The following is a 55710-nucleotide window of genomic DNA, read 5'->3' as shown; positions in this document are numbered from 1 at the left end:
TCCGGGCCCACCTGGCCGGACACGGCGCCACCTTCACCGGGGCCTCCCGCTGGGAGCAGTCCCGGGAGGGACTGGCCGCGGCGATCCGGATCGCGCTGGACGAGGCCCGGATCGCGCCCGAGGAGATCGACGTGGTCTTCGCGGACGCGCTCGGCGTCCCCGCCGCCGACCGGGCCGAGGCCCTGGCGCTGGTCGACGCGCTCGGCCCGGCCGCCGAGCGCGTCCCGGTCACCGCCCCCAAGGCCGGCACCGGGCGGGCCTACTGCGGCGCCCCGATGCTGGACGTCACGGCCGCCGTGCTCGCCATGGAGGACGGCGTGCTGCCGCCCACCCCCAACGTCACCGAGGTCTGCCACGACCTCGCCCTGGTGACCGGCCGCGCCCGCCCGGCCGAACTGCGCACCGCGCTGGTGCTCAGCCGCGGGCTGATGGGCTCCAACTCCGCGCTGGTGCTCCGCCGCGGGGAGCCGACCTGACCCCCGCACCCCCGATCCACTGGACCTCCTCGAAGGGAACCCCGTGAGCAACACCCTCAGCTATCCCGAGCTGGCCGCCCTGCTCCAGGCCCGGGCCGGCGTCACCGTCGCCCCGAACGACCTGGAGCAGCCGGGCGCGCAGTTCGACGACTTCGGCGTCGACTCGCTCGGACTCCTCGGCATCGTCGGCGAGTTGGAGAACCGGCACAGCCTCAAGGTCACCTCCGGCGCCGAGTCCGCCAAGACCCCGGCCGAGTTCCTGGAGCTGGTCAACACCTCCCTCGCCGCGAAGGCGGGTGCCTGAGATGCCCGGACACACCGACAACGAGATCGTCATCAACGCCCCGCTCGACCTGGTCTGGGAGATGACCAACGACCTGGAGAACTGGCCGGACCTCTTCAGCGAGTACGCCTCGGTCGAGGTGCTGGAGCGCGACGGCGACCGGGTGCAGTTCCGGCTCACCATGCACCCGGACGAGAACGGCCAGGTGTGGAGCTGGGTCTCCGAGCGCACCACCGACCGGTCGTCGCTGGAGGTCAACGCCCGCCGGGTCGAGCCCGGACCGTTCGAGTTCATGGAGATCCACTGGGAGTACGCCGAGGTCCCGGCCGGCACCCGGATGCGCTGGGTCCAGGACTTCGCGATGAAGCCCACCGCGCCGGTGGACGACGACGGCATGGTCAACCACATCAACAAGAACTCCCGGATCCAGCTGCAGCTGATCCGCGAGAAGGTCGAGAAGCGGGCGGCCGAGCAGTGACCGGCGCCCACCGCGCACTGATCGTCGCGCGGATGAAGCCCGAGGCCGCCCCGGACATCGCCGAGGTGTTCGCCGACTCCGACCGTGGCGAACTGCCGCACCTGATCGGCGTCACCGGGCGCAGCCTCTTCCAGTTCGGCGACGTCTACCTGCACCTGATCGAGGCCGACCGCCCGCCGGGCCCGGCCGTCGCCAAGGTCCTCGGCCACCCGGAGTTCCGGACCGTCAGCGACCGCCTGACCGCCTTCGTCCAGGCCTACGACCCGGCCACCTGGCGCGAGCCGAAGGACGCCATGGCGCGCGAGTTCTACCGCTGGGACCGCTGAGCCGCGTCCCCGCTCCGCTCTGGGCCCGCCCCCGGCACCACGCCGGGGGCGGGCCCATGCGCGCGCCACGCCGGGGACGGGCCGGTGCGTGCGCGCACCACTACCACCCCGCCTCGAATCCGAATCACCCGGATCGCCGGGCCACCCGGGTGAACACGCCCCGGACTCCACCCGAAGGGCGCACTCTCCGTACCGGAGCTGCCACGCTCGGGTGGCAGGCGGCCCCACCCTGGTTGACGGTGGATCAGGCGCCACTTGTTCGCGAGTCCCCTGACCGGCACCGTGCCGGCGGTCGCGGCCCACGCGCCGGAAGGATCATCCTCATGCGTTCTGCACGCACGCTGCTCGCCGGAGCGGCCGTCGCCGCCGTCCTCACCGTCGGCACCCCCATGGCCTTCGCCGACGGCTCCTCCTCGGACCAGGGCAAGAACCTCACCTGGCAGGAGAAGCAGCCCGAGAAGGGCGGCTCCGACAGTTCGAAGGGCTACGACGACAAGAGCTCCGGCGAGCACAAGGGCTCCGACAGCAAGGGCTCCGACGGCAAGAGCTCCGGCGAGCACAAGGGCTCGGACAGCAAGGGCTCCGGCGAGCACAAGGGCTCCGAGGGCAAGGGCTCCGACGGCCGGGAGGAGGAGCACACCCCGCACGGCGGCGTGCACACCGGCGGCGGCGGCCTGGCACTGTCCGGCGGCGGCCTCGCCTCCGGCGCGGTGCTGCTGCTCGGCGGCCTCGGGGCCGGTGCGATCGCGCTGCGCCGCGGCCGTCGCACCTCCGGCGCCGCAGCCGTCTGACGTCCGCCACCGCCGCCTCTGGGCGCTCCCCCTCCCGGGCGGGGCGCACGGGGGCGGCGGGCCGTTGCGGAACAGGCTCCCCACGAAGCACTTCGAGCGGAGGACACGGATGACCGGCGGTCCCGGCTCCGGAATGCCCAGGCTGCTGCGCGGCGGGATGGGCGCGGCAGCGGTCGGCCTGCTGCTGATCTACAACTCGATGGACACCGGCCCCGCCGAGGACCAGGCGGCCGGCCAGGCCGCTCCCCCGGCGGCGGCCGCCCCCGCCGTCCCCGGCCCCGCGGCGGCCACCGCCGGCGCCACGGCCCCGCCCGCGGCGCCGGGCGCGCCGGTGCTCAAGCGGTCCAAGCCGACCCGGCTGCGGATCCCGCAGATCGCCGTCGACGCCCCGTTCACCGAACTCGCCCTGGGCCCGGCCGGACAGCTCAACGCGCCCCCGCCGGACGACAAGAACCTGGTCGGCTGGTACCGCGACGGCGTCACCCCGGGCGAGCGCGGCAGCTCGGTGGTCGCCGGCCACGTCGACACCACCAAGGGCCCGGCGGTCTTCCTGCTGCTGAGCCTGCTGCTGCCCGGCAACAAGGTCGAGGTGAGCCGCGCCGACGGCACCGTCGCCGTCTTCTCGGTCGACAACGTGGAGACCTTCGCCAAGAACGCCTTCCCCGACCAGAAGGTCTACGGCAGGACCCCGGACGCCCAGCTCCGCCTGATCACCTGCGGCGGCACCTACGACAAGAAGCGCCGGGACTACCTGGACAACGTGGTGGTCTTCGCCCACCTGGAGTCCTCCCACAAGGCCTGAACACCCCGACGGCCGCTGCTCCCCCGGGTCGGGGAGCAGCGGCCGTCGGGCGTTCCGGGAGGGGGGTCAGCCGCGGACGGTGGACTCGAAGGCGTGGAGGTAGGGGTTGACGGGGCGGACGGCGGCGACGTCGAGGCCGGCCTCCTGCATGAGGTGGACCATGCTCTCCTCGGAGTGCTTGGCGCCGCCGACGTTGAGCATCAGCATCAGGTCCATCGCGGTGGTGAAGCGCATCGAGGGGCTGTTGTCGACGAGGTTCTCGACCACCACGACCCGGGCGCCGGGGCGGGCCACGGCGACCACGTTGGCGAGGGTGCGGCGGGTGCTGTCGTCGTCCCACTCCAGGATGTTCTTGATGATGTAGAGGTCGGCGCGCACCGGGATCTCCACCCGGCAGTCGCCGGGGACGAGGCGGGCGCGGGCCGAGAAGGCGCCGCCGTCCTGGAGGCGGGGGTCGGCGCCGGCGACCACCTTGGGCAGGTCGAGCAGGGTGCCGTGGAGGGCCGGGTGCTTCTCCAGCAGGCTGGCGAGGACGTGGCCCTGGCCGCCGCCGATGTCGGCGACCGAGTCGATGCCGGTGAGGTCCAGGTACTCGGCGAAGTCCCGGGCGGACTGCCGGCTGGAGGTGGTCATCGCCTTGTCGAAGACCTTCGCCGAGTCGCCGGCGTCGCTGTGCAGGTAGTCGAAGAACTCCTTGCCGAACAGGTCGGGGAAGACGTTGCGGCCGGAGCGTACCGCCTCGTCGAGCTTCGGCCAGGCCTCCCAGGTCCACGGCTCGGTGCACCAGAGGGCGATGTGGCGGAGGGAGTTGGGGGCGTCGTCGCGCAGCAGGCGGGACATCTCGGTGTGTTCGAAGCGGTCGCCGCCGGTCTCCGCGAAGATCCCGTAGCAGGTGAGCGCGCGCAGCAGGCGGCGCAGCTGGCGGGGTTCGGTGTCGAGCTGCGCGGCGAGCTCGGTGGCGGTGGTCGGGGTGTCGCCGAGCACGTCGGCAACACCGAGCCGGGCGGCGGCGCGGACGGCGGCGGCGCAGGCGGCGCCGAAGACGAGCTCGCGCAGGCGCATCGCCGGCTGGGGGGTGGGGTTGACGGGGGCGGTGGTCATGGGCTGGTCCTTGTCGGTCGGGGGCTCGGCGGGGTCTCGGCGGGCGGGACGGCGGAGCGTCGGCGGGCGGGCGGGCCGACGGGCGGGTCAGCAGCGGCCGGACGGCTCGGAGACCGCGCAGGTGTTGCGGGTGAAGGAGTTGTCGGTGCCGGTGTCGCGGTCGGCGAGGTCGGCCGGGCCGTTGCCGCTCAGCCGGTTGTCGGTGACGGTGGCCCGGGTGTTGGGGATCCCGACGACGCTCTTGAACAGGACGATGCCGCCGGAGAAGTCCGTGGATCCGGCGTTGTCGCGGACCTCGTTGTCGGTCACCCGGGTGTCCTCGGTGCCGGTGAGCACGATGCCCGCGCCCTGGATGGCGCCGAGGCGCGGATTGGCCGCGCAGAACTTGTTGTTGGCGACCACCCGGTTCTTCCGGACGTCGAGGTCCCCGGCGCGGGGCACGCCCTCGTCGCCGACCACGAAGACACCGCTGCAGTTGCCGCTGATCTCGTTGCCCTGGACGGTGAGCACGCGCAGCCGGCGCACGGTGACGCCGACCCGGTTCCCGGTGAGCACGTTGCCCTCGACGAGGGTGCCCCCGGTGTCGGGCGCGCCGCCCTCGCGGTAGGCGTAGTTGGCGAGGAAGACGCCGGACTGGCCGTTGTCGACCGAGCGGTTGCCGACGATCGCGGCCTTGGTCGAGATCTCCTGGCTGATGCCCTGCTGGGCGTTGTCGTGGACGTAGGTGGCGCGGACGGTCAGGCCGGTGGTGCCGCTGGCGTCGATGCCGTTCTTGCGGAAGCCGGTGACGGCGAGGGCCTCGACGGTGACCCCGCGCAGCGGGGCCTGCTCGGTGCCGACCACGCAGACGCCGTGCCCGGCGGTGGCGCAGGCGTTCTCGGTGCCGTCCCCGGGGGTGATCTCGGTGGCCGCTCCGGCGCCGCGCAGGGTGAGACCGGGAGTGGCGATGCGGACGCTGCCGCGGTAGCTGCCGGGCAGGACCTGGACCGTGTCGCCCGGGGCGGCGGCGTCGACGGCCTGCTGGATCGATTCCCCGGGGTGGACGAGGTGGAGGGCGCCGTCGGCGGCGCGGGCCGCGGGGGCGGCGGCCAGGGTCGCGAGGACGGTGGTCAGGGCGGTGGCGGCGGCGGTGGCCGCGGCGAGGTGGTGGACCCGGCGCGTGGGCATGAGTGGTGACCTGTCTTTCGGCGCGCGCGGTGGGGCGGTGGGCGCGCTGGTCGGCTGCGGGAGGGCGGAGGGGACGCTCCGACCCGGCGTGTGCGGGTGGTGACGTTCGGTGAGTACGGCCGAGTCGACGGTACGGTCGCCCCCGGGGGCCCGCCACCAGGGCTGGGCTGCCGGACTGACGGGCCGTCGGCCATTGGGACGGGTCGGACGGCTCCCGCCGGGCGCGCCCCGGCGTGGCGTGCGCACCCGGCGCGGGGACGGGCCCGCGCGCCGTCGCCGCCCGGGCCCGTGACATCCTCGGGGCATGAGCACCGCGACCGGACCGACCCCCGCCGCCCGCCGGAACCCGATCGGCGCCCACGTCCCGGTGGCCGGCCGGGGCCTGGCCGGGACGGGCCTGGCGTACGCGAGCCGGGTCGGTGCCGAGACGGTGCAGGTGTTCGTGGCCAATCCGCGCGGCTGGGCCACGCCCGCGGGCAACCCGGCCCAGGACGAGGAGTTCCGTACGGCCTGCGCCGAGCAGGGCATCCCGGCCTGGGTGCACGCGCCGTACCTGATCAACTTCGGCTCGGACAACCCGGCCACCCGGGAGCGCTCGGCCGACTCGCTGCGGCACTCGCTGCACCGCGGCCACGCGATCGGCGCGCTCGGCGTCGTGCTGCACACCGGCTCGGCGGTCGGCACCGCGCCCGGCGGCGGTTCGCGCCGGGCCGAGGCGATGGCGCAGGTGCGCGCCGACGTCCGGCCGCTGCTGGACGAGCTGGACGCGCTCGGCGACGACGCGCCCTGGCTGCTGCTGGAGCCCACCGCCGGCCAGGGCAGCTCGCTCTGCTCGCGGCTGGAGCAGCTGGCCGAGTACGTGGAGGCGCTGGACGGGCACCCCAAGGTCGGTGTCTGCCTGGACACCTGCCACGCCTTCGCCGCCGGGCACGACCTGGCCGCCCCCGGCGGGGTGACGGCCGCGCTGGACGCCCTGGCCTCGGCCGCCGGTCCGGGCCGGCTGCGGCTGATCCACGCCAACGACTCGGAGGACGTGGTCGGCGCCCGCAAGGACCGGCACGCCAACATCGGCGCCGGGATGATCGGCGCGGAGCCGTTCCGCGAGCTGTTCGAGCACCCGGAGACGGCCGGGGTGCCGCTGCTGGTGGAGACCCCGGACCGCAAGCACGGCGGGGACGGCACCGGGCACGCGATGGACATCGCGGTGCTGCGGGAGCTGCGCGAGCGGGCGGCCGTGCCGGTGTCCTAGCGGACGCGCGGAGCCGCCGGACGCGCGGAACCGCTGGACGCCCGGAGCTGCCGGTCGGGCGGTGCGGTGGCAGGCTGGAACGAGTCACGCCACCTGCTCGATCCATCGCCACCTGGGGGTGGACGGATGTCCACGACTCGGAAACTGGCCGCGCTGCCCAGCGGGCGCCGGGGCAAGTGGGTGGTGCTGGCCCTGTGGCTGGTGCTGCTGATCGCGCTGGGCCCGCTGGCCGGGAAGCTGATGGGCGCCGAGGACAACCAGGCGTCCAGCTGGCTGCCGGGCAACGCCGAGTCCACCCAGGTGCTGAACGAGCAGCGGGCCTTCCAGCCGGTGGACACCGCCCAGGCCGTCGTCGTCTACCAGCGGACCACCGGCATCACCCCCGCCGACCGGGCCGAGGCCGCCCGGCAGGCCGTCACCTTCGCCGCCGTCCCGCACGTGGTCGGGCCGGTCATCGGCCCGGTGCTGTCCGCCGACGGGCAGGCGATGCAGACCGTCGTGCCGATCGACGTCGGCACCAACGGCTGGAACGACCTCAAGCCCGCCGTGGACACCCTGCGGCAGACCGCGACCGCCGACAGCCACGGCATGACCACCCATGTCACCGGCCCCGGCGGGATCGCCGCCGACCAGGCCAAGGCCTTCGCGGGTATCGACGGCTCGCTGCTCGCCGCCACCGTCGGCGTGGTGATCGTCCTGCTGCTGCTCACCTACCGCAGCCCGGTGCTGTGGCTGCTGCCGCTGCTCTCCGCCGCCGGTGCGCTGACCGTCTCCCAGGCCTTCATCTACCTGCTGGCGAAGCACGCCGGGCTGACCGTCAACGCGCAGAGCGCCGGGATCCTGATCGTCCTGGTGCTGGGCGCGGGCACCGACTACGCCCTGCTGCTCACCGCCCGCTACCGGGAGGAGCTGCGCCGGCACGAGGACCGGCACGAGGCGATGGCGTACGCCCTGCACCGGGCCGGGCCCGCCGTGCTGGCCTCCTCGGCCACCGTGGTCGCCTCGATGCTGTGCCTGCTGATCGCCCGGATGAACTCCACCCGCGGCCTCGGCCCGGTGCTGGCGATCGGTGTCGTGGTGGCCCTGGCCGCGATGCTGACGCTGCTGCCCGCGCTGCTGGTGATCGTCGGCCGCTGGGTGTTCTGGCCGGTCAGACCGGACTACGGCACCCCGGAGCCGACCCGGACCGGCCGTTGGGCGCACGTCGGCGCCTGGATCGGACGGCGCCCGCGCAAGGTGTGGGTCGGGACGGCGCTGGCGCTCGCGGCCTGCTGCGTGGGGCTGGTCTCGCTGAACGCCAACGGGCTCAGCACGGCCGCCTCCTTCACCGGCAAGCCGGACTCGGTGGTCGGCCAGCAGGTGCTGGAGCAGCACTTCCCGGGCGGGACGGGCGCACCGCTCACCGTGGTCTCCGCCGCGGCCGGCGCCCCGGCCGTACGGGCCGCCGCGCAGTCCACCGCCGGGATCGCGGCCACCTCGCCGCCGGTCGTGCGGGACGGGCGGGCCCTGTTCCAGGCCACCCTGACCGACCCCCCGGACAGCCAGGCCGCCAAGGACACCGTCGACCGGGTGCGCACCGCCGTGCACGCCGTACCGGGGGCGGACGCCAAGGTCGGCGGGAACACCGCCGTCGTCCTGGACGCCGGGCGGGCCGCCGGGGACGACAACCGGGCGATCATCCCGCTGGTGCTCGGAGTGGTGCTGCTGATCCTGGCCGTACTGCTGCGGGCCGTCACCGCGCCGCTGGTGCTGATCGCCACCGTGGTGCTCTCGTACGCGGCGGCGCTCGGGATCAGCTCGCTGTTCTTCGCCCACGTCTTCCACTTCCAGGGCGAGGACAACGCGTTCCCGCTGTTCGTCTTCGTCTTCCTGGTGGCACTCGGGATCGACTACAACATCTTCCTGATGACCCGGGTACGGGAGGAGTCCGCCCACCACGGCACCCGGCGGGGCGCGCTGATCGGGCTGTCCGCGACCGGCGGGGTGATCACCTCCGCCGGGCTGATCCTGGCCAGCACCTTCGCGGTGCTGGGGACGCTGCCGGTGGTGGGGCTGGCCGAGATCGGGTTCGCGGTGGCGCTGGGGGTGCTGCTGGACACCCTGGTGGTGCGCTCGGTGCTGGTCACCGCGCTGACCATGGACCTGGACCGGCACATGTGGTGGCCGGGGCGGCTGTCCCGGCGTCCCCGGGCGGTTGCGGAGACGGAGGCGGAGGCGGACGGACGGCCGTGAGCCCGGGGACCGCTACGGGCGGTCCCCGGGCTCAGCTGCGGATCAGCCGGATCAGCAGTCGCCGATGCAGTCGTCCTCGGTGTGCGAGTGAGCGTTCAGCCAGCTGGCGTGCGGGCCGAACAGGCCGACACCCGCCGAGCCCGACTCCAGGCTCTGCCCGGTCGACGCGTGCGACCCGTGCCAGGCCGCCATCGCCGGCGCCGGCGCCGCAAGGGCCGCGGCACCCGTCACCACGGTGATCACGGCGAACTTGCGGATGTTCCCACGAAGCGACATCTGATGTCCTCTTGGTTGGTCTCTGGTCGTCAACCCGCGCCCCCGAACGGCCAGTTCGAGCCGGTCCGAAAGGCCGGGCGGCGCTCCACCGGGGAGCGCCGGGCCAAGGTTGGCACACGAACCCGCAGGCGGCGCGCGCGTCGCGGCCGCGCTGAGTCATTCGGGTGACACATCTCCCCCGGCCGGACGAACGTGCTCGTACATCCGCATTCCGGGTCGAACGCCCTCGCGGGGCGCACCGGACGAGTGCCGGTCCGACAGGCGTACGACCGTAAGTCTTGCGGTGTTCCCTCGGGCGAAATGAACAAATACCGTCGATTTGGTGCAAGGTGCCGCCCGGTCCGAGCATGAACGGTCGCTCCACCGAGCGCAGGCAGGACCACGAAAGGCGCACCACCCTCATGCAGACCAGCCCCGCCGCGACCCGGCAGGCGAACCCGCAGGCGACCCCGCATGCGACCCGACCGAGCAGCCCGGAGACCCCGGACCAGGCTCCGGCTCCTGGTTCGGCTCCGGCTCCGGCTCCGGCGAAGAGCGGCCGCTTCGGGCTGCCCGTCGCCACCGCCCTGGTGATGGGCAACATCATCGGCGGCGGCATCTTCATGATCCCGGCCGCCGTGGCGCCCTTCGGGACGGTCAGCCTGCTCGCCTTCGCCGTCATCACCGTGGGCTCGATCGCGCTGGCGCTGGTCTTCGGGCAGCTGGCCCGCCGCAACCCGCGCACCGGCGGGCCGTACGTCTACGCCCGCGAGGCCTTCGGCGACTTCGCCGGCTTCCTGTCGGCGTGGTCGTACTGGATCACCGCCGTGGTCAGCAACGCCGCGCTCGCCGTGGCGGCCGTCGGCTACCTGGACGTGCTGCTGCCGATACACCACGACGTCGCGCTGGAGATCACCGCCGCACTGGTCCTGCAGTGGCTGCCCGCACTGGCCAACCTGGCCGGCACCCGGTACGTCGGGGCGGTCCAACTCGTTTCCACCGTCCTCAAGTTCATTCCGCTGCTGCTGATCTCGGTGGGCGGACTGTTCTTCTTCGACCCGAAGAACGTCGGCCCCTTCGAGGCCAGCGGCCAGGGCTGGATGGGCGGCATGACGGCCGCCGCGGCGATCCTGATGTTCAGCTACGTCGGCGTCGAGTCGGCCGCGATGAGCGCCGGCCAGGTCCGCGACCCGGAGCGCAACGTCGGCCGGGCCAGCGTGCTCGGCACCAGCGGCGCCGCGGTGGTCTACCTGCTGGGCACCCTCGCGGTGTTCGGCACCGTCGCGCACCAGCAACTGGTCGACTCCAGCGCGCCGTTCTCGGACGCCGTGAACGCCATGTTCGGCGGCACCTGGGGCGGCGCGGCGATCGCGGTCGCCGCGCTGGTCTCGATGACCGGCGCGCTCAACGGCTGGACCCTGCTGGCCGCCCAGGCGCCGTACGCGGCCGCCGGGGACGGGCTCTTCCCGGCCGCCTTCGGCAAGGAGAAGCGCGGCGTGCCGACCTTCGGCGTGCTGGTCAGCGTGGCGCTCGCCTCGGTGCTGACCGTCGTCAACTTCGCCAGCGGCGCCAAGGGCGCCTTCGCCGTGCTCGTCCTGATCACCACGTTCACCGCCGTCGTGCCCTACCTGCTTTCCACCGCCGCCCAGTTGTACTGGCTGGTCCGCGGCGCCACCGACAAGGTCGACGGCACCCGCCTGGTCCGCGACGCGGTGCTCGGCCTCGGTGCCTTCGCCTTCTCGATCTGGCTGCTGGCCGGGGCCGGCTACGCCGCCGTCTACCAGGGCGTGTTGTTCCTGTTCGCCGGCATCCTGGTCTACGTCTGGCTGGCCGGCCGTCGCCACCGCCAGGAGCAGCAGGAGCAGGAACATGCCCGGCAGGAACAGGTGAACTGACCGCCGACCTCGGCGAGGTCGGCGAGGTCGGCACGACGAACGGCCGAGGGCCCGGGACGCACAGCCGCGTCCCGGGCCCTCGTCGCGTCCGGGCCGGGTGCGAACGGCCCCCGGGAGTGCCGGACTTGTCCGTACCCGTCCGATGTCCACGAGGATTTCACTCCCGGGGTCTACCCGCGTAGCCGCGAAGCCGACACACTGGCGCACGCAACTCATCAGTCAATCCGATCTTCTGATGGAGCGTTCGCCATGGCCCTCACCGGATCCATACGCCGGTTCCTGTCCTGCCTGCCGGCCGCCGCCGCCCTCGTCGCCGCGACCGTGGTCGCCGGCGGCAGCCCGGCCCAGGCCGCACTGCCGACCCCGATCTCCGCCGCCACCGCCCGGCTCTACCTCGACGGGATGACCGCCACCCCCGAGACCCACGCGGACAGCTACGACAGAACCCTCTTCCCCACCTGGATCAAGATCAGCGGCAGCTGCGACACCCGCAAGTGGATCGTCAAGCGGGACGGCACCGACGTCACCACCGACACCTCCTGCAAGGCCACCAGCGGCAGTTGGGCCTCGCCGTACGACGGCGCCACCACCACCAACCCGTCCACCTTCGACGTGGACCACCTGGTGCCGCTCTCCGAGGCCTGGGCCTCCGGCGCCTGGGCCTGGACCACCGCCCAGCGCCAGGCCTTCGCCAACGACGTCACCCGCCCCCAGCTGGTCCTGGTCTCCGCGAGCAGCAACCGCTCCAAGGGTGACCGCGACCCGGCCGAGTGGCTCCCCCAGGCCTCCTACCGCTGCACCTACGCCCGCGCCTGGGTGCAGGTGAAGCAGTACTACGGGCTCGGCGTGGACAGCGCCGAGAAGACCGCGCTCACCGGCATCCTCGACAACTGCTGACCCTCCGAACGTCGGGGACGGGTGCCGGACCCGCGCGCCCGTCCCCGGGCCGGGCCCACTCACCCCCGGCCCCGCTCACCCCTCCGAGTCCGCGGGGAAGGCCACCGGGTAGGGCTCGGTGAAGTCGGCCGAGCGGGAGACCTCGCGCCACCGGCTGTCCTCCTCCAGCAGCCGGCGGTCCTGCGCGATCGAGCCCTCGGCCGCGTTGACCCCCAGCGGCAGGTGGTCCGGGACATCGCGGCGCCCGGCCATCCGTACCAGGATCTCGGCAGCCCGGTCCGGATCGCCGGCGGCGCCGTCCACACCCTTGCGCAGCCGCTCGTTGACCGCGCCGACCGTTCCCGCGTAGGCCTCCGGGACCTCGTGCACCACCATCGACGCCCCCGCCCAGTCGGTGCGGAAGCCGCTCGGCTCGACCACCAGCACCTTCACGCCGAACGGCGCGAGCTCGGCCCGCAGAACCCGGCTGAACCCGTCGATGGCGAACTTCGCCGCCTGGTACGAGGCGATGCCCGGCGAACCGCCGACCCGCCCGCCCACCGAGGAGAACTGCATCACCAGGCCCCCCTTCTGCTCGCGCAGCAGCGGGATCGCAGCCTTGGTGACGTGGTAGACGCCCCAGAAGTTCGTCTCGAACTGGGCCCGGAAGTCGGCGTCCTCGGTGGTCTCGATCGGCGAGACGTTGGCGTACCCGGCGTTGTTGACCAGCACGTCGATCCGGCCGAAGGCCTCCCGCGCCTGGGCGACGGCCGCCCGGGCCGCCGCCGGATCGGTGACGTCGAGCGCCACCGGGCGGACGCGCTCACCGAACTCCTCGACGAGGTCGGCCAGCTGCTCCGGCCGCCGGGCCGTCGCGACCACCAGGTCACCGGCCTCCAGTGCCGCGCGCACCAGGCTCCGGCCGAAGCCGCGCGAGCTGCCGGTGACGAACCAGACCCGCGCCTCGGGGCGGCGTGCGCTCTCCGCGTTCTCCATGCTCTTCGTGCTCTCCATGACTCTCCTCCGCGTTCTCCGGCGTGCCGTGTCGTGCCGTGCCATTAGTAGAACACCGTTGCGCTAATAGTGCAACGCCGTTGCGGTAATACGGCAACACCGTTGCTCTACCATGGGTGGATGGCAGACACACCGGAGTTCCAGCGCGCACGCTCGCCCGAGGCCAAGCGCCGACGCGAAGCCGCGATCCTGGAAGCGGCCGCGGCACTCGGCCGCGAGCGCGGCGTCAGGGAGATCACCCTGACCGACATCGCCTCCGCCGTCGGCATGCACAAGTCGGCCCTGCTGCGGTACTTCGAGACGCGCGAGGAGATCTTCCTGCGCCTCACCGCCGAGGGCTGGGCCGAGTGGTCGCAGGCCCTCACCGCGCGGCTGCGGGAGACCGGGGACCCGAGCCCGGCGACCGTCGCCCGGGCCTTCGCCGCCACCCTCGCCGAGCGCGGGAGCTTCTGCGACCTGCTCGCCCACGCACCGCTCAACCTCGAACGCCACGTCTCCGTCGACGCGGTCCGCGAGTTCAAGCTCGCCACGGTCGCCGCCCGCGAACCCGTCACCGCCGCGCTACGGGAACAACTCCCCACTCTCGACGACCAGGACGTCACCGACCTGTTCGCCACCGCCGTCTCCCTCGCCGGCGCCATGTGGCAGATCGCCAACCCGGGCCCCGAGGTCGCCGCCCTCTACCGCAGCGACCCCCGCCTCGCCCACGCCGTCGTCGAGGTCGAACCCCGGCTCGCCCGCATCCTCACCGCGACGATCACCGGCCTGGCCGGGAAGTCCGAGGGCTAGGCCCGCGTTCAGTCGGCCGGCCGGGACGGGAAGGCCCGCAGCGTCCGGAGGTCCGCGGTCGCGATCAGGGGCAGGCAGGAGAGCAGGCCGATCCCGGCGATCGTCCACAGCGTGGGGCGGGTGCCGAGGACCGAGCCGAGGTAGCCGCCGGCCAGTGCCCCGAGCGGGCGGGTGCCCCAGATGGCGAACCGCACGGAGGCGTTCATCCGGCCTTGCAGGCCGGTGGGGGTGATGGCCTGGCGCAGGCTCACCTGGCCGATGTTGTAGACGGTGATGCCGCAGGCCATGATGCCGGTCGCGACGCCCAGGGTCGGCACGGCACGGGCCGGCGCGGCGGTCGCGAGCACCAGCACGGCGATCCCCGACATGGACTTGGCCGCGACCAGGACGGGGCCGAGGCCCACGCGCCGGATGACCCGGCCGCTGAGCGTGGCCCCCAGCAGCGCACCGCAGTTGCCCAGGCTCAGGGCCAGCCCGAGTTCGCCCGGCGAGAGCCGCAGGTCGCGCAGCGCGTACGCGGTCAGGACGGCGCCCAGCGCGCCGCTCAGGCCGACGAGGTTGCTGATGCCCGTGGCCAGGGTCAGCGAGCGCAGGGTCCGGTGGCCGAAGACGAACCGCAGCCCCTCGGCGATCCGGGTGCGCATCCGCTCCCTCGTCCGCGGCACCGGCACCCGGGGCGTCCGGATGAGGCAGAGGAGCAGCGCGGACACCAGGTAGCTCACCGAGTTGACGGCCAGGACCAGGGGCGCGGCGACGGTCTGCAGCAGCAGGCCGCCGATGCTGGGGCCCGCCAGCTCCGCCGTCGAGCGGGAGAACTCCAGCCGGCTGTTGCCGTCCGGGGTCTGCTCCCGCGCCACGACCGTCGGCAGGAACGCCTGGTCGGCGATGTCGAAGAAGACCGTGCACAGCCCGATGGCGAACCCGACCGCGCAGAGCAGCGGCACGCTCAGCACCCCGGCGAGGTGGGCCACCGGCAGCAGGGCGATGGTCACGGCCCGGCCGACGTCCGCCACGACCATCACCCGCCGGCGGTCCCACCGGTCGAGCAGCGCGCCCGCCGGCAGGCCGACCAGGAGGAACGGCAGGGACTCCATCGCCGAGACGAGTCCCAGCTGGCCGGTCGAGGCGGACAGGGTCGTCAGGGCGAGCACGGGGATGACGAAGAACGTGATCCGCGTCCCGAACTCGCTGACGGTGTGCGCCGACCACAGGACCTGGAAGTTCCGCTGCCGCCAGACGCTGACCAGCGGCCGCGGCCGGGGCCGGGACCGGGGCCGGGCGGGAGCGGCCGGCCCCGGGGGCGGGACCACCTCGACCGGCCGGCTCACAGGTACAGCGGGTGCGGCCGTCCGGAGCCCGCGACGTTGTGGCGCTCCCCGTAACCGGCGCGGGAGAAGGCCGAGACCAGCCGGCCGTCGACGGCGCCCAGGGCCACGTCGTGGCGGGGGGCCGGCCCGTCCACGACCCCGAGGAGGTGGGGGCTGGTCACGTACTCCTGGACGAGCCAGCCCTCGGCGCCCGCGAGGTCGACGGCGGCCTCCCAGGCCGGTGCGTCGGCGGCCTCCCGGCCGATCACCACACCGTTGCCGCGGGTGTCCAGCGGGCGCTTGAGGACGTAGCGGTCGCGGTCGCGGACGACGGCGTGCAGCGTCGCCGCGTCGCAGTGCGCGAGGTTGCGCGACCACGGGATCGCCGGACGGACCCGGCGGTAGTCGGCGGCGTCGAAGAGGTGGGCGAAGCGCGGGTCGGAGAGCACGGCGAGGCACAGCTTGTTGTCGCCGATCAGGCGTCCGCGCAGCCCGTTCTGCACGAACAGCCGGCCCTCGCGCACGGCCTCCAGGTAGGACGCCGCGCCGTCGCCCATCCGCAGCAGGTCCTGGATGCCGACCTTGGCGAACGCGTGCCGCACCGCTTCCCCGCTTACGACGACGCCCCCGCGCCCGTCGAGCGAGATCTCGCGCGGGTCCGCGTGCAGGACCCGGACGCCCAGGGCCGTCAGGGCGGTGTCGTAGTCACGGGTGTCGGCGCGGTAGCTGCCGTCCGGGCAGAGCAGGGCCACGGTCTCCGGACGGGTCCCGGTGTGCTGCTCCGCCAGGCGCAGCAGCCAACTCCCCGGCCAGAGCGGGTCGTCGGCCGGCAGCGGGCCCGGCACGTCGACGCCGTGCCGGGCCAGCAGCGACCGCCAGGCCGCCCGGCCCCGGCCGGCCCCGGGCAGGCCCCCCGGGCAGTTGGCGTTGGTCTCCAGCACCCGCAGCGTGCCGTCGGCCTGGGGCAGCAGGTCGATCCGCAGCAGGTGCACCCGGGTGTCGCGGGCGGCGTCCACGTGCTCGCGCAGCACCTGGGGAAGCGTCAGCACCTCGCGCAGGTCGCGGTCGTGGTCCCAGGCGGCCACCAGCGTCTCGATCACCCGGTGGTACGAGGCGACGAACGCGTCCAGCTCGCGGCGCAGCTGCGGGCGCACCCGCAGCGGCAGCCCCTGCGGCTGCGGCTGCGCCCGGACGATCTCGAAGACCTGCGACTCGGCCAGCTCGCGTCCCTCGGCCGTCCGCGCGATCGCGACGACCTCCCGGGTGAACTCCTCGTCCAGCCCGGGCCAGGTGTACCCGCCGGCCCTGGGCCCGTCCGGGGACGGCACGTGGGGGCGGGCCGGCATGACCGTGGTCGTGCCGGTCGGCCCGCCGACCGCGCCCTGTTCGCCGCCGGGGCCGCCGGGGCCGGGAATCGACTGCATGATCCGGTGTCCTTCCGCAGTTGGGAGGCGTGCGCCCGCGCCCCGCCACGGCCGGTGCACACACGTGATCCCGGAGTATCCAGCCAGCCGCGGACGACTCGGTGGACCGCAGCGCGCGGTTCGTCAGATCGAGTGAGGGGACCGGACCCGCACAGGACTGCCTGCACCGGTCGGTCCGCGTCGCCCCGCCCACCGACGCGGACTGGTCACTGGGCGCTCGCCGCGGGGCGGACGACCAGCTCGTTGACGTCGACCTCCCGGGGCTGGGACACCGCGTAGGCGATGGCCCCCGCCACCGCGGAGGCGGGAATGGCCACGGCGCGGTACGCCTTCATGGCCTCCCGCGCGGCGGGGTCCGCGATGCCGTCGGCGAGTTCGGACTCGGTCACGCCGGGAGAGACGAGGGTGACCCGGATGTCGCCGGCCGACTCCTGGCGCAGCCCTTCGGAGATCGCTCGGACGGCGAACTTGGTGGCGCAGTAGACGGCGGCGGTGGGCGAGACCTCGTACGCGCCGACGGACGCGATGTTCACGACGTGCCCGCCGCCCTGGGCCCGCATCACGGGCAGCGCGGCGGCGATGCCGTGCAGGACTCCCCTCACGTTCACGTCGATCATGCGGTCCCACTCGTCCGTCCTCAGCGCCTCCAGGGGCGACAGCGGCATCACTCCGGCGTTGTTGACCAGGACGTCGACCCGGCCGTAGCGCTCACCGGCGGCGGCCACGAAGGCCCGGACGTCGGCGGCGTCCGTGACGTCGAGGCGCCGGAACGCCGCGGTGGCGCCCGCGGCGGCCAGCTCGCCGGTGAGCGCGTCGAGGCGGTCGGTGCGCCGGGCCCCGAGGAACAGCCGGTGGCCGTCGGCGGCGAGCCGGCGGGCGGTGGCCTCCCCGATGCCGCTGCTCGCCCCGGTGACCAGTACGACCTTGGATGTCTGCGTCATGCCTGCTTCTCCTCCTGGTGGAGCACGGGGTTCGTCGACGGATGCGGATCCGTTCCGCCGGACCGAGTCTGGGCGGGGCGCGGGCGACCGACCAGGACGTGTCCTGCCTGGGTGCGGTGCACCCAGGCAGGGCCCGGGCGGCGCCACCTAGGGTGAGGACGTGACCGACAACCATCTGGGAGAGTTCCTGCGCGCACGCCGCGCGGCCCTGCTGCCGCAGGACGCCGGCGTGGCGAGCCACGGGGTGCGCAGGGTCGCCGGACTGCGCCGGGAGGAGGTCGCCGTCCTGGCCGGGGTGAACGCGGACTACTACACCCGTCTGGAACAGGGGCGGGAACGCCACCCGTCGGCCCAGGTCCTCGACGCGCTCGGCCGCGCCCTGCGGCTCGACCCGGACGGGCACGCGCACCTGCACCAGCTGGCGGGGACGGTGCCGGGCAGCCGGTTCGCCCACACCACCGACCTGGTCGGCCCCGCCCTGCGCCAGCTGCTGGACGGCTACCCCGCCGCCCCGGCCTTCGTCATCAACCGGACCCTGGACGTCCTGGCGGCCAACGCCCTGGCCGAGGCCCTGCACTCGCCCTTCGAGCGGATGGACAACCTCGCCCGGATGGCCTTCCTCGACCCGGCGGGCCGGCAGTTCCACGAACGGTGGGGCCACACGGCCCAAGCCGTCGTGGGCCATCTGCGGCAGGCCGCCGGGCTCGACCCGGACAGCCCCCGGCTGCACGCACTCGTCCGCACCCCCACCGACCACAGCACCGACTTCACCCGGCTGTGGAACGCCCACGCCGTACGCGGAAAGACCCAGGAGGCCAAGCACTTCCTCCACCCGGACGTCGGCCCGCTGACCCTCACCTACCAGGCCTTCGACGTGCGCGACGCTCCCGGCCAGCAACTGGTCGTCTACCAGGCGGAGCCCGGCAGTTCCAGCGCCCAGGCCCTCGCCCTGCTCGGGTCCCTGCGCGCCACCGCGAACCGCGCCGCCGGCTGAGCCGGAGGTCGGCTCCGCGACTCGAACGGTCGCCACCCGGCTGGGTCAACTGGCGAGCGTTCCAACGGATTTGGGCCTACGGTGCGGTCCCAGGGGGCCATCGAGCGAAAGGCTGTTGACGGCATGGCTGGGAAGTTCGAGCTGTACACGGACGAGAGCGGGATGCACCGGTTCCGGCTCAAGGCGAGCAACGGGACCGTCGTGGTGACCGGTGACCCGCAGGAGAGCAAGGACGACTGCCTGAAGAGCATCGAGTCGATCCGTAAGCTCGCGCCGTACGCGGAGCTCAAGGAGGCGGCCGGGTCGATGTGACGCGGCGGTGCCGGGGCGCGGGTCGGCGGTGCAAATCGCCGACCCGCGTTCGCTTGTACGACAGATCCCTTTGGCCGGGTGCACGCCGTGCGCGGAGACAACACAGGCATGCGCGTCGCCATCGTCACCGAATCCTTCCCTCCCGAGGTCAACGGAGTCGCCCACAGCGTGCTGCGGACGGCCGAGCACCTGCTCCGTCGGGGCCACCGGCCCCTCGTCGTCACCCCCGCACCGGCCCGGGGCGCCCAGTGCCCGCCGCAGACCTTCGGCTCCGGCGCCGACGCGGAACGGATCCCCGTCGTGCGGATCCCGTCGGTGCCGCTGCCCGGGTACCCGCAGGTGCGGATCGCCCTGCCGAGCCGGCAGCTGGCGGCCGCGCTGGCCGGGCACCGGCCCGACATCGTCCACCTGGCCAGCCCGTTCGTCCTGGGTGCGCGCGGCATGCAGGTCGCGGCCCGGCTCGGCGTGCCCGCCGTCGCCGTCTACCAGACCGACCTCGCCGGGTACGCCCACGCCTACCGGGCCGGACGCGGGCTCGGCGAGGCCGCCGCCTGGCGGCGCATCCGGGCCGTGCACCGGGCCGCCGCCCGCACGCTGGCGCCGTCCACCCCCGCCGCCCAGGACCTCACCGCGCACGGGGTGCCCCGGGTCCAGCTGTGGCCGCGCGGGGTGGACTCGGTGCGCTTCCACCCCCGGCACCGGGACGAGGCCCTGCACCGGGCCCTCGCCCCCGGCGGGGAGGTGCTGGTCGGGTACGTCGGGCGGCTGGCGCCCGAGAAGCGGGTCGACCTGCTGGCCGCCGCCTCCGCGCTGCCCGGGGTGCGGGTGGTGGTGGTCGGGGACGGCCCCTCGGCGCCCGGCCTCAGGGCCGCCATGCCCGGCGCGGTGTTCCTCGGGCGCCGCACCGGCGAGGAACTCGCGCGATGTTTCGCCACCCTCGACGTGTTCGTCCACACCGGCCCGCTGGAGACCTTCTGCCAGACCATCCAGGAGGCGATGGCCAGCGGCGTCCCCGTGATCGGCCCGGCCGCCGGCGGCCCGCTCGACCTGGTCTCCCACCACCGCACCGGACTGCTGGTGCCGCCCCGCGACGGCGCGGCGGTCGCCCGGGCCGTCGCCGAACTGGCCGCCGACCCGGCCCGGCGGGCCCGGTACGGGCAGGCCGGACGGGCCGAGGTGACCGCCCGGACCTGGGAGGCGGTCGGGGACCTGCTGCTGCGGCACTACGCCGAGGTGCTGGCGGAGCACCGAGGGGTGGGGGTGGCTCCTTCGGCGGCTCCGTCCGGGGTCGGGGCCGAGGTCGGGATCGGGGCCGAGGTCGGGATGGGGGCCGGGACTGAGGTCGAGGTCGAGCCCGGGTCGCCGGGGGCGTCGGCCGGGACGGTGGTGCCGGTGCTGCCCGTGCTGCCCGTACTGCCGGAGGAGTTGCCGGCATGACTGCGCCGCCCCGCGGCGGGCCGCTGACCATCGTGCGGCTCGCCAACTTCGTCACCCCGGTCTCCGGCGGCCTGCGCACCGCGCTGCGCCACCTGGGCGCCGGGTACCGGGCCGCCGGACACCGGCCCGTCCTGATCGTGCCCGGCGAGCGGCGCACCGAGGAGGACACCGAGCAGGGTCTGGTGATCACCCTGCCCGGCCCGGTGCTGCCGGCCAGCGGCGGGTACCGGCTGCTCGCCGACCGACGGGCGGTCGCCGCCGAACTGACCCGGCTCGGCCCCGACCGACTGGAGGTCTCCGACCGCACCACCCTGCGCTGGACCGGCGCCTGGGCCCGTCGGCACGGGGTCCGCTCGGTGATGGTCTCGCACGAGAGCGCCACCGGAGTGCTGCGGACCTGGGGCCTGCCCGGCCCGCTCGCCGCCGCGGCCGCCGACCGGCTCAACGCGGCCACCGCCCGCGGCTACGACTCGGTGCTCTGCACCACCGACTGGGCGGCGGCCGAGTTCCGCCGGATCGGCGTGCCCAACCTGGTCCGGGCCCCGCTCGGGGTCGACCTGGCGGCGATGCGCCCGCTGCCCACGGCCGTACGGGAGCTGGAACGGGCCCGGTACGCGGCGCCCGGGGACGTCCTGCTGGTGCTCTGTTCCCGGCTCTCCGCCGAGAAGCGGCCCGAACGCGCCGTCGAGGCCCTGGCCCGGCTGCGGGCGCGGGGGCTCCCCACCGTCCTGGTGGTGGCCGGGACCGGACCGCTGCGGCCCCGGCTCGCCGCCCGGGCCGCCCGGCTGCGGCTGCCCGTACGCTTCCTCGGGCACCTGAACGGGCGGGCGGAGCTGGCCGCACTGCTGGGCAGCGCGGACGTGGTGCTGGCCCCCGGACCGGTGGAGACCTTCGGACTGGCCGCCCTGGAGGCACTGGCCTGCGGCACCCCCGTCGCGGTCAGCCGCTCCTCCGCGCTGCCCGGCCTGATCGGGCCCGCCGGGATCGCCGCCGCCGACACCGGGGCCGGATTCGCCGCCGCCGTCACGGAGTTGCTCCGCCGACCGGAACCGGCCCGGCGGGCCGCCGCCCGGGCCCAGGCCGAACGGTACGGCTGGCCGGCGGCGGTGGCCGCCTTCCTGGCCGCGCACGGGGCCAGGACCTCCGATGCCACCGGGAGGAGTAGGGATGAGCGTGCTCGACGCGGGGCCTGACCGGACCGCCGACGACCGGCCCACCGCGGGCGAACTGCTGCGCTTCGTCGCGCTCGGCGACTCGCTCACGGAGGGCGTCGGGGACCAGGTCGGCGAACGGTGGCGCGGCTGGGCCGCCGTCCTCGCCCGGTCACTGGCCCCCGCGGGCCAGGACGTCGAATTCGCCAACCTGGCGTACAGCGGTGCACTGACCGCAGATCTGACGACTCGTCAACTCCCGGCGGCACTCGCCCTTCGGCCCCAGCTGGCGGCGGTCCTGGTCGGCGGCAACGACACCCTGCGGGCCGGCTTCGACATCCGCCGCACCACCCGGGAACTCGACGCCACCCTCGGCGAACTCTCCGGCCACGGCGCCGTCCTGCTCACCGCCTGCCTGCCCGACCCCGGCACCCTCCTCCGGCTCCCCGCCCCGCTCGCCCGACCACTGGCCCGACGGATGCGCGCCGTCAACACCGTCGTCCACGCCCTCACCACCCGGCACCGGGCCGTCCACCTGCACATCGCCGAACTGCCCTGGTGCGAGCAGCGCGGCCTGCTCAGCGTCGACCGCCTCCACCCCAGCGCCGAAGGACACCACCTGATCGCCCGCCGCTTCCACGAACTGCTCGCCACCCAGGGCCACCCCCTCGGCCCACCACCCGCCGCCGAACCCGTCGAACCGCCGCCCGGCCTCGCCGCCGACCTGTGGTGGATGGCCACCCGCGGCACCCGCTGGCTCGCCGCCCGCAGCACCGACCTCCTACCGGGCCTGCTCGCCCTCGCGGCCGTCGAAGGCGCCGCCCGCCTCCGCGGATCGAGTGCCCGCCACGACGAACAGATGGCCCGAGCGGCCGCCCAGGCCCTGGCCTCCCTGGGGTGACGGCCCGCCGGGCGGGGCGGGAGGGCAGGTCGGGCGGCGGTGCGGGGGCGTGTCCCTTCCGGGTGGTGGTCGGGGTGGGCGGGAACCATCGGGCGCGTGGGGATGTCGTCCCCCGGGAGATGAGCGGGTGGAAGGAGTCGGGGTGGAAGGAGTCGGGGTGGAGGCGTCGGGTGCGGCGGGACGAGAGATGATGGCGGCCGCCGGGGTGCTGTTCCCGGACAGGCAGGGGCGGGTGCTGGTGGTGCGGCTGCCGTACGACCGGAAGCATCCGGTGGCGATCCCGGGTGGCGGGTGGGAGCCCGGCGACCGGTCGCCGCGGGAGACGGCGTCGCGGGAGATCGCCGAGGAGCTGGGGTTCACGCCCCGGCTGGGAGCGTTGGCGTGCGTCGACTGGGCGATGTCCCCGAGCCGGCCGCCGATCGTGGCCTACCTGTACTGGGCCGAGGCGTTGACGCCGGAGCAGGTGTCGGCGATCCGGCCGGACGCGGCGGAGGTCGGCGGCTGGGTCTGGCTGACGGCGGAGGAGGCCGGGCACGCCCTGCCGCCGCGGCTGTCCCGCCGGGTGGCGGCCTGTCTGCGGGCGCCGCGGGAGGCCGGGCCCCTGGAGCTGGAGGACAGCCGGCCGGTGGGGCACACCCTGGGGGCACTGCCCGCCGAGGGGCCCGTGCCGGAGTACACCGGGCTGGCCGCCGCACCGGGGCTGGGGTCGGGGTCGGGGCCGGGGTCAGCTGCGGGGCAGCCGTCGGAGGCGCCGGAGCCGCTGGAGCCGCTGGAGCCGCCGATGGACCGGGACACCTACTACGCCACCCGGCCGCGGATCCGGGCGAAGGCGCGGGCCCTCTTCACGGACGGTGACGGCCGGGTGCTGCTGGTGCGGCTGCGGCCGTGGGACGGGCCGCGCGGGCGGGTGCCGTACTGGACACTGCCGGGCGGCGGGGTGGAGGCGGACCGCGAGACGCCCCGCACGGCGGCGGGGCGGGAGATCCGCGAGGAGCTGGGCTGGGAGGTCGAGCCCGGGCGGCTGCTGGCGTTGGACTGGCTGCCGGGGGCGGCGGCCGATCCCGGGGCCGATCCCGCGACCGGTCAGGACACCGCCGTGCTGGTGTACGTCTACGACGGCGGCGCGGTGACGGAGGAGTCGCTCGGCACGATCGTCCTCCAGGAGCAGGAACTGGTGGAGTGGCGGCTGTGCGACCCGGCCGAGGCGCGGACGCTGCTCTCCGGGCCGTCCTGGGACCGGGTGGCCGCGGCCCTCGCGGCCCGGGAGCGGGCGGGCGGACCGGTCGAGCTGGTGCGCGGACGGCCGGTCGGTCCCGTGGTTGGGAACGCGTCGGCCGGTGAAGACTGGGAGCATGCAGAACACGATCACTGAGGTGCTGGCCGGCCGGACGGTCGAGGCGGTCAGCGGAGGCGACCGGCTGGACCTGCGGCTCGACGGGCCGGTGACCGTACGGGTGGTGCACGAGTTCCGCTTCGCGGCGCCGTCCTTCACCACGCCGGAGGAGGTCGGACACTTCTTCCCCGCGCTCACCTTCCGGCCGACGCCCACCCTGCTGGCCCTGGTCGGCCGCACCGTCGGCACCGCCCGGATCACCCTGGCCGGCGGCCTGGAGCTGGGTTTCACGGAGGGCGGTGAGCTGTCCGTCCCGCCGCACGCGGTGCTCGCGCCGTGGAGCGTGCTGAGCGCCGAGGGGGCGGTCTGCGCGGGGCTGGCCGGCGGGGAGGTCCAGTGGGCGCGGCTGGACGGGGCCGGGCCCGGCGGGGCGGGGCCCGGCGGGGCGGGGCCCGGCGGGGCGGGGCCCGGCGGGGCGTGAGCCGCCGCCGGGGCCGTGCCGGTGCCCGGTCAGACCTCCAGGTCGGCCTCGATCTTGACCAGCTGGTGGCGGGCCATCGCCAGGTTGGCGCGGCCCTTGTCCAGTGCCAGGTAGAGGAACAGGCCCTTGCCGGTGCGGCCGGTGAGCGGGCGGATCAGGTGGTACTGGGTGCTCAGCGTGATGAGGATGTCCTCGATGCCGTCCTGGAGGCCGAGCATGTCCATGGTGCGCATCTTGGCGCGCATCACGTCGGTGTTCCCGGCCGCGGCGACGTTGAGGTCCAGGCCGCCGGGGCCGTCGAGGGTGGCGAGCGCCATGCCGCTGTTGTAGTCCACCAGGGCCGCGCCGATGGCGCCCTCGATGACGGTCATGGCCTGCTTGAGCGCGCCGGCTGCGTCGGTCATTCTGATCAACTCCTGTGGGTCGGTTGGTCGGTGGGTCGGTAAGTCGACAGGTTGGTCAGTGGGTGGGTCGGTGGGTCGGTACGGGGGTGGGTCGGTACGGGGGCCGGTCGGTACGGGGGCGGGCGGGGCGTTCGGTCCCGGGACGGGTCAGAGCGCGTCGCGCGGGTCCTTCGGCACCAGGGCGTCGTTGAGCAGTTCGGCGATGTGCCGGGCACTGCGGCGGCCCTCCAGGTGGAGCCGGCCGACGTTGACGTCCGGGAGCGCCAGCAGGGTCAGCACACAGCTGCCGCCGGCCGCGTAGGTGGCGACGTAGCCGTGTTCACCGCGCACCACGGACTCGCGGAACTCCCCCTGCCCGGTGGTGTCGGCGAGCCGCTGGGCGAGCGAGAGCGAGGCCGCCGTCATCGCGGCCAGGCCCGAGGGTTCGGTCCCGTGGGTGTCGTGCGCGACCAACAGGCCGTCCACGCTGGCCACCAGCCCGCCCGCGAGGTGCGGGACGCGACGTTTGACGGCGCGGAGTTCGGCGAGCAGCTCGGTCTCCAAGGCGATCAGTTGTCTCCTTCCGACACGCTGCTTGAGTGCCCGCCTCATGGCCGGTACGGCGGGGTCGCGGGCGGGGAGTGACTCAAAGTCGGGCCTCCAGAAGGTCTCGGACCCGGGTCAGCAGCGCGATGTCCGGGTCGGGGACGGTCAGCGGGTGGGCCGCTGCCGTGGTGGGCGGTCGGTCGGAGCGCGTGGGGGCGGGGGCTACGGGGACTGCGGGGCTGGTCGTTGCCGCAGGCCCGGTCGTTGCTGCGGGGCCGGTGCTCGGGAAGCCCCGGAGGGTGGCTCCGGGCACCCTGCGGTGCAGGCCGCTGCCAGGCCGGGCGGGTACGGCGGCCGAAAGGACGGGGTCGGCGACCGGGCGGACGGGTTCGGCAGCCGGGCGGGAGGGTGCGGCGGCCGGCGCGGCGTGCCGGGGGGTGTCGAGCAGTCCGGCGGCGGCCAGGCGGCGGATGTCCGCCGTCACGCCGAAGCCGGAGCGGCCGAGCAGCCGGGCCAGGTCCGCCGGGGTTCTTCGGCCGTCGGCGTGGTCCAGCAGTTCGCGCCGCCGACGGCCGGGCGGGCGGTGGGAGGGCGATCGACTGTGCTCGACCGGCCGGACCGGCGCGGTGTCGAGCTGCGGCCAGGGCCAGATCCGGTCGAGGAGTCGGTGCCGGCGCTCGACCTCGCGACCGAGCCGCGCCGGGTCGACCGGCGTCACCGTGCCGAGCCAGTGCCGGGCCTCGGACTCGAACCGCCAGGTGCCGCCGGCCCGGTCGGCGAGCACGAAGTAAGCGGCGTCGAACAGCGTTCCCAGGTGGCCGAGTTCGAGTTCGCCGCGGGTGAGCAGCTGCCGGTCGACCAGTGCCTCGCCGACCCGCCCCTGCGGGCCGTGGCGGTGCAGGAGGTCGGCCCACTCCTCGGGGGTGAGCCGACCGCAGCCGGTGAGCAGGTCGGCCAGGCCGGGCGCGCGGGGGGACTCCGCGGCGGCGACCTGGCCGTCGACCAGCCACAGGATGCCGAGCGGGCCGTGCAGGGCCCCGGTGGCGCGGCGGGCGGCGAGCAGGGCGACGGCCTCGCCCGGGGTCCTCGGCGCGGCGGGTTGGACGTGGTGGTCGGCGGCCTCCACCAGGGGCGCGTACGGGGCGGCCACGCGGTCGGCTGGCCGGAATGCGACGGTCGGTGCGGGCCTCGTGTTCACCCCAGCACCAGTTCCTCGGCGAGGGCCTGGAGGCGGAACCGGGCCGCGGCGAGGTTGCCCGACTCGCGGTCGAGCCAGAGGTGCAGGACGAGCCGGCTGTCGAAGACGGTGTCGATGAAGCGGATCAGGTGGTAACTGCGGCCCGCAGTGACGATGATGTCCTCCAACGGGGAGCGCCGGTCCTCCGCCGCGGTGAAGGTCTGGCTCTCAACGGCCGCGCGCACCAGGTCGGTTGCCTCGGCAGCAGCGGTCTCGTGTTCGCCGACCGGGCTTTCGCCCAGGCTCCCGAGGGCGAGTCCGCTGCTCCAGTCGACCAGGCTCGCCGAGCGGGCTCCGGCGATCGCCATCGCTCCGGAGAGACATTCGTCGATACCCGGCACACCGGCTCCTTCGAGGGGGTCTGGGGGTGGCCGGGCGCAGCGCAGATCCGGCCGGATCGCCACCAGCAGTGGCAGGTTCGACACGGAAGGCTACTGCCGGTTTCCGTATGACGAACATTCCAATGGCATATTCACACCAGCTACGGCGACTTCCGGCCAAGGTGCGACGATCCACCGGCCCGACCGGAGCGGCAAAACTGCTGGCTGCCCGGCCGCCGCAGACCGTCACTCGTCGGCCACCTGGTACGGGACCTTGGCCGATACCGGATCGCCGCCCGGAGTTTCGCCAGCGAAAGTGCGATAAGAGGACTCGGCGCACACCAGGGCCGAGGGCGGTGCACGGCCGGACATGACGAAGGGGCCCGTTCCCTTGACGGAACGAGCCCCTTCGGATGGAGCGCCAGGCCCGGATCGCACGGACTCTTCCTACTGAAAGTAGGACGTGCTCTGGTAGCACCACTGACGCACGTTCAAGGGTTTCGGGATCTCCGTTTAGGAAGATCATTTCCCCTCGACGAGAAGAACAGTAGCAGGCCATCGGGCCTGGTCAGAAATCCGCCCGGACGGCCGGGGAGCGGTGGAGTGGGCGGTCGCGCGGGCTGCGGAACGGGCAGCGCGGCAGGCGGCGCGGCAGGCGGCGGGCCGCAGCCGGTCAGAGCCCGCCGACGGCCTCGGCGAGCAGCCGGTACGAGTCGAGCAGGGCCGTCCGGTCGTAGGTACTGGTGGCGATCAGGACCTCGTCCGCACCGGTGCGTGCCACCAGGGCGGACAGCTCGGCGGCCGCCTGCTCCGGGGTGCCCGCGATGTGGCCCTTGAGCGACTGCTCGAAGGCCGCCCGTTCGCGCGGGCTCATCGTGCGCGCCCGGATCTCGGCGGCCGGGGCCAGCGGCGGGAACTCCCCGTGGGTGCGGGAGTAGGCGCCGGCCCAGGCCTCCGGGAGGAGGAGGTCATGGGCCCGCTCCTCGGTCTCGGCCACCGCGACCGTGCCCGAGACCACCACGTACGGTTCGGCGGCCTGCGCGGAGGGGCGGAAGCGGCTGCGGTAGCCGTCGAGCGCGGCGAGCATCCGCTCCTCCCCACGTGCGGCGGCGATGACCAGCGGCAGCCCGGCCTCGGCGGCCAGCTCGGCGCCCGCGCCGGTGGCCAGCACGAAGGCCGGCACGTGCAGGCCCTCGGCCGGGCGGGCGTGGACGCCGCGGTGCACCTGCTGGGAGCCGTCGAAGTATCCGAGCAGCTCGGTCAGCTGGCCGCCGAAGTCGTCGGCCGCGTCCTTCTCGCGCCCGAGCGCCCGCCGGACGCCGTCGGTGAAGCCCACCGAGCGGCCGAGCCCCATGTCGATCCGGCCCGGGAACAGCGCCGCCAGCACCCCGAACTGCTCGGCCACCACCATGGGCCGGTGGTTGGGCAGCATCACCCCGCCGGTGCCGACCCGGATCCGGCTGGTGGCCGCCGCGACCGCCGCGGCGAGGACCGTGGGCGCCGACCCGGCCACCCCGGGCACGCCGTGGTGCTCGGAGACCCAGAAGCGGTGGTAGCCCAGCCGCTCGATCTCACGCGCGAAGGCCACGGTGTCGCGCAGCGCCTGCGCCGGCTCCTCGCCCTGCCTGGTCCGGGAGCGGTCGAGGACGGAGAGCCTGGTCGCGGGCGTAGCGCTGGTCACGTGGGTGGACAACGCCCACCCGCCGTACGGGCATTCCCCGCCGGTACGCCCGGGCGCGCCGTCACCGCCGTCATCGACCCTCGGGCCCCGGCCCGGCCCCGGCCGCGCCGGAGGCCCCGGGTATTCGGCCCGGACGCGTGCCCGCGGCCTTGCGGCGGCCCCAGGGCTTGTACACCGAGAGGATCACGTTGAACAGGTAGAGCGCCAGGGCCACCGCCGGGACGATCACCGTGTTGTAGCGGACGAAGCCGAGGTCCGCCACCGGGATGGGGCCGGTCGGGTGGGCGTCCGCCACCCGGACCGCGTCGTGCAGCCGGGCGGTGAGGGCGAAGACCGAGGCCGCCAGCGCACCGAGCGTCAGCCAGAACTTGGTACTCACCCAGTAGTACCGGAACAGGCCCCAGGACGTGCCGAGCCCCAGCGCCAACCCGCTCAGGAAGGTGAGCAGGCTCAGCGGCAGGATGAGCGCGTCGCCGAGCAGGCCCATCGCCCGGTAGGCCGTTCTCAGCCGGTCGGCGTCGTCGGTGGTGAGGGCCGTCACCGCCAGGGTGAGCAGGCAGAGCATCAGGGCCAGCCAGCTCACCGAGGCGACGACGTGCAGCACCACCAGGCGTTTGCGCGCTCCCGGCGACAGTCGGCGGCCGGCGGACCGCCGCCCCGCGCCGGGGGCCGCGACGGCTTCGGTGGACGGGCGCACAGGTACCTCCTTCGAGTCGGGGTCACGAGGACGCGCCCAGACTCCCCCGCCCGCCCCTCATCGGGCATCTGACGGCGGAAGTAACCTCGGCTACTCCCCGGCGAGTACGTGCCTGGCCGTCGCCGCGACCGACCGACTCCCCGGGGAGTACCCACACCGACCCGCAGCCCCGCCGACCCGCCGACCCCCCGACCCGCCGACCCGCCGACCCGCAGCGCCCAACCCGTCGGCTCACCGGCCCGTCGGCCCGTCAGTCCGTCACCGCGAACCCCCGCGCCGCCCCCAGCCGGTGCAGCGAGTCCCGCCCGGGGATCCCGTCCGCGGCACCCGCCGAGTACCCGCAGCGCCGCTGCCAGCCCGCGTACGCCGTCACCGTGAGGCTGCCGTAGGACCCGTCCACCCAGCGCTGTTCGAGCAACCCCTCGTCCGCCAGCGCCTGTTCGACGATCGCCACCTCGGCCCCGTACGTCCGGTGCCCCTGCTCCGCCCCCGGGTCGCTGCGCGCCGCCGCGACGACGTGGGCGAGCGAGACGGTGCGCGGGCCGGGCAGGTAGCCGAGCAGCCGGCGCAGCGAGGCCTCGCCCGGGACGCCGTCCGCCGCCTGCCCGGAGTACCCCAGGCTCGCCTGGTAGTCCGCGTAGTTCTCGGTGTCGGCGTCCGTCCAGGTCGGTCCGGGCCCGGAGTGGTAGTGGGTGCCGAAGCCGGCCGTGACCAGCGCCCGTCCGACGGTGGTCACCTGGTAGCCCTGGGCGCCGTAGCCGTACGCCAGGCCGTTGACGGTGACCTGGTAGCGGGCGGGGGTCGGGTCGGCGGGCGGGGCGGGGTGCTGCTGGGAGGGCGGGCCGGTGGGCGAGCCGGGGCCCGCGGTGAAGGCGGGCCAGGAACCGGGGTCGACGTGGTCGTTGTACGGCACGTGGGCGTGCGCGTACCAGCCGCCCGCGGTCTCCCAGACCCGCTCGTCGCGGTGCTCCGTGAAGTCGGTCGGCCGCCCCATCGGCCAGGCGTCGGGCACCCCCCAGGAGGTGATCCAGGCGTGGATCCGGTCCCAGCCCGCGCACGGGGTGTCGACCAGCCGCGGGTAGACGGTGCCCTGGTGGCGGCAGTAGGGGAAGAACACCGCCTCGATCTGGATCACCACCAGCCCGGCCCGGTTGGTGCGGGTGGGGCTCTGGGTCGGGCTGAGCAGGCTCTTGGAGCGGGAGTCGGCGGGGAACAGCTGCGCCGTGCGGCCGCTGAACGGGTCCCAGACCAGGTGCGGGGCGTCGCCGGCGCCGGCGCCGGTGAAGTACCCGACGAGGTCCTCGTAGGTGCACCAGTCCTGCGGCGCGGCGGCGGTGGCGTTGCGGTCCCAGGTGATGTGGGCGATGGCCTTCGGGGGGTACTGGTGGTCGGTCGGCGCGTGGTCGCCGAGGTCGTGGATCTCGGCACCGGGCAGCCACGGTTCGGGCATGCTGGCTCCTCCGAACGGCGTAATGACGTCGTTGCCGGTATCGGCAGGTCCGGGTCGCGGATTGACCCCGGCGGCGGGATCGGCGGGGTTGAACCGCCCGGGGCCGCACGGCCGTTCGGATCAACGAGGGGAATTCGTCCTCACGTGCGGACCCGGCGGCGACAGGGCGCGCCGCCGGTTCCGTGCTCCGCCCTGTCCGGAAGCGGGTCCGGGCTCGGTCCGCACGGCCCCCGGACGACCCCCGAGGGCCCTCCGGAGCCACCGGGCGGGGGCGCATTCCACCCCGCCGCAGCCCCGCTGTCAATCGTTGACTTGGGAAGTGGTCTAGTCCACGGTGGTGCGCTCGAAGCCCTCACGGCGCCACCGCCGCAACCGTTCTGACGAACCGACGGAGAACCACCGCCATGCAGAGAGTCTGCCTCGCCCTGCCCACCATGCGTTCCTGCCCCGAGACCATCGCGGAACTCGCCGAGGAGGCGGCCTACGCCGTCGCGACCTTCGGCGTCGAGGTGCACCTGCTCATCCTCGACACCACCGACGCCGCCGCCTTCGCGCAGAACGCGGACGCCGTGGCCGCGCTGGAGCCGACCCCCGGCGTGGCCGTCCACCACCTGGGCGAGGCGCGGCAGCGGGAGTTCCTGCGCCGGGTGGCCGAGCGCTCCGGCGCCGCCGACCCCGGCCTGCTGCTCGACCTGATGCTCCCGCCGGCCGTCGCGTACGGCTCCTGCGTGAACCGGCTCTTCCTCGGCGCGGCCGCCCTCGGCTGCACCTCGGCGCACCTGCGCAACGACGACGCCGACTTCCAGGTCGTCGACGGCCGGAAGGTCTTCCCGATCCACCACGAGCTGCTCTCGATCGGCCGGCCGGCCGGCGAGGCGGTGGCCGGGGTGACCCGCTCCGAGCTCGACCCGGCCGACGCGGACAAGCCGGTGATGCTGGTCAGCGGCTCCTTCATCGGCGAACTCAACGTGGACATCAGCGAGATCCACGAGCTGGACCCGGCCGTCTACCGCGAGATCGTCCGCCTCTGGACCCCGCCGGTCTGGCCGGAGGAGGACCGGGACGCGATGGTCGACGTCTCGTTCAAGGGCGCCGGCTCCGAGCCGTTCACCGCCGACGAGTCCGTCCTCGGCGTCCCCGACATCTGGGACGTCTACATGTGCAACATCGCCCTGGACCACCGGGCCTACGAGGTGCTGCCGCTGCTGCCCTCGATCGAGACCATCGGCAGCGACTACGCCCTGCTGCACGCCCTGGTCCACTCCCGGCTGCCCGGCGTCGTCCACAACCGGCACATCGTCAACTACTACACGCCCGAGCGCCGCATCGGCGCCGGCTTCGTCAACTACCAGCTGCGGTTCGTCAAGTTCCTGCTCTCGATGCTGTACCTGTACCCGGTCTACGGCGGCATGATCGACCTGGGCCGCGGGCTGCTGGACGAGCGGCACGGGCTGAAGGTCGAGCCGATCGTCGACCTGGTGCGCGGCAGCGTCGACTGGGACCAGGCCGGGAACGAGCACTGCCTGGACGTCCTGGACCGCTCCTACCGCAAGCTCGGCGGCAAGTACACCGAGCTCGCGGACGTGGTGGCCGAGCGGCGCGGACAGCTCCTGGACGAGGCCCGGCAGGACGCCGAGCGCTGGGCGGTGCTGGTCGAGGCCTGGGCCGCGATGGTGTCCGCCGCCCGCGCCCACGGACTGGACGCCGGTCCCGAAGGCGCGGAAGGCGCGGAAGGCCCGGGCGCCGGTGCGGAGGGGGCGACCCGGTGAGCGAGGACCTCCGGATCCGGCGGCTGGCCGACGGGGACTGGGACGCCGTGGTCGCGCTCGAACACGACGCCTACGCCGCCGACGGCCTGTCCGAGGGCCGGGAGGCGCTGCAGTCCCGGGCCCGCAGCTCACCGGACACCTGCTACGTGCTGGAGCAGCAGGGCGTCGTCCGCGGCTACCTGCTGAGCCTGCCGTACCCGCCGCTGCGCTGCCCGGACCTCACCCGGCCGGAGGAGACGGCGTACACCTCGGCCAACCTGCACGTGCACGACCTGGTGATCGCCGAGGACCTGCGCGGCCGGGAGGTCGCCCTGGGGTTCATGCGGCACTTCCGCGAGCGGGCCGAGGAGTCGGGCTTCGAACGGATCTCGATGGTCGCGGTGCGCGGCGCGGACATCCTGCTGCGGCTGCTCGGCTACCGGGCGCACCGCGAGGTCACGGTGCCGGAGTACTACGGGCGGCGGGCCGTCTACATGTCGGCGCCCGTGCGCTGACCCGGGCCGACGCCGCGGCGGGCGGACGACGGCAACCGGGCGGGCCCGCACGGAAATCGGTCGGGCCCGCACGGAAATCGGCGGCGGGCCCGACCGGGCGGCGGGCAGAATGCGCGGATGCCCACCCTGCTGTACGCCGTCGCCCGCAACCCCGCCCTGCCGCCCGAGCTGCTCGGGCAGCTGATCGACCGACTCCCCGCCGCGGACGAGGAGTTGGCGTGCGCGCTCGCGGAGCGGACCGACCTCGACCCGGGGCAGGTCCGGCTGCTGGCCGAACGCTTCGAGGACGCCGCCGTACGGCTCGCCGAGCGCGGCCTGTTGCCCGTCGGGGACGTCGACCCGCTCGCCCGGCCGCGGGTCGCGCTCGTCCTGCTGGACGAGGGACGCGGGGACCCGGCCTGGGCCCGGCTGTTCGCCCGCGACCCGGACGAGCTGGTGCGGGAACGGCTCGCCTCCGCGGTCGGGCTCCCGGACGAGGTCGCGGACCTGCTCGCGGTGGACGAGTCCGACGACGTGGTGGCCGTTCTCGGACACTGCACCGGGCGCCCGGATCTGCTGGCACGGCTGGCCGTGCACCCGGCGGCGCAGGTCCGACGCGCGGCCGCGGCCAACGAGGCCACGCCCGCGGAACTGCTCACGGCCCTGCTGGACGATCCCGAGGTGATGGTCCGCGAACAGGCGGCGGCCCATCCGACCACCCCGGGGTCGGCCGCCGCCCGCCTGGTGGGTGACCACATGATGATCCGGCAGGCGCTCGCCACCCACCCCGGGCTGCCCGCCGGGACGTACCGCCGGCTGGCCGGGGACGAGATCCCCTGGGTCCGGTCCAACCTGGCCCGGAACCCGGGGATCGACGCGGCACTGATGAGCCGGCTCGCCGAGGACGACGGCTACGACGTCCGGCGCTCGCTCGCCCACAACCCCGCCATCCCGTTCGACCTCCTCGCCCGGCTCGCGGCCGCCGTCCGGATCGGCTCGACCCTGCTTCCCCGGATCGCCGCCGCCACTCCGGCCGAACTCCGCGCCCTCGCCGCCGTGCCCGAACCCAGGGTCCGCGTGCTGGTCGCCGAGCACCGGGCCCTGCCGACGGACCTCCGGGACCGGCTCGCCGCGGACCCGGACGCGAGCGTGGTCAAGTCGGTGGCCCCGCATCCGGGCCTCAGCGGTGCCCAACTGGCCACCGCGCTGAACCGGTTCGGCACGAAGGTGGCCACCGCCGTGACCAGGAACCCGGGTACCCCCACCGCACTGCTCGACCGCATCGCCACCACCCCGCCCACCCCCGTCAAGGCCCTGCGGACCCTCGCCGCCCACCCGAACGCCTCCCCCGCCGCGCTGACCGCCTGCCTGGCCTCCCCGGACCACCGCACCGCCGAGGCCGCGGCCGCCAACCCGGCGCTGCCGGTGGCGGTGATGGCGGAGCTGGCCACCCGGTGACGGACCGGACCGGCGACGGACCGGACCAGCGACGGACCGGACCAGCGACGGACGGGACCGGTGGGCCGCCGGGTCTCCGCCAGGTCCGCGCGCGGTTGCAGTTGCGTCTCCGTTCAACCGGAGGGGGGTGTGCCCCGGCGGCCGGTCCGGGAGCCTGGGGGCAACGACTCGTACGGCGGGGGGAGTTGCCATGGGGGACGGCCGCGGGCTGGTGGCGGGTGTGGTGGGGGCGCTGGTGCGACTGGCCCGGGGCACGCCCGGCGGGCGGGGGCGGGCGGTGGCCGAGGTGGTCCGGGCCCGGTTGCGGCTGACGCCCGAGGGGGCCCGGGCGCTGTCGGCGATCGAAGCGGACCCGGACGATCCGGCGGCGCGGGCCGAACTGGCCGCGGCCGTCGCCCGACTGCTCGCCACCGACCAGGGGTTCGCGCAGTACCTGACCACCACCGACCTCGGCGGGACGGCCGATCCGAACACCGTCCAGCTGCGGACGGACGCGAGCCCCAGCACGGTCCAACTGCGGACCGGCCCGAGCACCGTCCAGCTGCGCACCGGGGGGCCGGACGCGGAACCGGAGCCTCGCACCGTCCGGCCGGGGGTGGACCCGGACGCCCCGGCCGGCGGCCCGAGCACCGTCCAGCTGAGGGTCGACCCGGCGGCCGCCGGCGCCGCCCGGGCCCTGGCGGCCCGGCGCGGCAACGTCGCCGTCCTCACCGTCCTGGCCCTGGTCCTGATCGCCGCGCTGGTCGCACTCGGGATCAACCTCGGCTCGCGCCCGCTGCTGCAACCCACCGGGCCCGACTTCGCCCACGCCGCCCGGACCATCCGCGATCCCGCGCGGGTGCAGGGCGTGCTGCCGGACGCCGCCGCGATGCCGGGCGGCTGGCAGCAGCAGGGGGCGCCGCGTTCGGGGACGGGCAGCGGGCCGGGCGCGCCCTGTCTGCTCCCGGGCGCCTGCGACCAGCAACTCGCCTATGCGACGGTGTCGTTCAGTGCCGCGCCGCTGCCGTCCGTGCAGTTCACCGTGGTCACCTTCAGCTCCGCCGAGGCGGCCGGCCGGGCCTTCGACACCCGGCTCGACCTCCTCGACGCCCGGGGCGACGCGGCCCCGGCGGCCGTCCAGGCGGTCGGCGACCGGAGCGCCGCCCGCACCCGGGGCGACTCGACGGCGGAGACGGTGGTCCGGGTCGACTCGACGCTGCTCTACGTGCACTACGCCGGGCCGGGGGCCGCGGTGGCACTGCCCGGGCTCACCCCGTTCGCCCGGATGCTCGCCGAGCGCGCCCGGCAGGCCGAGGACGGCCGGACCCCGGACGCCGTCTTCCACGCCACCGGGGGCTGAACACCGGCGCTCCCCGGCCGCCCCGGCAAGCCCGGCCGCCCAGCAAGCCCGGCCGCCCAACGAGGCACAGCCACCCCGGGAAGCCCAGCCACCCCAGGAACCCCACCCGCACCGCACCACCCCTGCGCCCCGCAGGCCCCATCGGCCGGCGGGGCGTTCCGCTTGCCCCGCCCCGCCCCCGACCTGCGCCGACCGCTCCCGTCGCCCGAATGCATGTATCGCTCTCTTGACTGGCGTCACGAGCGCGCCATACTGGCTTCACTCCCGCTCGCCCGACGAGGTGCCGCCCATGGAGCTCTCCCCCTCGGCGCACATGGACACGTTCTGCCGAGACCATCTCCCGCCCTTCGACCAGTGGCCAGAACTCCTCTTCGAACTCCCGGAGTTGGCCTACCCCGACCGACTGAACTGCGCGTCCGCCCTGCTCGACGACACCATCGCCCGCCTGGGCCCCGACCGCCGCTGCCTGCTCACCCCCACCACCCGGTGGAGCTACGGCGAACTGCGCGACCACGCCGACCGGACAGCCCGCCTGCTCACCGAGGAACTGGGCCTGGTCCCCGGCAACCGCGTCCTGCTGCGCGGCCCCAACACCCCCTGGCTGGCCGCCTGTTGGCTCGGGGTCCTGAAAGCCGGCGGGGTGGTCGTCACCACCGTGCCGCTGCTCCGGGCGGCCGAGCTGACCGAACTGGCCCGGATCGCCCGACCCACCCTCGCCCTGTGCGACCACCGCTTCCGCACCGAGCTCGACCTCGCCGACGCCCCCGGGCTGCGGGTCCTCTCCTTCGGCGGCCCCGGCCCCGAGGACCTCACCGCCCGCAGTGCCACCCAGCGGCCCGGCTTCACCGCCGTACCGACCGCCGCCGACGACGTCGCGCTGATCGCCTTCACCTCCGGCACCACCGGCCGGCCCAAGGCCACCCTGCACTTCCACCGGGACGTGCTGGCCAACGCCGACACCTTCTCCCGCCACCTGCTCCGCCCCACCCCCGACGACCTCTTCACCGGCACCCCGCCGTTCGGCTTCACCTTCGGCCTCGGCGGCCTGCTGGTCTTCCCGCTGCGGGCCGGCGCCGCCAGCCTGCTGCTGGAGCGGGCCACCCCCGAACAGCTCGCCGAGGAGGTCGCCCGGCACGGGGTGAGCGTGCTGTTCACCGCGCCCACCGCCTACCGGGCGATCCTGGCCGCCGGGCTCGCCGACCGGCTGTCCGGCGTACGGCGCTGCGTGTCGGCCGGCGAGCCGCTGCCCGCCGCCGTGTGGGAGGCCTTCCACGCCGCCACCGGCCGGCGGCTGATCGACGGGATCGGCGCCACCGAGCTGCTGCACGTGTTCATCTCGGCCGCCGACGACGACTCCCGGCCCGGCGCCACCGGCCGCCCCGTCCCCGGCTACCGGGCGGCGATACTCGACCGGCAGGGCAACCCGGTGCCGGACGGCCAACCCGGACTGCTCGCCGTCAAGGGCCCCACCGGCTGCCGCTACCTGGACGACGAGCGCCAGCGCGAGTACGTCCGCGGCGGCTGGAACCTCACCGGCGACACCTACCTCCGCGACCGGGACGGCTACTTCCGGTACCAGGCCCGCAACGACGACATGATCGTCTCGGCGGGGTACAACATCGCCGGCCCCGAGGTGGAACAGGCCCTGGCCTCCCACCCCGCGGTCGCCGACTGCGCCGTGGTGGCCGCGCCGGACGAACGGCGCGGCACGGTGGTCAAGGCGTACGTGGTGCTGACCGGGGGCACCCCGGCCGGCGCCGGGACCGTCAAGGAGCTCCAGGAGCACGTCAAACGCACCATCGCGCCGTACAAGTACCCGCGCGCCGTCGAGTTCGTCCCCGAGCTGCCGCGCACCGCGACCGGCAAGCTGCTCCGCGCCGAGCTGCGCAGAAGGGCCGCCGTGACACACCGATCCGAGCCGGAGCCCGCCCCGGCCGCCATCACCATCGAGCGCCGGGTCGAGTGGTCGGACACCGACGCCGCCGGGCACTACCACTTCTCCGCCGTCCAGCGCTGGGCCGAGGCCGCCGAGGCGGCGCTGCTGCGCCGGCTCGGCCTGGCCGAGCTGTTCGGACGGATCCCCCGGGTGCACTTCGAGGCCGACTACCGGGAGCGGCTCTGGTTCGGGGACGTGGTCCGCACCGAGCTGCGGGTCGTCCGGGTCGGCGGCTCCTCGCTGCACTACGCCTTCGAGGTGCACGGCCCGCAGGGGCTGGCCGCCAGCGGCCGGATGTCGGTGGTGCACGCCGCGCCGCGGGTCAAGGGCGCCGAGCCCTGGCCCGACCCGGTCCGCCGGGCGCTCACCGAGGCCGGTCCGCAGCAGCCCGAGGTGGTCGCGTGACGGGCGGGCCGCAGCAGTCGACGGCCGGACAGCAGACGGGCGGGCAGCGACCGACGGGCGGGCCGCAGCAGCCGACGCCCGGCGGGCCGCGCCGGATCGCGGTGATCGGCGCCGGCCCCGGCGGGCTCTACTTCGCCGCCCTGGCCAAGCAGTTGGACCCCGCCCGCGAGATCACCGTGTTCGAACGGGACGGCCGGGAGGACGCGTTCGGCTTCGGCGTGGTGTTCTCCGACGAGACCCTGGACGGCATCGCCCAGGCCGACCCGAAGGTCTTCGCCGCGATCAGCGCCGAGTTCGCCCGCTGGAGCGACATCGACATCCGCTACGCCGGCCAGGTCCGCACCAGCGGCGGGCACGGCTTCGCCGCCCTGGACCGCAACCGGCTGCGCGCCGTCCTCCAGGACCGCTGCGCCGAGCTGGCGGTGGACGTGCGCTACCGCACGCCCGCCCCGCCGGCCGACCGGCTCGCCGCCGAGTACGACCTGGTGGTGGCCGCCGACGGCATCCACTCCGGCACCCGGGCCGCCCGCCCGGAGGCGTTCCGCACCGAACTGGACGAGCGGCACTGCCGCTACATCTGGCTCGCCACCGACAAGGTCTTCGAGGCCTTCACCTTCATCGTCGAGGAGTTCGACTTCGGCACCGTGCAGGTGCACGCCTACCCGTACAGCGCCACCCGCTCGACCTTCATCGTCGAGATCGCCGCGGACGCCTGGCGCCGGGCGGGCTTCGAGGCCCTCGCCGCACGGGAGTTCGCGCGCGGCGAGAGCGACCTGGCGAGCGTGGAGCGCTGCGCGGAACTGCTCGCCGGGCACCTGGACGGCCACCGGCTGATCCCCAACGCCTCCCGCTGGATCCGCTTCACCACCGTCCGCAACGCCAGTTGGCGCCACGGCAACACCGTGCTGCTCGGCGACGCCGCGCACTCCGCGCACTTCTCGATCGGCTCGGGCACCAAGCTGGCCCTGGAGGACGCCCTCGCCCTGGCCGCCGCGCTGAGCGAACAGCCCACCCCGGACGGCGCGTTGGCCGCCTACGAGGCCGAGCGGCGGCCGGTGGTGGAGTCCACCCAGCGGGCCGCGCAGGCCAGCCTGGAGTGGTTCGAGACGGTGGGGCGCCGCACCGGGCGGGACCCGGACCGGTTCGCCTTCGACCTGCTCACCCGAAGCCGCCGGGTCACCTACGACAACCTGCGGGCCCGCGACCCGGAGTTCACCGCCGCCGTGGACGCCGCCACCGGCGGCTCCCCCGGGGTACCGCCGATGTTCCGGCCGCTGAAACTCGGCGCCCTGGAGCTGCGCAACCGGATCGTGGTGCCCCCGCTGGCGACCTTCACCTCCCCCGACGGGCTGCCCAGCGCCTTCGACCGGGCCCAGCTGACCGCCCACGCGCTCGGCGGCGCCGGGCTGGTGATCGCCGGGATGACGGCGGTCAGCCCCGAGGGCCGGGCCACCGACCGCTGCCCCGGGCTGTGGACCGACCGCCAGGAGGGCGCCTGGGCGGAACTGCGGCGCGCCGTCGCGGCGGTGAGCGACACCCCGGTCGGCCTCCAACTCACCCACGCCGGCCGCCGGGGCGCCACCGCCGCGCCCGGACCGGACGGCATCGGCCGCCCGCTCGCCGACGGCTGGCCGCTGCTCGCCCCCTCGCCGCTGCCCTGGGACTCCGGCAGCGCCGTCCCGCACGAGGCGAACGACGTCCACCTGGCCGTCGTCACCGCCGACTTCGCGGCCGCCGCCGAGCGCGCCGCCCGGGCCGGGTTCGACGTGCTGGAGCTCCAGTTCGGCCACGGCCACCTGCTCTCCGCCTTCCTCTCCCCGCTCACCAACCACCGCACCGACGGCTACGGCGGCCCGCTCGCCCACCGGCTGCGGCTGCCGGTCGAGGTGCTGTCCGCCGTCCGCGCCGTCTGGCCCGCCGGGCGGCCGCTGCTGGTCCGGATCTCGGCCGCCGACTGGGCCCCCGGCGGCACCACCGAGGACGAGGCGGTGGCGATCTGCCGGGCGCTGGGCGAGGCCGGGGCGGACGCGGTGGACGTCTCCACCGGCGAGGTGGTGGCGCACCAGCGGCCGCCGTACGGGCGCGGCTTCCAGACGCCCTTCGCCGAACTGGTCCGCGCCGCCACCGGCCTGCCGACCGTCGCGGTCGGCGCGATCTCCGGCCACGACGACGCCAACTCCGTCCTGCTGGCGGGCCGCGCCGACCTGGTCGCGGTCGGCCGGGCCCAGCTGCACGACCCGTTCTGGACCCTGCACGCCGCCGCCGAGCAGGCGTACACCGGCGCGGGCGCCCCCTGGCCCGCGCCCTGGCTCGCCGGGCGCCGCAGGCCGCCGGGCCCGGGCGCCGACAAGGTCGCCCCGCGCCTGCACCTGCTGCGGGAGGCCGCCCCGCCCGTCCACCGCCGCTGGCGGCCGGCTCCGGACGGGCAGTGAGGAGGACGCATGGACCTGCCGCGCTTCACCGCCGCCGCCGTCCAGGCCGCCCCGGTCTACCTGGACCCGGCCGCCACCGTGGACAAGGCCGTCGCCCTGATCCGGGAGGCGGCCGGCCGCGGCGCCGAACTCGTGGTCTTCCCCGAGGTCTTCGTGCCCGGCTACCCGTACTGGAACTGGACGATGACCCCCGTGCAGGGCTCCCCCTGGTACGAACGGCTGCACCGCGCCGCGGTGGACGTCCCCGGACCGTACGTGGACACCCTGTGCTCGGCCGCCCGGCAGGCCGGGGTGGTGCTGGTGATCGGCGTCAACGAGCGCGGCCGGCACAGCCTCGGGGTGCTGTACAACACCCTGCTGATCATCGGCTCGGACGGCGAACTCCTCGGCGTGCACCGCAAACTGGTACCCACCTGGGCCGAGAAGCTGACCTGGACCCAGGGCGACGGCAGCTCGTTGAAGGTGCACCGCACCGCCGTCGGCCCGCTCGGCGCCCTGGCCTGCGGGGAGAACACCAATACCCTGGCCCGCTTCACCCTGCTGGCCCAGGGCGAACTCGTCCACGCCGCCGCCTACATCGCCCTGCCGGTCGGCCCCGAGGACTACGACATGGCGGAGGCGATCGCGCTGCGCGCCGCCGCCCACTGCTTCGAGGGCAAGCTGTTCACCGTGGTCTCCTGCTCGACCGTGTCGCCCGAGATGGTCGACCTGATCGCCGGTGACGACCGCCAGCTGCGCAGCCAACTCGCCCGCCCGCACAGCGCGTTGTCCGGGATCTTCGGACCGGACGGCCGGGCGGTCACCGAACCGCTGGTCGACGAGGAGGGCATCGTCTACGCCGAGATCGACCTCGGCCGCTGCATCCAGCCCAAGCAGATGCACGACATCGTCGGCCACTACAACCGCTTCGACGTCTTCCGGCTGCACGTGGACGACCGCCCGCTGCGGCCACTCACCTTCCCCGAGGAGGAGTCATGAGCACCGAAGGCACCTACGACGACGGCCGGATCGGCCGGGCCCGCGTCAACGACAGCCCCGAACTGCTCGCCTACTACGAGGAGTTGGCCAAGCACGAGGCCGGCGCCCTGTGGACGGTGGCGAACGAGATCGAACCCTGGTACCCGCAGCCGAAGTCCGTCCCGGTGCTCTGGCGCTACGCCGACCTGCGCCCGCTGGTCCGCAAGGCCCTCCCGCTGGTGAAGGCCGACGACGCGGGCCGCCGGGTGGTGATGCTGGTCAACCCTGGGCGCCGCGAACTCAGCGCCGCCGTCGGCCTGTTGTACACCGGCCTGCAGATCATGGGCCCCGGCGAGGCGATGACCGCGCACCGCCACCAGGCCTCCGCCCTGCGCTTCGTCCACGAGGGCACCGGCGCCTGGACGATCGTCGACGGCCAGAAGCTCCGGGTCGGCCCGCGCGACTTCGCGATCACCCCCAACAGCACCTGGCACGAGCACGGCAACGAGGCCGAGGACAACCCGGTGATCTGGCAGGACGGCCTGGACATCCCGCTGGTCAACACCCTGGACGCCAACTTCTACGAAGTCCACCCGGACCTCTACCAGCGCCCCGGCCCGGTCCCGAACTCCTCCCTGCTCAGCTACGGCGGCAACCTGCTCCCGTACGGCGTCGAGAAGTGGACCCGCCCGTACTCGCCGCTGCTCGGCTGGCCCTGGGAGCCCAGCTACCACGCGCTGTGCCGACTGGCCCGCGCCACCGAGGGGTCCCCGTACGACGGCGTGATCATGGAGTACACCAACCCGGTCACCGGCGGCTCGGTGATGCCCACCATGGCCGCCCACCTCCAGCTGCTCCGCCCCGGCCAGACCACCCGCGCCCACCGGCACACCGGCTCGGTGGTCTACACCGCCGCCAAGGGCCGGGGCGTCTCGGTGATCGCCGGGCAGCGCTTCGAGTGGCAGCAGGGCGACATCTTCGTCGTCCCGTCCTGGGCCTGGCACGAGCACGAGAACCTCGACCAGGGCGAGGACGCCTGCCTGTTCTCCTTCAACGACTTCCCGGTGATGCACTCCCTCGGCCTCTACCGCGAGGAGGCCCACCCGGCCCACGACGGGCACCAGGACACCCCCGAGCCCACCGCCCCGTAACAGGAGTCCACCCGATGCAGCTGCTGACCTTCCGCGCCGACGGCGACCCCGCCCCCCGGCTCGGCGCCCGCACCGACGGCGACCGGGTCGCCGACCTGACCGCCCTCGCCACCGCCGCCGGGGTCGAACTCCCGCCCGACCTGCTGGGGTTGATCCGGGCGGGCGAACCGGCCCTGGCCACCGCCCGCGCCCTGACCGCCCGCGCCCTGACCCCTGGCGCCCTCACCGCCGGCGCGCCGGCCACCCGGCCGCTCGCCGAGGTCACGCTGTGCGCCCCGCTGCGCCCCGGCAAGATCGTCGGGGTCGGCCTCAACTACGTGGAGCACGTGGCCGAGTCCCACCGCACCCTGGACACCGAACGCGAACTCCCGGACCGCCCGGTGCTGTTCGGCAAGCCCACCACCGCCGTCACCGGCCCCGGCGGGCCGATCCTGCACAACGCCGACATCACCAAGCAGCTCGACTGGGAGTGCGAACTCGCCGTGGTGATCGGCGAGCCCGCGTTCCGGGTGAGCGAGGCGGACGCCTGGCGGCACGTGTTCGGCTACAGCATCGTCAACGACATCAGCGCCCGCGACCAGCGCCGCAGCGGGCAGTGGTTCTTCTCCAAGGGCCAGGACAGCTACGCGCCGTTCGGCCCGGTCGTGGTCACCGCCGACGAGATCCCCGACCCGCAGCGGCTCGACCTCTCGCTGCGGGTCAACGGCGAACTGCGGCAGGACTCCAACACCCGCCACATGCTGTTCGGCATCGCCCGGCTGATCGCCGACATCTCCGCCGGGATGACCCTGGAACCCGGCGACGTCATCTCCACCGGCTCCCCCTCCGGGGTCGGCGCCGGCATGGTCCCGCCGCAGTTCCTGCAGCCCGGCGACCTGGTCGAGGCCACCATCGAGCGGATCGGCACCCTCGCCAACCCCGTGATCGACGCCCGCTGAGAGGAGTCCGGCGCAGATGACCACCTACCGGATCGGCCAGATCGTCCCGAGCTCCAACGTCACCATGGAGACCGAAGTCCCGGCCCTGCTGCGGGCCCGCGAGGCGGTCGCCCCGGAACGGTTCACCTTCCACTCCAGCCGGATGCGGATGACCAGGGTCACCCCCGAGCAACTGCGCGCCATGGACGGCGAGTCCGACCGCTGCGCCGCCGAGCTCTCGGACGCCCGGGTCGACGTGATCGGCTACGCCTGCCTGGTCGCGGTGATGGCCACCGGCCCCGGCTACCACCGCGAGGCCGAGCAGCGGCTGCACCGCCGCACCGTCGAGAACGGCGCGCCCGCGCCCGTGGTGACCAGCGCCGGCGCCCTGGTCGCCGGGCTGCAGGCGCTCGGCGCGCGGAAGGTCGCGATGGTCACCCCGTACCTGCGCCCGCTGGCCGCGACGGTGGTCGACTACCTCGGCGGGGAGGGCATCGAGGTGCTCGACCACGTCGCGCTGGAGATCGCCGACAACCTCGACGTGGCCGCCCACGACCCGGCCCGGCTGCCCGGGATCGCCAAGGGCCTGGCGCACGGCGACGCGGACGCGGTGGTGCTCTCCGCCTGCGTGCAGATGCCCTCGCTGTCCGCCGTCGAGGAGGCCGAGCAGCAGCTCGGCAAGCCGGTGGTCTCGGCGGCGATCTGCACCACCCACCAGTTGCTCCGGGCGCTCGGCCTGCCCGCCGTCGCCCCCGGCGCCGGGCACCTGCTCTCCGGCGCGTACGCCTGAGCCACGCCCCGGTCACGCCCGGCCCGCGCCGGTGCCGCGCCCGCACCAACCCGCCACCGGCCCGAGACCGACCCGCGGTGCCGTCGCTATGATCACCACCAGCCGTCGGGGAGGAGGGCCCGCAGATGCCGGAGAGCACCACCCGGCCCAGCTCCCTGATCAACACCGTCTACGGAGAGTTCGTCCGCCGCCTCGGCGGCTGGATATCGATCGCCGACCTGATCGCGCTGATGGCCGAGCTGGACGTCGACGGCCCGGCCGTCCGCTCGGCCATCTCCCGCCTGAAGAAGGCCGGCACCCTGCTCCAGGAGCGCCGTTCGGGCACCGGCTACCGGCTGGCCCCGGCGATGGGCCCGGTGTTCGACGAGGGCGACCGCCGGATCTTCCACAGCCTGGAGCCCGCCGAGCTCGCCGACGGCTGGGTGGTGGCGGTCTTCTCGGTGCCGGAGTCCGAACGCGCCCACCGCCACCAGCTGCGCTCCCGGCTGAGCTGGCTCGGCTTCGGCAACGCCGCCCCCGGCGTCTGGCTGGCCCCCGCCCGGCTGCTGCCGGACGCCCGCCGGCTGCTGGAGCGCCTCGGCCTGAGCGCCTACGTCCACCTGTTCCTCTCCGCCGAGTACGCCGGCTTCGCCGAACTCCGTACGGCGGTGGCGACGTGGTGGGACCTCCCGGCGATCGAGGCGCAGTACGCGGCCTTCACCGACGCCTGGCGGCCGGTCGCCGAGCAGGTGCGCGGACGGGAGCGGATCGACCCGGTCGAGGCCTTCCGGGACTACGTGCCGATGCTCACCCAGTGGCGCCGGCTGCCGTACCTCGACCCCGGGCTGCCCGCGCCGCTGCTGCCCGAGCACTGGAACGCCGTGCCGGCCCGCGCGGTGTTCACCGAGGTGCACGGGCTGTTCGCCGAGCCGAGCCTGCGCTACGTCGAGAAGGTCACCGGACTGTCCCACCCCGAGGAGCTGCCATGACCGCCCCGGACCGCACCCCCACCCCGGACCGCACCCCCGCTCCGGCCACCAGCACCCCCGCCCCGGGCACCAGCACACCCCCCGCCGATCTGCTGGTCCGCGCCGCCGCCGTGCACACCCTCGTCCCGGGCGGGGCGCCGCAGCGGGCAGTCGCCGTCACCGGCGGCCGGATCACCGCCCTCGCGGCCGAACCGAACGGCCTGGACGCCCTGGTCGGGCCGGACACCGAGGTGGTGGACGCCCCGGACGCGACCGTGCTGCCCGCCTTCGACGACACCCACACCCACCTGATCCTGGCCGGGCACAGCGTCCATGGCGTCCCGGTGCACCGGGCCCGGGACCTCGACGGCTTCCTGGCGCTGATCCGCGACCGGGCCGCCCGCACCCCCGCCGGGGAGTGGATCGCCACCACCGTCAACTGGCAGGAGGTGCTGCTCGCCGAGCAACGCCTGCCGACCACCGCCGAGTTGGACGCCGTCACCGCCGACCACCCGGTGCTGGTGCGCCGCGGCGCCTACAACATGGTGCTCAACTCGGCCGCGCTGCGGCTGGCCGGGATCGACGAGTCCACCGAGGCCCCGGACGGCGGGGTGATCGAGCGGGACGCGCGGGGGCGGCTGACCGGCCGGCTGATCAACCGGGCGGTCGAGGCGGTCGAGCGGGTGCTGCCGCGGCCGACCCTCGCCGAGCGGATCGAGGGGCTGCGCGCGGCCTCCGCCGACTACGCGGCCACCGGGATCGGGACGGTGCGCGACTGCCTCGTCCCGGTCGAGGATCTCGACGTGCTGGACGCGGCCCGGGCCGCGGGGGCGCTCGCCGTCCGGGTCCGGGCCCTGGTCTCCGGCTTCGCGGCCCGCACCCCCGCCCAGGTGGACGCCCTGCTGGACCGGATGGACGGCTGGCGCGCGGACGGCCGGGACGACGCCCGACTGCGGCTGTGGGGCGTCAAGTTCGGCATCGACGGCGGCTTCGAGGCGGGCGCCCTGGAGCAGCCGTACCAGGGGCAGCCCTGCTACCACGGGCGGCTGCTCTGGGAGCCGGCCGAGCTGCTCGCCGCGGTGGAGCGGGTGGTCGGGCGCGGCTGGCGGGTGGGTGTGCACGCCTGGGGCGACCGCGGGCTGCGGGTGCTGCTGGACGTCTTCGAGCAGGTGGTGAAGCGCCACCCGGGGCTGCCGCCGGGAACGCTCGTGGTCGAGCACGGCGGACTGGCCCGGGCCGACCAGCGGGCCCGGGCGGTCGCGCTGGGCATCCCGGTGACGGTGCAGCACCCGCTGCTGCACGACGGCGCGCTCACCCAGCAGCGGGCCTGGGGCGAGGAGCGCACCGCCGCGCTGTTCCCGCTGCGCGAGTGGCTGGACGAGGGAGCGCAGTTGTCGGCCGGATCGGACTTCCCGGTCGGCCCGTACGGCGCGATGGTGTCGGTGTGGGGCATGACGACCCGCGGCACCACGGCCGGGGTGGTCGGCCCCGAGCATGCGATCGGACGGGCCGAGGCGATCGCGCTGCACACCGTGAACGCCGCCCGGCTGACCGACCAGGAGGCCGAGCGGGGCAGCCTGCGGCCGGGGGCGCTCGCCGACCTGACGCTGTGGCCGGTCGACCCGCTGCACTGCCCGGCGGCGGACCTGCGCGGGCTGCTGCCGCTCCGTACGGTGATCGGGGGCCGAACCGTGCACGGGGGATGACGGCCCGACCGTGCACGGCAGTTGATGGGCCGTCAGGCCGCGATGAGCTCCCGCAGGTCGATGTCGCCGCGGTGCAGGGCGCGCAGGTCCTCGTGCAGGGTGGACGGCGGGACGACGAGCACACCGCCGCGCGCGTGGTCGAGGCAGTGGCGGGCGACCGAGCCGCGCAGCAGTCGGCGCAGGCGGCCGCGCAGCGAGCCGTGCCGGCCGGCGCTGATCACCAGCAGGTCGCCGGGCCGGTCGGCCAGTGCGGTCAGCACCGGGCCGGGCTCGCCGCGCATCACCAGCGGCTGCACCGGCAGGCCGATCGGCAGACCGCCGAAGGCCTGGCCGAGGGCGCTCTCCAGCCGGGCCCCGGCGGCGTCCTGCCAGGCGCGGAGCAGCGGCGGGCAGGGCCGGGCGCGGTAGCTGCGCTCGCCGCCGACCGGGGTCCAGGCCAGCACCGGGACGAGGACGGCACCTCGGGCCCGGGCCTCCTCCGCCGCCCGGTGCAGGGCGGTCAGGCTGTGCAGGGAACCGCTGACTCCGACGATGACGCGGGCGCCGTCCGACATGATCCTTCGCTTTCCGATGTGAAGCCTATCCAGTGTCTGCGATTATGCTGCCACACCGTCGCACAGACCTACAAATCAAAGGCATTCACTGAATATCGCCTTGCAATCGCCCCGACTGGGCGCCCGGGCCGGCCCCGTCCAGGTAATTCGAGCGCCTGTTCGAATCACGGCGTACGCTGGCCCCATGCCCGGCACCGTCCACCTCCAGCCCTCGCTGTTCGAAGAAGCCGCCGACCCCCGGCTCGGCCCGCTCGACGGCGTCCAGCGCCTGCTCCTCGGCGACGGCGCCTGGCTGGACGTGCTGCCGGGCTGGCTGCACGGCGCCGACCGGCTGTTCGAACAGCTGGCCGCCGACGTCCCCTGGCGGGCCGAACGGCGGGAGATGTACGAGCGCACCGTCGACGTCCCCCGGCTGCTCGCCTCCTACGGCGCCGACGCCGAACCGCCGCACCCCGTCCTCGGCCTGGCCCGGGCGGCGCTGAGCCGGCACTACGCGGCGGAGCTGGGCGAGCCCTTCCGCACCCTCGGGCTCTGCTACTACCGGGACGGCCGGGACAGCGTGGCCTGGCACGGCGACCGGATCGGGCGCGGCGCCCGGGAGGACACCATGGTGGCGATCCTCTCCGTGGGCGAGCCTCGCGTCCTCGCCCTGCGGCCCCGGTACGGCGGCGGCGCCGTCGTCCGCCGGCCGCTCGGCCACGGGGACCTGGTGGTGATGGGCGGCTCCTGCCAGCGCACCTGGGAGCACGCGATCCCGAAGACCGCCCGCCCGGTCGGCCCGCGGATCAGCATCCAGTTCCGCCCGTACGGGGTCGCCTGAGAGCCACCCCCTCGCTCATCAGTCCTTGACCGCGCCGGCCAGCCCGGACACCAGCCTGCGCTGCACCGCGATGAAGAACACCAGCACCGGCACCGTCATCAGCGTGGACGCCGCCATGATCCCGCCCCAGTCGTTCTCGTCCGGCTTGAAGAACACCAGCAGCGCGGAGGGCAGCGTCTGGTTCTGGGTGGCGCTGATGATGAAGGTCTTCGCGAAGACGAAGTCGTTCCACGCCGCGATGAAGGAGAACACGCTGGTCGCGGCCAGGCCCGGGGCCACCAGCGGCAGCAGGATCCGCCACAGGATGCGGGTCCGGCTCGCCCCGTCGATCTGCGCGGCCTCCTCGATCGAGACCGGCACGGCCGCGACGAAGCCGCGCATCATCCAGATCCCGAACGGCAGCGAGAACGCCAGCTGCACCAGCACCAGCGAGGCCAGGGTGTTCAGACCGACGCCCGGGGCGAACCGGCCGGCGTCGCGGAACATGAAGAACAGCGGGATGGTCAGCGCCTCGACCGGGATCATCTGGGCGATCAGGAACATCACCATGATCGTGGTGCGGAACCGGAACCTGAACCGGGTCACCGCCACGGCGGCCAGGAAGACCACCACCGCCGACAGCACCACCACCGACAGCGCGACCACCAGGCTGTTCACGAAGTACCGGCCGAAGCCGTCCACGCTGAGCACCTGCCGGAAGCTGTCCAGCGTCGGGTGGGCGGTCCACGGCCTCGGGTCCAGCGACTGCACCTCGCCCTTGGGCTTGAAGGCCGAGAGCACCATCCAGAAGATCGGGAAGGCGGTGACCACCGCCAGCACCACGGCACCGCTGTTCGCCGCGAGCCGCCACCGGCCGCGGGGGTTGCGCAGGGCGTTCACAGCTCGTTCCCCGTCCGTCGCAGGCTGCGGATGTACAGGACCGTCGGGACCACCAGGATCAGCAGCATGATCACGCCGATCGCCGCGCCCAGCCCGTACTGCGAGGAGGCGAAGGCCTTCTGGTACGCGTACACGTTGAGCACCAGGTTCTGGCCGGCGATGCCGCCGCCCTCGGTCATCACGTAGATCTGGGTGAAGACCTTGAAGTCCCAGATCACCGACTGGATCACCACGATGGTCAGGATCGGCCGCAGCATCGGCGCGGTGATCCGGCGGAAGGTGGTCCAGGTACCGGCGCCGTCCAGGGCGGCGGCCTCCATGACCTCCTCCGGGATGGCCCGGATGCCCGCGTAGAGGGTGACCATGACGAACGGGTAGGAGTGCCACACCACCACGGCGCCGACGATCAGGAACGCCGTCCACTTGTCGTAGAACCAGTTGAACTCGTGGAAGCCGCTCAGCCCGAGCCGCACCAGGGTGTGGTTGACCAGCCCGAGGTTGGTGTCGAACAGGAAGCTCCACACCGTCGAACCGGTCATCGCGGGCGCCGCCCAGGCGGCCATCGCCGCCGTGGTCAGCACCAGCCGCGGCCAGCGGCCGACCCTGGTCAGCAGCACCGCGAGGGTCGCACCGACGGCCAGGGTGGCGACCACGCAGAAGGCGGCGAAGCCGACGGTCTGCACCAGCACCGTCCAGAACTGGCCGTCCTCCAGGATCTTCGCGTAGTTGCCGAGGCCGACGAAGGAGGTCGGGACACCGCCGGAGGCCTGGGCCTGCCCGAAGTCCAGTACGGACAACAGCCCGAGCTGGTAGATCGGGTAGGCCACCAGCGGGACCAGGATGACCGCGGCCGGCAGGAGCAGCAGCAGCGGGGGCCGGCGGCGCCGGCCGCCCGGGGGTGCGGCCGGCGCCCTGCCCCCACGGCGCCGCTGCGGGGAGGCCGGCGCCGACGGGGCGGTCGTGGTGGATGCGGACACGTGCGGGACCTGCTCTCTGCTCGGCGGGTCAGTGCGCGGCGAAGGCCGAATTGATCTGCGCCGCGGCGTCGGCGGAGGCCTTGGCCACGTCCGCCTTGCCCGTGACCACCTGCTGCAGCATGGTCGGGATCACCGCCTGGGCGTCGATCTGCGCCCACGCCTGGTCCAGCGGCACGAAGCGGGTGCCGGCGGCGATGGTGTCGGTGAACGGCTTGAGGAAGGCGTCCTTCGCCCCGACCTCGGCGCTGACCGACTTGAGCGTCGGCAGGTTGCCCATCGCGTCGTACATCTGCGCCTGGTAGGCCGGGCTCGCCAGCAGCTTCGCGAACTCCACCGCCAGCGTGCGGTGCTTGGCCGCCTTCATCACCCCGAGGTTGTTGCCGCCCGCGAAGGCGGGTGCGATCGAGCCGGCCTTCTCCCCGGGCAGCGGCACCACGCCGTACTTGCCCTTGACCGCGCCCGCCTCCACCTTGCCGCGGTTGGAGTTGACCAGGATCGCCATCGCCGACTTCCCGGCCGCGAACAGGTCGACGGTCTTGCCGCCGGTCAGGTCCGCGCACTGCTGGGCGGGGCAGCCGTCCGGGCCGAACAGGTCGGTGTAGCGCTTGATCCCGGCCTGCGCGGCGGGCGAGTCGATGGCGGCCTTGAAGGCCGTGCCGTTCTTGGCCGCGATGTCGCCGCCCGCGTCCCAGACGAAGGGCAGCGCGCCGAAGGTGTACTTGCCGCCGACCGCGATGCCGAAGGTGTCCGGGTGCGCGGCGTGGATCTTCGCGCCGGCCGCGACCAGTTCGGCGTACGAGGCGGGCGGGTTGAGACCGGCCTCGGTGAACAGGTCGGTGCGGTAGTACAGGGCGCGCACGCCGACCCACCACGGCAGGCCGTAGGTCTTGCCGTCGACCACCGCCGTCCCCGCGATCGCCGGGTCGAGGTCGCCCTTGGACTGCCACGTGTCCAACTCGGCGCCGATCTCGGCCAGTCCGCCGGCGGCGACGTAGCCGGGCAGGTCGGTGTTGCCGAACTCGACCAGGTCGGGGGCGCTGTTGGGGTCGTTGAAGGCGCCCTTCATCTTGGCCGCGCGGGCCGAGGCGTCGGTGTCGATGTAACCGACCTTCACCGTGACGCCCTGGTGGGAGGCCTGGAACTCGTTGACGGCCTTGGCCACCACGGCCTCCTTGGCCGCGTTGCCCGCCTCGTTGTACAGCCACACCTGGAGGGTGCCGGTGCGGTCGTCGGCCTTGTCGCCGGCCGGCGCCGCGGTGCCCGGGGCGCAGGCGGTGGCGGCGAGGCAGCAGGCGGCGAGCGCGACGGCCGCGGCGGCCCGACTGGTGAGTCGCATGGGTGGAGACCTCCCCTCCCGACAGCTGCCGCCGAGACGCTCCCCGCCGGGGGACGGGCGCGTCGAAGCAGGCCCTGACCGGGGCCGATGGTGGGTGAAGTGGTGGGGGTGACGGCAGGGCGCAGCGCCTCGGGTGGGCGACGCCGCCTGCTCGATGGCAGGGACGTTAGGCGTGGGCGATCGGGCCCAACAAGAGGTGGTTCACGAAGTTTTGCACTGCACAACGTTGTATCGAGGATGCGCCGACCCGGGCCCGAAGGGGTACGTTCTGACCACCCCCGCCGACGTGCGGGGGCCACGCCAGCAGAACCCGGACCAGGGAACGGACCCATGACGGAGACGTCGCCCCAGCAGCCCACGACGACGGCCGCGCCCGCGTCGAAGCCCACGACCGAGCGCAACCAGTCCTCCTCGCTGCGCCGCGCACTCGCCGTCCTCGGCCACGTCCGCGACCACGGCGACGGGCGCGGCGTGCCGCTCGCCCAACTCGCCGACGCCCTGGGCCTCAACAAGAGCACCGTGCTCCGGCTGGCCGGCCCGCTGCTCGACGAGCACCTGCTCGAACGGGACCGCGAGACCGGCTGGTTCCGCCTCGGCCACGGCTCGCTCCGGCTCGGCCAGGCCTACCTGACCACCCTCGACCTGCGCAGCGTCGCCGCCGAACACCTGCGCCGGCTCCAGCGCGAGGCCGGCGAGACCGTCCACCTGACCGTCTGGCAGGCACCCGGGATCGTCTACCTGGACAAGGTCGAGGACGAGACCAACGTCCGGATGGCCTCCCGGGTCGGCAGCCGGGCGCCCGCCTACTGCACCGCCACCGGAAAGGCGATCCTCGCCTGGCTGCCCGAGGAGGCGGTCACCGAGGTGGTCGCGGCCGGCCTGCGCCCGGTCACCGCCTGGACCATCGCGGACGAGACCCGGCTGCGCGCCGACCTCGCCCGGATCCGCGCCCGCGGCTACTCGATCGACGACCGGGAGAACGAACCCGAGGTGCGCTGCGTGGCCGCACCGATCTTCGACCACACCGGCGAGGTCACGGCGGCCCTGTCCGTCTCCGGCCTCACCTCCCGGATGACGGCCGCCCGGGTCCGCGCCCTCGGCCCGGTCGTCGCCCAGGCCGGCCTGCGGATCTCCCGCGAACTGGGCTCCGACCGCCAGCCGTCCTGAACTCCCGCTCCCCGCGGGCGGAAACGCGGACGGAAACGCGGACGGGGCCCGGCACCCGTGAAGGTGCCGGACCCCGTCCGACCGTGGAGCGCCAGGCCCGGATCGCACGGACTCTTCCTACTGAAAGTAGGACGTGCTCTGGTAGCACCGCTGACGCCTGACGAGAGATCATCTCCCTCGCGACAGGAAGTACAGTAGCAGCTCCGTGACCACCCATCGAATCGGAGGCGAACCCGGCATGACGACCGCGCGACCGGAGGCCGTTCCGTACGCGGACGGACGGCTGTTGGACGTCCACCGCCCCGCCGCCACCGACTCCGGACCCGCCCCCGTCGTCCTGCTCTGGCACGGCTCGGGCCCCGACGAGCGCGACGTGCTGCACACCCTCGCCCAGGAGGCCGCCGGGCTCGGCCTGCTGGTCCTCGTCCCGGACTGGCGCTCCGACCGGGCGGACGGCGGCCGCGCCGACCTGCTCGCCTCGCTGGCCTTCGCCCGGCGCAACGCGGCGGCGTACGGCGGGGATCCGGACCGCTTCGTGCTCGCCGGCTGGTCGCTCGGCGGCCGGGAGGCCGTGGCGGTGGCCACCCACCCGGACACCCTGGCCGAGCTGCGCCCCACCGCCGCCGTCGGCATCGCCTCCGCGTACGGCCGCCCGGCGGCCACCACCGGGGACGTCCCGCTCGACCACCTGGCGGCGGGCCCGTCCCCGGTGCCGGTCCTGCTGGTGCTGGGCACGGCGGACGAGGTGGTACCCGGCTGGCTGACCCATCAGCTGCACGCGGTCGTGCCGACCGCCGAACTGCTCGAACTCCCCACCGACCACGCCGGCGTGGTGATGACCACCTACGACCCCGGGGCCGACCGCTGCCTGCCCGCCACCGACCCCGCCACCCTGGCGGCCGGCCGGCGGACCGCCGCACTCCTCGCCCGGGCGGCCGGGCTCCGATAGGGGCGGGCGCCGCCCAACGCCCCTACTCCGCGCGCCAGTTGACTGCCTAGTTGCCCGCCACCAGGTCCCGCAGGCCGTAGCCGCGCTCCAGCGCCTCCAGGTCCCGCTGCAGGGGCGGGCGCGGCACGGTGAGCACCGGGCAGGCCGCGTGCCGGACGCAGTAGGCGGTGACCGACGGCCGGATCAGCCGGGAGAGGCAGCCCCGCTCCCGTCCGGCGCCGAGCACCAGGACGTCGCCCGGCCGGTCCGCGCAGCGCAGCAGCGTGTGGGCGGTCTCGCCGCGCACGGCCTGGCAGCGCAGCCGGGCTCCGGCGTACCGCCCGGCGAAGGCCTCGTCGAGCGCCTGCCGCAGCCGGGTGACGGCCGCGTCCCGGCCGGCGCCCACCACCGGCGGGCAGACCGAGCGGCGGTAGCCGAGCTCCTCCCCCGGCGGGGTCCAGCACAGCACCGCGAGCACCTCGGCGTCCGTCCGCCGGGCCTCGGCCACCGCGTGGTGCAGGGCCGCGAGGCTGCCGAGCGACCCGCTGACGCCGACCACGATCCGGCCGTCGCCCGCACCCGTGTCCGTCATCGCCCGCCCCGCCTCTCCGTCCGCGCCGCCGCCCCGGGCGGATCACCCCAGCTAACCGGCGCACCCGAGCCCGCCCGCACCCGTTGACACGGTCCTGACGCCCCACCCGGCGTTCCGTACGCGTCCCTGATGCCGACAGGAGGGCAGGGAGGCGGGGGGAGGGCGGGGGCGGTCAGGCCTCCGGGGCCCCGGCCTCCCACAGGTCCGCGAACATCCGGTCCAGGTGCTCCTCGCCGATCGGCGGGACCGGCAGCGGGTGGGCGGCCCGGGCGCGGAAGCCGTCCAGCAGCAGGGCGAGGTAGCGGCGCCAGAGGTCGGGGCGCAGCTCGGTGGCGGCGGGCAGGGCGCGGCAGAGCGGGCCGAGCAGGAAGAGCAGGTCCATGGTGACCACGTCGCGCCGCATGGTGCCCTGCTCCTGGGCGCGGGCGATCAGGGCGCCGACGGTGGCGGCGTGCCCGCGGCTGATCTCGATCATGCCGGGGATGACCGGGATGGCCTGGGTGACCAGGTCGTTGATGCCGCGGTCGGCGGCGACGAGGGCGAAGATCCGCTCGAAGTAGCCCTCCAGGCCGGTCCAGGCGTCCTCGGCGGCGAGCGCCTCCCGCCCGGCTTCGGCGAGTCCGGTCCCGGCGTCCGCGAAGACCTCGGCGATCAGCGCCTCGCGGGTCGGGAAGTGCCGGTAGAGGGTGGCGTTGCCGACGCCGGCCTCCTTGGCGATCTGGTCCAGCGGGACGTCGAGGCCGTGCCGGGAGAACATCTCGCGGGCGGCGGCGAGCAGCTGGTCCCGGTTGCGCTGCGCGTCGCGCCGGAGCCGTCCCGGGGGGTTCGCGCTGCTCGGTGCCATGGGCAGACCCTAGCAACCGCACGGCCGCCGGGTGTTCACCGGCACGACGGCCGGTCCGGTCCGCGCCCGCCCTGCAACTACCCTACGGGGGCGAGGAGAAGAGCGGCCCGAGCGGCCGCGGACCACGGGGGCGGCATGGCGACGGTGACGGAACTCCGGTACTACCCGGTGAAGGGCTGCGCCGGGGTGCGCACGGAGCGGGCGGAGGTGACCGCGGCGGGGCTCGCCCACGACCGGGAGTTCATGGTGGTGGACCAGGACGGCGTGTTCCGCTCCCAGCGGCGGGATCCGCTACTGGCGACCGTCCGCCCGGCGGTGGCGGAGGGCGGCGCCCGGCTGGCGCTGGCCGCGCCCGGGGTGGCGCCGGTGGCCTTCGCCGTGGACACCGCGGGCCCGCGCCGCAAGGTCGAGCTGTTCGGCGTGCCGTACCCGGCCGTCGACCAGGGCGAGGAGGTCGCCGCCTGGCTGTCCCGGGTGCTGGGCGCGCCCAGCCGGCTGGTCCGGGTGCCACCGGAGCACGACCGGGCGACCGACGGGCTGACCCCGGGGACCTCGGGCTTCGCCGACAGCAGCGCGATGCACCTGCTCTCCCGGGCGACCTTGGACGACTTCAACGCGCGCACCGGCGAGGGCGTCGCCCCGCTGCCGGTGGAGCGGTTCCGCCCGAACCTGGTGGTGGACGGCTGGCCGGAGCCGCACACCGAGGACCTGCTGCGCCGCTTCCGCGTCGGCGGCGCCGAATTCGGCTACACCAAGCTGGCGATCCGCTGCGCGGTGACGCTGGTGGACCAGTCGACCGGCGCCAAGGCGGGCCCGGAGCCGCTGCGCACCCTGGCGCGGTACCGCCGGGCGGCGGTCGGCGGGGTGGCCCTCGGCAGCAAGTTCGCCGTACTGCGCCCGGGCACCGTGCGGGTGGGGGACGAGCTGGCGGTGGACGACTGGGGGCCGTCCGAGCTGTGACGCGGGTCCCGGTACGACGGTGGCCCGGCGGAAGGATCCGCCGG

54 protein-coding genes and 1 pseudogene (1 of these 55 only partly in view) are annotated in these 55710 nt (G+C 74.6%); 35 read left to right on the top strand and 20 right to left on the bottom strand.

The window, feature by feature from the left end; translation table 11 throughout:
- The 6 genes from ACFC1T_RS10005 to ACFC1T_RS09980 form a co-directional block, all read left to right on the top strand.
- Positions 1–476, top strand: partial view of a beta-ketoacyl synthase N-terminal-like domain-containing protein gene (locus ACFC1T_RS10005; protein ID WP_375885933.1) — the 3' end only. 766 nt of this gene lie to the left of the window's left edge; the window shows 476 of its 1242 coding nt (coding positions 767–1242); the start codon falls outside the window, past its left edge; it ends in the stop codon at positions 474–476.
- A gap of 43 nt (positions 477–519) precedes the next feature.
- Positions 520–780, top strand: a complete 261-nt coding sequence (locus ACFC1T_RS10000; RefSeq protein WP_375885930.1) for an acyl carrier protein — start codon at positions 520–522, stop codon at positions 778–780.
- Between the two features lies 1 nt (position 781).
- Entirely contained in the window at positions 782–1237 is a 456-nt protein-coding gene (locus ACFC1T_RS09995) for an SRPBCC family protein (RefSeq protein ID WP_375885927.1), read from the top strand.
- Positions 1238–1269: 32 nt separating this feature from the next.
- Positions 1270–1563, top strand: coding sequence for a TcmI family type II polyketide cyclase (locus ACFC1T_RS09990; RefSeq protein ID WP_030287701.1), 294 nt, complete (start codon positions 1270–1272; stop codon positions 1561–1563).
- A 323-nt stretch (positions 1564–1886) separates the two neighbouring features.
- On the top strand, positions 1887–2354 hold the full coding sequence (locus ACFC1T_RS09985) for a hypothetical protein (RefSeq protein WP_375885925.1): 468 nt from the start codon (positions 1887–1889) through the stop codon (positions 2352–2354).
- A gap of 109 nt (positions 2355–2463) precedes the next feature.
- Complete coding sequence (locus ACFC1T_RS09980) at positions 2464–3156, top strand: class F sortase (RefSeq protein ID WP_375885922.1); 693 nt, start codon at positions 2464–2466, stop codon at positions 3154–3156.
- A gap of 66 nt (positions 3157–3222) precedes the next feature.
- Here ACFC1T_RS09980 and ACFC1T_RS09975 read toward each other — a convergent pair whose 3' ends face one another.
- Both ACFC1T_RS09975 and ACFC1T_RS09970 read right to left on the bottom strand, forming a co-directional pair.
- Positions 3223–4257, bottom strand: coding sequence for a methyltransferase (locus tag ACFC1T_RS09975; RefSeq protein ID WP_375885920.1), 1035 nt, complete (start codon positions 4255–4257; stop codon positions 3223–3225).
- An 87-nt stretch (positions 4258–4344) separates the two neighbouring features.
- The gene (locus ACFC1T_RS09970; RefSeq protein ID WP_375885917.1) at positions 4345–5424 is read right to left on the bottom strand and encodes a nitrous oxide reductase family maturation protein NosD; all 1080 of its coding nucleotides are present in this window, start codon (positions 5422–5424) and stop codon (positions 4345–4347) included.
- Positions 5425–5728: 304 nt separating this feature from the next.
- Between ACFC1T_RS09970 and ACFC1T_RS09965 the strand changes: the two genes are divergently transcribed.
- Both ACFC1T_RS09965 and ACFC1T_RS09960 read left to right on the top strand, forming a co-directional pair.
- Entirely contained in the window at positions 5729–6673 is a 945-nt protein-coding gene (locus ACFC1T_RS09965; protein WP_375885915.1) for a deoxyribonuclease IV, read from the top strand.
- A 126-nt stretch (positions 6674–6799) separates the two neighbouring features.
- Positions 6800–8905, top strand: coding sequence for an MMPL family transporter (locus ACFC1T_RS09960; protein WP_375885912.1), 2106 nt, complete (start codon positions 6800–6802; stop codon positions 8903–8905).
- A gap of 51 nt (positions 8906–8956) precedes the next feature.
- On the opposite strand, the gene ACFC1T_RS09955 is transcribed toward ACFC1T_RS09960, so the two are convergent.
- Positions 8957–9181: a hypothetical protein gene (locus tag ACFC1T_RS09955; RefSeq protein ID WP_375885909.1), complete on the bottom strand. Its 225-nt coding sequence runs from the start codon at positions 9179–9181 to the stop codon at positions 8957–8959.
- A gap of 401 nt (positions 9182–9582) precedes the next feature.
- Between ACFC1T_RS09955 and ACFC1T_RS09950 the strand changes: the two genes are divergently transcribed.
- Together ACFC1T_RS09950 and ACFC1T_RS09945 are read left to right on the top strand one after the other, a co-directional pair.
- Positions 9583–11055 (top strand): amino acid permease, encoded by a 1473-nt coding sequence (locus tag ACFC1T_RS09950; protein ID WP_375886197.1) that lies wholly within the window; start codon positions 9583–9585, stop codon positions 11053–11055.
- 249 nt (positions 11056–11304) lie between these two features.
- Complete coding sequence (locus ACFC1T_RS09945) at positions 11305–11952, top strand: HNH endonuclease family protein (RefSeq protein WP_375885906.1); 648 nt, start codon at positions 11305–11307, stop codon at positions 11950–11952.
- Between the two features lie 75 nt (positions 11953–12027).
- On the opposite strand, the gene ACFC1T_RS09940 is transcribed toward ACFC1T_RS09945, so the two are convergent.
- On the bottom strand, positions 12028–12945 hold the full coding sequence (locus tag ACFC1T_RS09940; protein WP_375885903.1) for an SDR family NAD(P)-dependent oxidoreductase: 918 nt from the start codon (positions 12943–12945) through the stop codon (positions 12028–12030).
- A 120-nt stretch (positions 12946–13065) separates the two neighbouring features.
- Between ACFC1T_RS09940 and ACFC1T_RS09935 the strand changes: the two genes are divergently transcribed.
- On the top strand, positions 13066–13734 hold the full coding sequence (locus ACFC1T_RS09935) for a TetR family transcriptional regulator (protein WP_375885901.1): 669 nt from the start codon (positions 13066–13068) through the stop codon (positions 13732–13734).
- 8 nt (positions 13735–13742) lie between these two features.
- Here ACFC1T_RS09935 and ACFC1T_RS09930 read toward each other — a convergent pair whose 3' ends face one another.
- The 3 genes from ACFC1T_RS09930 to ACFC1T_RS09920 all read right to left on the bottom strand — a co-directional run bounded on the left by ACFC1T_RS09930 (position 13743) and on the right by ACFC1T_RS09920 (position 17406).
- Entirely contained in the window at positions 13743–15062 is a 1320-nt protein-coding gene (locus ACFC1T_RS09930; RefSeq protein ID WP_375885898.1) for an MFS transporter, read from the bottom strand.
- On the bottom strand, positions 15059–16465 hold the full coding sequence (locus ACFC1T_RS09925) for a hypothetical protein (protein ID WP_375885896.1): 1407 nt from the start codon (positions 16463–16465) through the stop codon (positions 15059–15061). The genes ACFC1T_RS09930 and ACFC1T_RS09925 overlap by 4 nt, the downstream gene beginning before the upstream one ends.
- A gap of 206 nt (positions 16466–16671) precedes the next feature.
- The gene (locus tag ACFC1T_RS09920; protein ID WP_375885893.1) at positions 16672–17406 is read right to left on the bottom strand and encodes an SDR family oxidoreductase; all 735 of its coding nucleotides are present in this window, start codon (positions 17404–17406) and stop codon (positions 16672–16674) included.
- 160 nt (positions 17407–17566) lie between these two features.
- On the opposite strand from ACFC1T_RS09920, the gene ACFC1T_RS09915 reads away from it, so the two are divergent.
- The 7 genes from ACFC1T_RS09915 to ACFC1T_RS09885 all read left to right on the top strand — a co-directional run bounded on the left by ACFC1T_RS09915 (position 17567) and on the right by ACFC1T_RS09885 (position 24015).
- Entirely contained in the window at positions 17567–18400 is an 834-nt protein-coding gene (locus ACFC1T_RS09915; RefSeq protein WP_375885890.1) for a helix-turn-helix transcriptional regulator, read from the top strand.
- 123 nt (positions 18401–18523) lie between these two features.
- Positions 18524–18712: a YegP family protein gene (locus ACFC1T_RS09910; RefSeq protein ID WP_375885888.1), complete on the top strand. Its 189-nt coding sequence runs from the start codon at positions 18524–18526 to the stop codon at positions 18710–18712.
- Between the two features lie 108 nt (positions 18713–18820).
- Entirely contained in the window at positions 18821–20149 is a 1329-nt protein-coding gene (locus ACFC1T_RS09905; RefSeq protein WP_375885885.1) for a glycosyltransferase family 4 protein, read from the top strand.
- Complete coding sequence (locus ACFC1T_RS09900; RefSeq protein WP_375885882.1) at positions 20146–21342, top strand: glycosyltransferase; 1197 nt, start codon at positions 20146–20148, stop codon at positions 21340–21342. Before ACFC1T_RS09905 ends, ACFC1T_RS09900 begins: the two co-directional genes overlap by 4 nt.
- The gene (locus ACFC1T_RS09895) at positions 21317–22201 is read left to right on the top strand and encodes an SGNH/GDSL hydrolase family protein (protein ID WP_375885880.1); all 885 of its coding nucleotides are present in this window, start codon (positions 21317–21319) and stop codon (positions 22199–22201) included. Before ACFC1T_RS09900 ends, ACFC1T_RS09895 begins: the two co-directional genes overlap by 26 nt.
- Positions 22202–22343: 142 nt before the next feature.
- Positions 22344–23573 (top strand): NUDIX domain-containing protein, encoded by a 1230-nt coding sequence (locus tag ACFC1T_RS09890; RefSeq protein WP_375885877.1) that lies wholly within the window; start codon positions 22344–22346, stop codon positions 23571–23573.
- Entirely contained in the window at positions 23554–24015 is a 462-nt protein-coding gene (locus ACFC1T_RS09885; protein WP_375885875.1) for a DUF6188 family protein, read from the top strand. The genes ACFC1T_RS09890 and ACFC1T_RS09885 overlap by 20 nt, the downstream gene beginning before the upstream one ends.
- A gap of 29 nt (positions 24016–24044) precedes the next feature.
- On the opposite strand, the gene ACFC1T_RS09880 is transcribed toward ACFC1T_RS09885, so the two are convergent.
- The 7 genes from ACFC1T_RS09880 to ACFC1T_RS09850 form a co-directional block, all read right to left on the bottom strand.
- Positions 24045–24419 carry a hypothetical protein gene (locus tag ACFC1T_RS09880; RefSeq protein ID WP_375885872.1) on the bottom strand — a complete coding sequence of 125 codons (375 nt, stop codon included), beginning with the start codon at positions 24417–24419 and terminating at the stop codon, positions 24045–24047.
- 147 nt (positions 24420–24566) lie between these two features.
- On the bottom strand, positions 24567–24962 hold the full coding sequence (locus ACFC1T_RS09875) for a roadblock/LC7 domain-containing protein (RefSeq protein WP_375885869.1): 396 nt from the start codon (positions 24960–24962) through the stop codon (positions 24567–24569).
- A gap of 82 nt (positions 24963–25044) precedes the next feature.
- Positions 25045–26142: a hypothetical protein gene (locus ACFC1T_RS09870; RefSeq protein WP_375885867.1), complete on the bottom strand. Its 1098-nt coding sequence runs from the start codon at positions 26140–26142 to the stop codon at positions 25045–25047.
- The gene (locus ACFC1T_RS09865; RefSeq protein WP_375886195.1) at positions 26139–26522 is read right to left on the bottom strand and encodes a hypothetical protein; all 384 of its coding nucleotides are present in this window, start codon (positions 26520–26522) and stop codon (positions 26139–26141) included. The genes ACFC1T_RS09870 and ACFC1T_RS09865 overlap by 4 nt, the downstream gene beginning before the upstream one ends.
- A gap of 652 nt (positions 26523–27174) precedes the next feature.
- On the bottom strand, positions 27175–28182 hold the full coding sequence (locus tag ACFC1T_RS09860) for an MsnO8 family LLM class oxidoreductase (protein ID WP_375886192.1): 1008 nt from the start codon (positions 28180–28182) through the stop codon (positions 27175–27177).
- 70 nt (positions 28183–28252) lie between these two features.
- Positions 28253–28879 (bottom strand): DUF2269 domain-containing protein, encoded by a 627-nt coding sequence (locus ACFC1T_RS09855; RefSeq protein ID WP_375885865.1) that lies wholly within the window; start codon positions 28877–28879, stop codon positions 28253–28255.
- A gap of 250 nt (positions 28880–29129) precedes the next feature.
- A complete protein-coding gene (locus tag ACFC1T_RS09850; RefSeq protein ID WP_375885862.1) occupies positions 29130–30329 on the bottom strand; it encodes a peptidoglycan-binding protein in 1200 nt (399 codons plus the stop codon).
- A 404-nt stretch (positions 30330–30733) separates the two neighbouring features.
- On the opposite strand from ACFC1T_RS09850, the gene ACFC1T_RS09845 reads away from it, so the two are divergent.
- The 13 genes and pseudogenes from ACFC1T_RS09845 to ACFC1T_RS09785 all read left to right on the top strand — a co-directional run bounded on the left by ACFC1T_RS09845 (position 30734) and on the right by ACFC1T_RS09785 (position 46609).
- A complete protein-coding gene (locus ACFC1T_RS09845; RefSeq protein WP_375885860.1) occupies positions 30734–32098 on the top strand; it encodes a DUF6271 family protein in 1365 nt (454 codons plus the stop codon).
- On the top strand, positions 32095–32592 hold the full coding sequence (locus tag ACFC1T_RS09840) for a GNAT family N-acetyltransferase (protein ID WP_375885858.1): 498 nt from the start codon (positions 32095–32097) through the stop codon (positions 32590–32592). The genes ACFC1T_RS09845 and ACFC1T_RS09840 overlap by 4 nt, the downstream gene beginning before the upstream one ends.
- A gap of 117 nt (positions 32593–32709) precedes the next feature.
- Complete coding sequence (locus ACFC1T_RS09835) at positions 32710–34029, top strand: hypothetical protein (RefSeq protein ID WP_375885855.1); 1320 nt, start codon at positions 32710–32712, stop codon at positions 34027–34029.
- A gap of 190 nt (positions 34030–34219) precedes the next feature.
- Complete coding sequence (locus tag ACFC1T_RS09830; RefSeq protein WP_375885852.1) at positions 34220–35368, top strand: hypothetical protein; 1149 nt, start codon at positions 34220–34222, stop codon at positions 35366–35368.
- 289 nt (positions 35369–35657) lie between these two features.
- A pseudogene (locus tag ACFC1T_RS09825) lies at positions 35658–37268 on the top strand (AMP-binding protein); the annotation flags it as partial.
- A complete protein-coding gene (locus tag ACFC1T_RS09820) occupies positions 37269–37709 on the top strand; it encodes an acyl-CoA thioesterase (RefSeq protein ID WP_375886190.1) in 441 nt (146 codons plus the stop codon).
- The gene (locus tag ACFC1T_RS09815; protein WP_375885850.1) at positions 37706–40141 is read left to right on the top strand and encodes an FAD-dependent monooxygenase; all 2436 of its coding nucleotides are present in this window, start codon (positions 37706–37708) and stop codon (positions 40139–40141) included. The genes ACFC1T_RS09820 and ACFC1T_RS09815 overlap by 4 nt, the downstream gene beginning before the upstream one ends.
- Before the next feature lie 9 nt (positions 40142–40150).
- Positions 40151–41119, top strand: coding sequence for a carbon-nitrogen hydrolase family protein (locus ACFC1T_RS09810; protein WP_375885848.1), 969 nt, complete (start codon positions 40151–40153; stop codon positions 41117–41119).
- Complete coding sequence (locus tag ACFC1T_RS09805; protein ID WP_375885846.1) at positions 41116–42249, top strand: cupin domain-containing protein; 1134 nt, start codon at positions 41116–41118, stop codon at positions 42247–42249. Before ACFC1T_RS09810 ends, ACFC1T_RS09805 begins: the two co-directional genes overlap by 4 nt.
- A gap of 14 nt (positions 42250–42263) precedes the next feature.
- A complete protein-coding gene (locus ACFC1T_RS09800) occupies positions 42264–43187 on the top strand; it encodes a fumarylacetoacetate hydrolase family protein (RefSeq protein WP_375885844.1) in 924 nt (307 codons plus the stop codon).
- Positions 43188–43203: 16 nt separating this feature from the next.
- Complete coding sequence (locus ACFC1T_RS09795; RefSeq protein WP_375885842.1) at positions 43204–43956, top strand: Asp/Glu racemase; 753 nt, start codon at positions 43204–43206, stop codon at positions 43954–43956.
- A 125-nt stretch (positions 43957–44081) separates the two neighbouring features.
- A complete protein-coding gene (locus ACFC1T_RS09790) occupies positions 44082–44924 on the top strand; it encodes a PaaX family transcriptional regulator C-terminal domain-containing protein (protein ID WP_375885840.1) in 843 nt (280 codons plus the stop codon).
- Positions 44921–46609 (top strand): amidohydrolase, encoded by a 1689-nt coding sequence (locus tag ACFC1T_RS09785; RefSeq protein WP_375885838.1) that lies wholly within the window; start codon positions 44921–44923, stop codon positions 46607–46609. The genes ACFC1T_RS09790 and ACFC1T_RS09785 overlap by 4 nt, the downstream gene beginning before the upstream one ends.
- 32 nt (positions 46610–46641) lie before the next feature.
- Here the strand turns inward: ACFC1T_RS09785 and ACFC1T_RS09780 are convergent, their stop codons facing one another.
- Positions 46642–47163 (bottom strand): universal stress protein, encoded by a 522-nt coding sequence (locus ACFC1T_RS09780; protein WP_375885836.1) that lies wholly within the window; start codon positions 47161–47163, stop codon positions 46642–46644.
- 184 nt (positions 47164–47347) lie between these two features.
- On the opposite strand from ACFC1T_RS09780, the gene ACFC1T_RS09775 reads away from it, so the two are divergent.
- The gene (locus ACFC1T_RS09775) at positions 47348–47983 is read left to right on the top strand and encodes an alpha-ketoglutarate-dependent dioxygenase AlkB (RefSeq protein ID WP_375885834.1); all 636 of its coding nucleotides are present in this window, start codon (positions 47348–47350) and stop codon (positions 47981–47983) included.
- An 18-nt stretch (positions 47984–48001) separates the two neighbouring features.
- On the opposite strand, the gene ACFC1T_RS09770 is transcribed toward ACFC1T_RS09775, so the two are convergent.
- From ACFC1T_RS09770 to ACFC1T_RS09760, 3 genes are read right to left on the bottom strand one after another with little or no spacing between them, the layout of a single operon-like run.
- On the bottom strand, positions 48002–48853 hold the full coding sequence (locus ACFC1T_RS09770; RefSeq protein ID WP_375886188.1) for a carbohydrate ABC transporter permease: 852 nt from the start codon (positions 48851–48853) through the stop codon (positions 48002–48004).
- A 5-nt stretch (positions 48854–48858) separates the two neighbouring features.
- Positions 48859–49839 (bottom strand): carbohydrate ABC transporter permease, encoded by a 981-nt coding sequence (locus tag ACFC1T_RS09765; RefSeq protein ID WP_375885832.1) that lies wholly within the window; start codon positions 49837–49839, stop codon positions 48859–48861.
- A 28-nt stretch (positions 49840–49867) separates the two neighbouring features.
- Entirely contained in the window at positions 49868–51175 is a 1308-nt protein-coding gene (locus ACFC1T_RS09760) for an extracellular solute-binding protein (RefSeq protein WP_375885831.1), read from the bottom strand.
- Between the two features lie 330 nt (positions 51176–51505).
- Between ACFC1T_RS09760 and ACFC1T_RS09755 the strand changes: the two genes are divergently transcribed.
- Together ACFC1T_RS09755 and ACFC1T_RS09750 are read left to right on the top strand one after the other, a co-directional pair.
- Positions 51506–52342, top strand: coding sequence for an IclR family transcriptional regulator (locus ACFC1T_RS09755; RefSeq protein ID WP_375885829.1), 837 nt, complete (start codon positions 51506–51508; stop codon positions 52340–52342).
- A gap of 238 nt (positions 52343–52580) precedes the next feature.
- The gene (locus tag ACFC1T_RS09750) at positions 52581–53291 is read left to right on the top strand and encodes an alpha/beta hydrolase (protein ID WP_375885828.1); all 711 of its coding nucleotides are present in this window, start codon (positions 52581–52583) and stop codon (positions 53289–53291) included.
- A gap of 46 nt (positions 53292–53337) precedes the next feature.
- Here ACFC1T_RS09750 and ACFC1T_RS09745 read toward each other — a convergent pair whose 3' ends face one another.
- Both ACFC1T_RS09745 and ACFC1T_RS09740 read right to left on the bottom strand, forming a co-directional pair.
- A complete protein-coding gene (locus ACFC1T_RS09745) occupies positions 53338–53862 on the bottom strand; it encodes a universal stress protein (protein ID WP_375885827.1) in 525 nt (174 codons plus the stop codon).
- A 172-nt stretch (positions 53863–54034) separates the two neighbouring features.
- A complete protein-coding gene (locus ACFC1T_RS09740; protein ID WP_375885825.1) occupies positions 54035–54706 on the bottom strand; it encodes a TetR/AcrR family transcriptional regulator in 672 nt (223 codons plus the stop codon).
- A 135-nt stretch (positions 54707–54841) separates the two neighbouring features.
- Between ACFC1T_RS09740 and ACFC1T_RS09735 the strand changes: the two genes are divergently transcribed.
- Entirely contained in the window at positions 54842–55666 is an 825-nt protein-coding gene (locus ACFC1T_RS09735) for an MOSC domain-containing protein (protein WP_375885823.1), read from the top strand.
- Positions 55667–55710 lie beyond the last annotated feature (44 nt).

Source organism: Kitasatospora sp. NPDC056076 (assembly GCF_042266305.1).
Classification (GTDB): Bacteria; Actinomycetota; Actinomycetes; order Streptomycetales; family Streptomycetaceae; genus Kitasatospora.
This window is presented reverse-complemented; position numbering and strand designations above follow the sequence as displayed.

Excerpts from the sequence above, each read along its gene's own strand:
- ACFC1T_RS09940 (WP_375885903.1), bottom strand. The coding sequence starts at position 12,945 with ATGGAGAGCACGAAGAGCATGGAGAACGCGGAGAGCGCACGCCGCCCC.
- ACFC1T_RS09880 (WP_375885872.1), bottom strand. The coding sequence starts at position 24,419 with ATGACCGACGCAGCCGGCGCGCTCAAGCAGGCCATGACCGTCATCGAG.
- ACFC1T_RS09835 (WP_375885855.1), top strand. The coding sequence starts at position 32,710 with ATGCCCACCCTGCTGTACGCCGTCGCCCGCAACCCCGCCCTGCCGCCC.
- ACFC1T_RS09845 (WP_375885860.1), top strand. The coding sequence starts at position 30,734 with ATGCAGAGAGTCTGCCTCGCCCTGCCCACCATGCGTTCCTGCCCCGAG.
- ACFC1T_RS09945 (WP_375885906.1), top strand. The coding sequence starts at position 11,305 with ATGGCCCTCACCGGATCCATACGCCGGTTCCTGTCCTGCCTGCCGGCC.
- ACFC1T_RS09785 (WP_375885838.1), top strand. The coding sequence starts at position 44,921 with ATGACCGCCCCGGACCGCACCCCCACCCCGGACCGCACCCCCGCTCCG.
- ACFC1T_RS09985 (WP_375885925.1), top strand. The coding sequence starts at position 1,887 with ATGCGTTCTGCACGCACGCTGCTCGCCGGAGCGGCCGTCGCCGCCGTC.
- ACFC1T_RS09810 (WP_375885848.1), top strand. The coding sequence starts at position 40,151 with ATGGACCTGCCGCGCTTCACCGCCGCCGCCGTCCAGGCCGCCCCGGTC.
- ACFC1T_RS09935 (WP_375885901.1), top strand. The coding sequence starts at position 13,066 with ATGGCAGACACACCGGAGTTCCAGCGCGCACGCTCGCCCGAGGCCAAG.
- ACFC1T_RS09920 (WP_375885893.1), bottom strand. The coding sequence starts at position 17,406 with ATGACGCAGACATCCAAGGTCGTACTGGTCACCGGGGCGAGCAGCGGC.
- ACFC1T_RS09755 (WP_375885829.1), top strand. The coding sequence starts at position 51,506 with ATGACGGAGACGTCGCCCCAGCAGCCCACGACGACGGCCGCGCCCGCG.
- ACFC1T_RS09905 (WP_375885885.1), top strand. The coding sequence starts at position 18,821 with ATGCGCGTCGCCATCGTCACCGAATCCTTCCCTCCCGAGGTCAACGGA.
- ACFC1T_RS09960 (WP_375885912.1), top strand. The coding sequence starts at position 6,800 with ATGTCCACGACTCGGAAACTGGCCGCGCTGCCCAGCGGGCGCCGGGGC.
- ACFC1T_RS09965 (WP_375885915.1), top strand. The coding sequence starts at position 5,729 with ATGAGCACCGCGACCGGACCGACCCCCGCCGCCCGCCGGAACCCGATC.
- ACFC1T_RS09745 (WP_375885827.1), bottom strand. The coding sequence starts at position 53,862 with ATGACGGACACGGGTGCGGGCGACGGCCGGATCGTGGTCGGCGTCAGC.
- ACFC1T_RS09805 (WP_375885846.1), top strand. The coding sequence starts at position 41,116 with ATGAGCACCGAAGGCACCTACGACGACGGCCGGATCGGCCGGGCCCGC.
- ACFC1T_RS09790 (WP_375885840.1), top strand. The coding sequence starts at position 44,082 with ATGCCGGAGAGCACCACCCGGCCCAGCTCCCTGATCAACACCGTCTAC.
- ACFC1T_RS09975 (WP_375885920.1), bottom strand. The coding sequence starts at position 4,257 with ATGACCACCGCCCCCGTCAACCCCACCCCCCAGCCGGCGATGCGCCTG.
- ACFC1T_RS09885 (WP_375885875.1), top strand. The coding sequence starts at position 23,554 with ATGCAGAACACGATCACTGAGGTGCTGGCCGGCCGGACGGTCGAGGCG.
- ACFC1T_RS09900 (WP_375885882.1), top strand. The coding sequence starts at position 20,146 with ATGACTGCGCCGCCCCGCGGCGGGCCGCTGACCATCGTGCGGCTCGCC.
- ACFC1T_RS09780 (WP_375885836.1), bottom strand. The coding sequence starts at position 47,163 with ATGTCGGACGGCGCCCGCGTCATCGTCGGAGTCAGCGGTTCCCTGCAC.
- ACFC1T_RS09950 (WP_375886197.1), top strand. The coding sequence starts at position 9,583 with ATGCAGACCAGCCCCGCCGCGACCCGGCAGGCGAACCCGCAGGCGACC.
- ACFC1T_RS09740 (WP_375885825.1), bottom strand. The coding sequence starts at position 54,706 with ATGGCACCGAGCAGCGCGAACCCCCCGGGACGGCTCCGGCGCGACGCG.
- ACFC1T_RS09990 (WP_030287701.1), top strand. The coding sequence starts at position 1,270 with ATGAAGCCCGAGGCCGCCCCGGACATCGCCGAGGTGTTCGCCGACTCC.
- ACFC1T_RS09910 (WP_375885888.1), top strand. The coding sequence starts at position 18,524 with ATGGCTGGGAAGTTCGAGCTGTACACGGACGAGAGCGGGATGCACCGG.
- ACFC1T_RS09850 (WP_375885862.1), bottom strand. The coding sequence starts at position 30,329 with ATGCCCGAACCGTGGCTGCCCGGTGCCGAGATCCACGACCTCGGCGAC.
- ACFC1T_RS09955 (WP_375885909.1), bottom strand. The coding sequence starts at position 9,181 with ATGTCGCTTCGTGGGAACATCCGCAAGTTCGCCGTGATCACCGTGGTG.
- ACFC1T_RS09800 (WP_375885844.1), top strand. The coding sequence starts at position 42,264 with ATGCAGCTGCTGACCTTCCGCGCCGACGGCGACCCCGCCCCCCGGCTC.
- ACFC1T_RS09895 (WP_375885880.1), top strand. The coding sequence starts at position 21,317 with ATGAGCGTGCTCGACGCGGGGCCTGACCGGACCGCCGACGACCGGCCC.
- ACFC1T_RS09830 (WP_375885852.1), top strand. The coding sequence starts at position 34,220 with ATGGGGGACGGCCGCGGGCTGGTGGCGGGTGTGGTGGGGGCGCTGGTG.
- ACFC1T_RS09775 (WP_375885834.1), top strand. The coding sequence starts at position 47,348 with ATGCCCGGCACCGTCCACCTCCAGCCCTCGCTGTTCGAAGAAGCCGCC.
- ACFC1T_RS09995 (WP_375885927.1), top strand. The coding sequence starts at position 782 with ATGCCCGGACACACCGACAACGAGATCGTCATCAACGCCCCGCTCGAC.
- ACFC1T_RS09795 (WP_375885842.1), top strand. The coding sequence starts at position 43,204 with ATGACCACCTACCGGATCGGCCAGATCGTCCCGAGCTCCAACGTCACC.
- ACFC1T_RS09760 (WP_375885831.1), bottom strand. The coding sequence starts at position 51,175 with ATGCGACTCACCAGTCGGGCCGCCGCGGCCGTCGCGCTCGCCGCCTGC.
- ACFC1T_RS09980 (WP_375885922.1), top strand. The coding sequence starts at position 2,464 with ATGACCGGCGGTCCCGGCTCCGGAATGCCCAGGCTGCTGCGCGGCGGG.
- ACFC1T_RS09970 (WP_375885917.1), bottom strand. The coding sequence starts at position 5,424 with ATGCCCACGCGCCGGGTCCACCACCTCGCCGCGGCCACCGCCGCCGCC.
- ACFC1T_RS09925 (WP_375885896.1), bottom strand. The coding sequence starts at position 16,465 with ATGCAGTCGATTCCCGGCCCCGGCGGCCCCGGCGGCGAACAGGGCGCG.
- ACFC1T_RS09750 (WP_375885828.1), top strand. The coding sequence starts at position 52,581 with ATGACGACCGCGCGACCGGAGGCCGTTCCGTACGCGGACGGACGGCTG.
- ACFC1T_RS09735 (WP_375885823.1), top strand. The coding sequence starts at position 54,842 with ATGGCGACGGTGACGGAACTCCGGTACTACCCGGTGAAGGGCTGCGCC.